This is a genomic window from Streptomyces sp. NPDC043876 (assembly GCF_056435825.1).
In genome coordinates, this window is record NZ_JBWKDV010000006.1 from 397,145 (window position 1) to 454,815 (window position 57,671).

The 57,671-nt window shown below is 72.7% G+C and carries 34 protein-coding genes and 1 riboswitch (2 of these 35 running past the window's edge); of the genes, 19 read left to right on the forward strand and 15 right to left on the reverse strand.

The features are described from left to right. A protein-coding gene (locus AC0693_RS21290; RefSeq protein ID WP_478802552.1) for a DUF2637 domain-containing protein crosses the window boundary here: on the reverse strand, positions 1-231 show its 5' portion. 849 nt of this gene lie to the left of the window's left edge; only the first 231 of its 1,080 coding nucleotides appear in the window; it begins with the start codon at positions 229-231; the stop codon falls past the left edge of the window. A 202-nt stretch (positions 232-433) separates the two neighbouring features. Next, positions 434-1,288 (reverse strand): (2Fe-2S)-binding protein, encoded by an 855-nt coding sequence (locus AC0693_RS21295; RefSeq protein ID WP_478802553.1) that lies wholly within the window; start codon positions 1,286-1,288, stop codon positions 434-436. A gap of 99 nt (positions 1,289-1,387) precedes the next feature. Here AC0693_RS21295 and AC0693_RS21300 point away from each other — a divergent pair, with 99 nt between their 5' ends. Then, on the forward strand, positions 1,388-2,170 hold the full coding sequence (locus AC0693_RS21300; protein ID WP_478802610.1) for a GntR family transcriptional regulator: 783 nt from the start codon (positions 1,388-1,390) through the stop codon (positions 2,168-2,170). A 478-nt stretch (positions 2,171-2,648) separates the two neighbouring features. On the opposite strand, the gene AC0693_RS21305 is transcribed toward AC0693_RS21300, so the two are convergent. Both AC0693_RS21305 and AC0693_RS21310 read right to left on the reverse strand, forming a co-directional pair. Further along, entirely contained in the window at positions 2,649-3,389 is a 741-nt protein-coding gene (locus AC0693_RS21305; protein ID WP_356405577.1) for a hypothetical protein, read from the reverse strand. A 197-nt stretch (positions 3,390-3,586) separates the two neighbouring features. Then, positions 3,587-5,275, reverse strand: coding sequence for a PucR family transcriptional regulator (locus tag AC0693_RS21310; protein WP_356405579.1), 1,689 nt, complete (start codon positions 5,273-5,275; stop codon positions 3,587-3,589). Between the two features lie 253 nt (positions 5,276-5,528). Between AC0693_RS21310 and AC0693_RS21315 the strand changes: the two genes are divergently transcribed. The 8 genes from AC0693_RS21315 to AC0693_RS21350 all read left to right on the forward strand — a co-directional run bounded on the left by AC0693_RS21315 (position 5,529) and on the right by AC0693_RS21350 (position 16,678). Further along, positions 5,529-6,425, forward strand: coding sequence for an FAD binding domain-containing protein (locus tag AC0693_RS21315; RefSeq protein ID WP_354379267.1), 897 nt, complete (start codon positions 5,529-5,531; stop codon positions 6,423-6,425). Positions 6,426-6,427: 2 nt separating this feature from the next. Next, complete coding sequence (locus AC0693_RS21320) at positions 6,428-7,036, forward strand: (2Fe-2S)-binding protein (RefSeq protein ID WP_478802554.1); 609 nt, start codon at positions 6,428-6,430, stop codon at positions 7,034-7,036. Between the two features lie 2 nt (positions 7,037-7,038). Continuing rightward, on the forward strand, positions 7,039-9,441 hold the full coding sequence (gene pucD / locus AC0693_RS21325) for a xanthine dehydrogenase subunit D (protein ID WP_356405583.1): 2,403 nt from the start codon (positions 7,039-7,041) through the stop codon (positions 9,439-9,441). A gap of 331 nt (positions 9,442-9,772) precedes the next feature. Then, the gene (locus AC0693_RS21330) at positions 9,773-11,236 is read left to right on the forward strand and encodes an NCS2 family permease (RefSeq protein ID WP_469316520.1); all 1,464 of its coding nucleotides are present in this window, start codon (positions 9,773-9,775) and stop codon (positions 11,234-11,236) included. Between the two features lie 78 nt (positions 11,237-11,314). After that, positions 11,315-12,466 (forward strand): XdhC family protein, encoded by a 1,152-nt coding sequence (locus tag AC0693_RS21335; protein ID WP_478802555.1) that lies wholly within the window; start codon positions 11,315-11,317, stop codon positions 12,464-12,466. A 115-nt stretch (positions 12,467-12,581) separates the two neighbouring features. Next, positions 12,582-13,838 carry a YncE family protein gene (locus AC0693_RS21340; RefSeq protein ID WP_356405588.1) on the forward strand — a complete coding sequence of 419 codons (1,257 nt, stop codon included), beginning with the start codon at positions 12,582-12,584 and terminating at the stop codon, positions 13,836-13,838. A 282-nt stretch (positions 13,839-14,120) separates the two neighbouring features. After that, complete coding sequence (locus AC0693_RS21345) at positions 14,121-15,371, forward strand: glycoside hydrolase family 6 protein (protein WP_469334061.1); 1,251 nt, start codon at positions 14,121-14,123, stop codon at positions 15,369-15,371. Between the two features lie 77 nt (positions 15,372-15,448). Further along, the gene (locus AC0693_RS21350; protein ID WP_478802556.1) at positions 15,449-16,678 is read left to right on the forward strand and encodes a GNAT family N-acetyltransferase; all 1,230 of its coding nucleotides are present in this window, start codon (positions 15,449-15,451) and stop codon (positions 16,676-16,678) included. Here the strand turns inward: AC0693_RS21350 and AC0693_RS21355 are convergent. Beyond that, positions 16,675-18,951 carry a terpene synthase family protein gene (locus tag AC0693_RS21355; protein WP_478802557.1) on the reverse strand — a complete coding sequence of 759 codons (2,277 nt, stop codon included), beginning with the start codon at positions 18,949-18,951 and terminating at the stop codon, positions 16,675-16,677. The genes AC0693_RS21350 and AC0693_RS21355 overlap by 4 nt on opposite strands. Before the next feature lie 298 nt (positions 18,952-19,249). Between AC0693_RS21355 and AC0693_RS21360 the strand changes: the two genes are divergently transcribed. Next, the gene (locus AC0693_RS21360; RefSeq protein WP_478802558.1) at positions 19,250-20,170 is read left to right on the forward strand and encodes a hypothetical protein; all 921 of its coding nucleotides are present in this window, start codon (positions 19,250-19,252) and stop codon (positions 20,168-20,170) included. Between the two features lie 91 nt (positions 20,171-20,261). Here the strand turns inward: AC0693_RS21360 and AC0693_RS21365 are convergent, their stop codons facing one another. Then, a complete protein-coding gene (locus AC0693_RS21365; protein WP_478802559.1) occupies positions 20,262-22,349 on the reverse strand; it encodes an ABC transporter ATP-binding protein in 2,088 nt (695 codons plus the stop codon). 406 nt (positions 22,350-22,755) lie between these two features. Then, complete coding sequence (locus tag AC0693_RS21370) at positions 22,756-27,063, reverse strand: ricin-type beta-trefoil lectin domain protein (protein WP_478802560.1); 4,308 nt, start codon at positions 27,061-27,063, stop codon at positions 22,756-22,758. A 295-nt stretch (positions 27,064-27,358) separates the two neighbouring features. Between AC0693_RS21370 and AC0693_RS21375 the strand changes: the two genes are divergently transcribed. Both AC0693_RS21375 and AC0693_RS21380 read left to right on the forward strand, forming a co-directional pair. After that, the gene (locus AC0693_RS21375; RefSeq protein ID WP_478802561.1) at positions 27,359-34,657 is read left to right on the forward strand and encodes a polymorphic toxin-type HINT domain-containing protein; all 7,299 of its coding nucleotides are present in this window, start codon (positions 27,359-27,361) and stop codon (positions 34,655-34,657) included. A gap of 31 nt (positions 34,658-34,688) precedes the next feature. Then, positions 34,689-35,099: a hypothetical protein gene (locus tag AC0693_RS21380; protein ID WP_478802562.1), complete on the forward strand. Its 411-nt coding sequence runs from the start codon at positions 34,689-34,691 to the stop codon at positions 35,097-35,099. A gap of 298 nt (positions 35,100-35,397) precedes the next feature. Here AC0693_RS21380 and cobN read toward each other — a convergent pair whose 3' ends face one another. Continuing rightward, positions 35,398-39,024 carry a cobaltochelatase subunit CobN gene (gene cobN / locus AC0693_RS21385; RefSeq protein WP_478741658.1) on the reverse strand — a complete coding sequence of 1,209 codons (3,627 nt, stop codon included), beginning with the start codon at positions 39,022-39,024 and terminating at the stop codon, positions 35,398-35,400. Positions 39,025-39,064: 40 nt separating this feature from the next. Then, positions 39,065-39,196, reverse strand: a riboswitch (cobalamin riboswitch). Positions 39,197-40,163: 967 nt separating this feature from the next. On the opposite strand from cobN, the gene cobG reads away from it, so the two are divergent. The 3 genes from cobG to AC0693_RS21400 are packed head-to-tail and all read left to right on the forward strand — an operon-like array spanning position 40,164 to position 43,818. Beyond that, positions 40,164-41,573 (forward strand): precorrin-3B synthase, encoded by a 1,410-nt coding sequence (gene cobG / locus AC0693_RS21390; RefSeq protein ID WP_478802563.1) that lies wholly within the window; start codon positions 40,164-40,166, stop codon positions 41,571-41,573. Between the two features lie 8 nt (positions 41,574-41,581). Next, positions 41,582-42,229, forward strand: coding sequence for a precorrin-8X methylmutase (locus tag AC0693_RS21395; RefSeq protein ID WP_478741655.1), 648 nt, complete (start codon positions 41,582-41,584; stop codon positions 42,227-42,229). Beyond that, on the forward strand, positions 42,226-43,818 hold the full coding sequence (locus AC0693_RS21400; RefSeq protein WP_468464720.1) for a precorrin-2 C(20)-methyltransferase: 1,593 nt from the start codon (positions 42,226-42,228) through the stop codon (positions 43,816-43,818). Before AC0693_RS21395 ends, AC0693_RS21400 begins: the two co-directional genes overlap by 4 nt. 61 nt (positions 43,819-43,879) lie before the next feature. On the opposite strand, the gene AC0693_RS21405 is transcribed toward AC0693_RS21400, so the two are convergent. The 3 genes from AC0693_RS21405 to cbiE all read right to left on the reverse strand — a co-directional run bounded on the left by AC0693_RS21405 (position 43,880) and on the right by cbiE (position 46,861). After that, positions 43,880-44,650 carry a cobalt-precorrin-6A reductase gene (locus AC0693_RS21405; protein ID WP_478802564.1) on the reverse strand — a complete coding sequence of 257 codons (771 nt, stop codon included), beginning with the start codon at positions 44,648-44,650 and terminating at the stop codon, positions 43,880-43,882. 154 nt (positions 44,651-44,804) lie between these two features. After that, entirely contained in the window at positions 44,805-45,554 is a 750-nt protein-coding gene (gene cobM, locus AC0693_RS21410; RefSeq protein WP_469316506.1) for a precorrin-4 C(11)-methyltransferase, read from the reverse strand. Next, a complete protein-coding gene (cbiE, locus tag AC0693_RS21415) occupies positions 45,551-46,861 on the reverse strand; it encodes a precorrin-6y C5,15-methyltransferase (decarboxylating) subunit CbiE (protein WP_478802565.1) in 1,311 nt (436 codons plus the stop codon). The genes cobM and cbiE overlap by 4 nt, the downstream gene beginning before the upstream one ends. Before the next feature lie 206 nt (positions 46,862-47,067). On the opposite strand from cbiE, the gene AC0693_RS21420 reads away from it, so the two are divergent. Continuing rightward, on the forward strand, positions 47,068-47,997 hold the full coding sequence (locus AC0693_RS21420; protein ID WP_478802566.1) for an oxidoreductase: 930 nt from the start codon (positions 47,068-47,070) through the stop codon (positions 47,995-47,997). A 156-nt stretch (positions 47,998-48,153) separates the two neighbouring features. Beyond that, positions 48,154-49,215, forward strand: a complete 1,062-nt coding sequence (locus tag AC0693_RS21425) for a phosphatidylinositol-specific phospholipase C domain-containing protein (RefSeq protein ID WP_478802567.1) — start codon at positions 48,154-48,156, stop codon at positions 49,213-49,215. Between the two features lie 48 nt (positions 49,216-49,263). On the opposite strand, the gene AC0693_RS21430 is transcribed toward AC0693_RS21425, so the two are convergent. Together AC0693_RS21430 and AC0693_RS21435 are read right to left on the reverse strand one after the other, a co-directional pair. Next, entirely contained in the window at positions 49,264-50,916 is a 1,653-nt protein-coding gene (locus AC0693_RS21430) for an ABC transporter ATP-binding protein (RefSeq protein ID WP_478802568.1), read from the reverse strand. Between the two features lie 163 nt (positions 50,917-51,079). Then, the gene (locus tag AC0693_RS21435) at positions 51,080-53,416 is read right to left on the reverse strand and encodes an immune inhibitor A domain-containing protein (RefSeq protein ID WP_478802569.1); all 2,337 of its coding nucleotides are present in this window, start codon (positions 53,414-53,416) and stop codon (positions 51,080-51,082) included. 176 nt (positions 53,417-53,592) lie between these two features. On the opposite strand from AC0693_RS21435, the gene AC0693_RS21440 reads away from it, so the two are divergent. Further along, on the forward strand, positions 53,593-54,933 hold the full coding sequence (locus AC0693_RS21440) for a benzoate/H(+) symporter BenE family transporter (protein ID WP_478802570.1): 1,341 nt from the start codon (positions 53,593-53,595) through the stop codon (positions 54,931-54,933). Between the two features lie 58 nt (positions 54,934-54,991). Here AC0693_RS21440 and AC0693_RS21445 read toward each other — a convergent pair whose 3' ends face one another. Together AC0693_RS21445 and AC0693_RS21450 are read right to left on the reverse strand one after the other, a co-directional pair. Beyond that, positions 54,992-55,660, reverse strand: a complete 669-nt coding sequence (locus tag AC0693_RS21445; RefSeq protein WP_356405622.1) for a response regulator transcription factor — start codon at positions 55,658-55,660, stop codon at positions 54,992-54,994. Further along, complete coding sequence (locus AC0693_RS21450) at positions 55,648-56,928, reverse strand: sensor histidine kinase (protein WP_478802571.1); 1,281 nt, start codon at positions 56,926-56,928, stop codon at positions 55,648-55,650. The genes AC0693_RS21445 and AC0693_RS21450 overlap by 13 nt, the downstream gene beginning before the upstream one ends. A 160-nt stretch (positions 56,929-57,088) precedes the next feature. Between AC0693_RS21450 and AC0693_RS21455 the strand changes: the two genes are divergently transcribed. After that, on the forward strand, positions 57,089-57,671 hold the 5' portion of the coding sequence (locus AC0693_RS21455; protein ID WP_356405626.1) for an ABC transporter ATP-binding protein. Its footprint extends 164 nt past the window's final position; only the first 583 of its 747 coding nucleotides appear in the window; it begins with the start codon at positions 57,089-57,091; its stop codon lies beyond the right edge, outside the window.

Sequence of the window (57,671 nt, forward strand, 5' to 3'; positions counted from 1 at the left end):
GGACAGCGCCGCCGCGACGGCGGCGCAGCAGAAGAGGAGGACGTACGACGCGGTGCCGTAGACGGCCTCCTTGCGGCGGCGGCGGTCCTCGCTGCGTTCCCAGCTGTCCTCGGACGCGGCCTTCTCGCCCTCGCGCTTGCTCTTGGCCAGCACCGCGACTGCCGCAAGTACGCCCAGGATCAGCAGGCTGCCGGGCAGCAGCCAGTCCAGCGATATGTCGGTCAGTCTCATGCGGTGTCCCTTGCCTCGCGTATGCGGCTTTCCGGGCGCCATAGTGGCCGATCGCGCAAGGGCCGCACGCGGGTTTCGGGGCAAGAGGACGCCAACGGGGGGCGGTGACCGCCGGATAGGGCGTTGTGGGTCGAACTAGCGCTCGTACAAGGTCATTTGAGTTCGAACGGACTCACCCGAACGAGTGGCTTCGCGCGCGGCGTCACGCCGCGGCGGCCGCCGTCAGCCGGGCGACCCGGTCCGCGTCGCGGGTCCGGGGGCAGGTGACGCAGGTGTCCGCCGGGCGGATCGTGTAGAAGAGGCAGCAGCCGGCCCGGTCCCGGGTGGGCAGTTCCTCGCTCGCCGGGCCGGTGAGCGTGCGGAAACCGCTGCCGCCGGTGTACGGAGCGGTCGCGCCCGGCAGCAGCAGGTCCAGCTCGGCCCGGGCCCGGCTTCCCTCGCCCCACTGCTCCGCGACGTACCAGAGCCCCTCGACGACCTCGTCGGTCACCATGCCCCACAGGGCGCGGCGGCCGCGTCGCATCCGGGGCCCGAAGCCCTCCAGCACCAGACCGAGGTGCTCGGCCACGGCGGCCCGCACCTCCGCGCGCAGCGCCTCTTCGTCGGGCACCACCCGGGCTCCCGGCAGTGCGGCCGCCGGATCGTCCGGCAGGCACGCGAACCGGTCGGCGCGCACGCTGATGCGCCCCGTGCTCCGGTGGAAGGCCACCTGGTCGGCGGGCAGCCGGGGCACGCGCCGCGCCAGCAGCCACGGGACCGTGAACAGCAGGCAGGCGGGCCACGCGTAGCGGTGCAGGCCGAAACCGGCGATCACGTCGGGGCGGCCCTGGTGGCCGTAATCCCGTAGGACCTGGGCGTCGTCCCACGCGAGGAAGGCGTCCAACGCGGGCCCCGCGTCGGCCAGTTCGTCCGCGCCGACCCAGCCGGCGCCGCGGGGGGCGGGGTGGGTCGCCGGGCGCTCCGTCACCCGCGGTCCCGCGGGGAGCGTGGCGAGGCGGGCGTAGGCGTCGGCGAGGGGGGACGGCGAGGGCGTCGCCGGGACGGCCGGGGAGACCATGCGTGACCACCGTGGGGATCGGGGGCGGGCGAGGAGGTAGATAGGTAAGGCATACCTTACCCGATCCGTCTCGTACGGTCCGTACCGGCGGCGACCGCGCTGTGTCACCTATTCTCGGGAGCAGGCGACAGCAGACAGGGCCCGGCCCGACCGCAGGAGGACCGAGTGCAGGACACGGCCCGTGCCCGGGTGCCCGAACAGGCGCGTACGGAGGGTGACGAGGAGGGTGCCGCCCCGCGGGGCCCGCAGGCCCGTCCCGTGCGGCGGCCGGTGCTCCGCCACTCCGTCCGCGGGCAGGTCCTCGACGCGCTGCGCGCGGCGCTGGTCGACGGCGGACTCGTCCCCGGCGAGATCTACTCCGGGCCCGCCCTCGGGGAACGCTTCGGGGTCTCGGCCACGCCGGTGCGCGAGGCGATGCAGCAGCTGGCGCTGGAGGGGGCCGTGGAGTGCCTCCCGAACCGCGGCTTCCGGGTCATCGCCCGGACCGCCGCCGAGCTGGCCGAGCTGGCGGAGGTACGGGCCCTGCTGGAGGTGCCCGTGATGCTGGGGCTGGTCCGTACGGCCGAACCCGCCGCCTGGGCCGCGCTGCGGCCGCTCGCCGTGGCGGGCGTGGCGGCGGCGGAGGCGGGGGACCTGGCCGGGTACGCGGAGGCCGACCGGGCGTTTCACCGGGGGGTGCTGGGGCTGGCGGGCAACGGTCAGCTGATCCGGGTGGCGGACGAGGCGCACCGGCGGGTCCAGTGGGCGGCGGCCCGCAGCCTCCCCTCGGTGCTGCGCACCGACGCCGGGCAGCACGTGGCCCTCCTGGACGCCCTGGCCGCCGCCGACCTCACCACGGCCGAAGCCCTCATCCGGGCCCACTTCGCCTGGCCCCCGCACTAGGCCCTCAATCGCCGGGCGGGCTGGAGGGTGGCGGTGCCGCCGCGGCCGGCTGTCGAGCCGAGGCCGGGCACATCCAGCCCCGCCGGCGTTTGAGGCGCGGGTGCGATGGTTCGGGTCCGGTTGGTCGGGTGTCCCTGGGTGCGGCCTCCGGCGGGCCCTCAATCGCCGGGCGGGCTGGGTATGGCGGTGCAGGCCCGGCGGACTGTTGAGCCAGGGCCCGGCACATCCAGCCCCGCCGGCGTTTGAGGCGCGGGTGCGATGGTTCGGGCCCGGTTGGTCGGGTGTTCCTGGGTGTGGCCTCCGGCGGGCCCTCAATCGCCGGGCGGGCTGGATTTGGTGGGGCGCCGTCGTCGGCTGGCTCCCTGTCCGGTTGGCAGGTGAGTCCGGCCCTGGTGAGGCCCGGCCCACCCAGCCCGCCGGCGTTTGAGGCGAACGGCCGTCTGGGGGGCGGGGGTCGCGGACCCGGCGGCCGGGGAGGTCAGGCTGCGGGGGAGAGGTGGGCGGCCAGCCAGGTGGGGATGCCGCCCAGGAGGCGGAAGAGACGGAGGGCTTCGGCGCGGAGGCGCGCGGCCTCCGGCTCCGGCTCGGCCTCCGCGAGCGCGGCCAGGGCGGGCGCGGTGCCCACCAGGAACCCCAGCTCCTCCCGGATGCGGAGGGATTCCGCGAAGCCGTGCCGGGCCTCGGCCAGCTCTCCGTCCCGCAGCGCGAGCCCGGCCAGGTGCCGCCAGGTGAAGGACAACAGCAGGGTGTCCCCGTGGGCCGTGGCCCCCGCGTGCGCCCGCCGGTACGCGGGCCGCGCCGCCTGCGGGGAGTCGGCGAGGTGCTCGGCCACCAGTCCGCGCCGGAAGTCCAGCAGGGGCCGCGTCGGCGACCCGGGGGCCAGCAGCGCCGCCGCCCGCCCCAGCGCGGAGCGCGCCTCGTCGGCCCGGTCCCGGACCCCCAGCACCGTGGCCGCGTAGGCCAGTTGGCCGCGCTCGCAGGCGGCCGCGCCCCGCTCGTCGTCGTCCCGCGCCACCGCCTCGGCGATCCGCAGCGCGTCCTCCGCCTCGGCCCACCCCTGGCCCGTGAACAGGCACCGCTCGACCAGCAGCGCCGTGCGCTGCACGGCAGGTCCCGCGCTGCCCGCGTGCGGGTCCAGCAGGGCCGCCGCATCCGTCCAGCAGCCTCGCGAGCGAAGCCGCCATATCGCTCGCTGGAGGGGGTCGTCTCCCCCGGTCATTCCGGCACCCGACATGGCGGTGTCCGCCACATTGCCCTCCCCAAAGCAACCATGCAGCGCGCTGCCCGCGCCCTGGGGCGACATGAGAGCACGGATGCGCATGATCGGCCAAGGGGTCGGGTGAACCTTTTCACAAAGTCCGGACACCTCGTCAGCCGCCGCCGGGAGCCCGGCGGAACCCCCGGCCGGGCCGCTGATCAGCTCATCCGCAGCGCCAGGAAGAAGTCCAGCTTGTCCTCCAGCCGCGAAAGATCGCGCCCCGTCAACTGCTCGATCCGCCCGACGCGGTACCGCAGCGTGTTGACGTGCAGGTGCAGCCGGGTCGCGCAGCGGGTCCAGGAGCCGTCGCAGTCGAGGAAGGCCTCCAGGGTCGGGATCAGTTCCGCCCGGTGGCGCCGGTCGTAGTCCCGCAGCGGGTCCAGCAGCCGGGCGGTGAAGGCGCGGCGCACGTCGTCCGGGACGAAGGGCAGCAGCAGGACGTGCGAGGCCAGCTCGTGGTGGCCCGCCGCGCAGACCCGGCCGGGCCGGGCGGCCGCCACCCGGCGCGCGTGCCGGGCCTCCTCCAGCGCCCCGCGCAGCCCCTCGGCGGAGTGCACCGCCGCGCTGACGCCCAGGGTGAGCCGCCCGTCGTCGGCGAGACCGGCCGCCAGGGGCTCCCGTACGGCCGTCAGGAGCACGTCGGCGTGCAGGGCGGTGTCGGGACCCTTGTCGGCCGCGGGCTCGCCGGACTCCGCCGCCAGCGCGGGCAGCGGTACGAGCGCGATCGCCTCGTCGCCCGCGTGGGCGACGGCAATCCGGTCCGAGGGCTCCGGACCCGACACCGACGGGTCGATCAGGATCTCTTCCAGCAGTGACTGGGCCACCGGGCCGCCGGGGATGTCCCCGCCGTCCCAGTCCACCCGGGCCACCACGACCTGCCAGTGCGGCGCGGCGCCCAGCCCGGGCAGCAGCACCGGGGCCGCGACCCTCAGCCGGGCCGCGATCTCGGCGGGCGGGGCACCCGTCTGGACCAGTTCCAGCACCTCCTGGGCGAGCCGCCGCCGGACCGTACGGGCGGCGTCCCGCCGGTCCCGCTCGACCGCGATCAGCTGGGTGACGCCCTGGAGCAGGTCCAGCCGCTCCGCGGGCCAGTCGCCCGCGTCGGCCTCGACGGCCAGCAGCCAGTCCGACAGCACGCTCTCGCGCACGTCGCGGGCGGCGGGGCCGCCCGGTCCCCGGCCGTGTCCCCTGATCGGGAAGAGCGAGTAGGTAATACCCTGAAGGGAGATCCGGTGCGGGCCCCTGCGGCCGGTCCGGACCGCCGCCAGGTGTTCGCTGGCCAGCGCCGCGCAGATGCCGGGCGCCAGCGGCTCGCCCGCCCCGGCGATCTGCCTGCCCGTGGGGGACAGCACCCAGGCGCGCAGATCGAGGTCGGTGGTGAGCAGATCGAGGACCACATCGGGGCCCCCGCCCGCGGGGCCCGAGGTCATCAGGCGGCGGTGGCGGTCCACGACGGCCGCGAGGTCCCCCGCGCGCTCCCCGGACACCTGCCGGACGACGTACTCGGTGATGGTGGCGAATGCAACGTCTTCGTTCACGGCGAACAACGGCAGCCGATTGCGCCGACAGGCTGATACCAGATCGTCCGGGATGTCTCCCAGCTCGGCCTCACCGGCGGCGAGGCCGGCCACTCCGGCGCTCGCGAGGATTCGTACGAACGGCTCGGAGTCGTCCGAATTTCGTCTCCAGGCCAGGCCGGTGAGGACGAGTTCGCCTCCGGACAGGTATCGGCTGGGATCCCTCAGGTCCGTGGTCATGACGCCCCGGACCGTCCGGTCGAGCTCTTCCTGGCCGCCCAGCAGCCGCAGCCCCAGCGCCTCGGTTTCCAGCAGTGCGCGCAGCCGCATGGTGTCGCCGCCGATCTGTCTCGATGTTGCCGTTGGAAATCGGGCAGGTCAGTGCATCCTGCCTTTCATACGAATCTACAAGACGAGGGAGGCCGTCAGCCAACTCCTTCATGGTTTCGGTGACTGCACCCGGGGGACGCGCGGCTTGTGTACTGACTCCACACCGCGTTAACAGCAGATGAACGACCAGTCGAGGGTCTTTGGGCCCGCTGGCTTGAAGTGATCGACACGATGAAGAAGAAGAGAGCCGCTCATGGACTTCCTTCGCCCCGCCAGCTGGGAGGAGGCGCTCGCCGCTAAGGCCGAGTACCCCTCAGCTGTGCCGATTGCGGGTGGCACCGACGTGATGGTCGAGATCAACTTCGACCACCGCCGGCCGGAGTACCTTCTGGACCTGAACCGCATCGGTCTCCTGCGGGAGTGGGAGGTCGGCGAGGATGTGGTCCGGCTCGGCGCTTCCGTCCCGTACACGCAGATCATGGAGAACCTCCGCACGGAGCTTCCCGGTCTCGCGCTCGCCTCGCACACGGTCGCGTCCCCGCAGATCCGCAACCGCGGCGGCGTCGGCGGCAACCTCGGTTGCGCCTCGCCGGCCGGTGACTCGCACCCCGCGCTGCTCGCGGCCGGTGCCCAGGTCGAGGTGGAGTCCGTACGCGGCTCCCGCCTCATCCCGATCGACGAGTTCTACACCGGTGTGAAGCGCAACGCGCTCGCCGCGGACGAGCTGATCAAGACCGTCCACATCGACAAGGCGGACGGCCCCCAGCAGTACTCCAAGGTCGGCTCGCGCAACGCGATGGTCATCGCGGTCTGCGCCTTCGGTCTGGCACTGCACCCGCAGACCCGCACGGTCCGCACCGGCATCGGATCGGCCGCGCCGACCCCGATCCGGGCGAAGGCCGCCGAGGAGTTCCTGAACGCCGCGCTCGAAGAGGGCGGCTTCTGGGAGTCCGGCAAGGTCATCACCCCGTCGATCGCCAAGCAGTTCGGTGACCTCGCCTCCGGCGCGGCCAACCCGATCGACGACGTCCGCGGCACGGCGAAGTACCGCCGTCACGCGGTCGGCATCATGGCTCGCCGCCAGCTCGTCTGGACCTGGGAGCAGTACCGCGGTACCGGAAACGGCCGCTCGCTTGAAGGGGCTGCGTAATCATGCGCGTCAATTTCACTGTCAACGGCCGTCCGCAGGAAGCCGACGACGTCTGGGAGGGCGAGTCCCTCCTCTACGTCCTGCGCGAGCGCATGGGGCTGCCGGGTTCGAAGAACGCCTGTGAGCAGGGCGAGTGCGGTTCCTGCACCGTCCGTCTCGACGGCGTGCCGGTCTGTTCGTGTCTGGTCGCGGCCGGTCAGGTCGAGGGCCGCGACGTCGTGACCGTCGAGGGCCTGGCGGAGTTCGCCAAGCAGCGCCAGGAGCACGGCCACGGCGGTGCGTGCGGCACCGGCGGCGGCTGCGGCAGCAAGGGCGGCGTCTCCCTGGACGCGGCCAAGCAGTGGCAGGCCAAGCCCGGTGACTCGCAGACCGGCGAGGGCGTCGAGCTCTCCACCATCCAGCAGGCGTTCATCGACGCCGGCGCCGTCCAGTGCGGTTTCTGCACCCCGGGCCTCCTGGTCCAGGCCGACGCGCTGCTGGAGGAGAACTCCTCCCCGTCCGACCAGGACATCCGTGAGGCCCTGTCCGGCAACCTCTGCCGCTGCACGGGTTACGAGAAGATCCTCGACGCGGTCCGCCTCGCGGCCGCCCGTCAGGGAGAGGCGGTCTGACCATGGCTCAGAACACCCGCACCGTGCCCGCAGGCGCTCCGACGAACGTCAGCCAGAAGCACACCAAGGGCGGCATCGGCGAGTCCACGCTGCGCCCCGACGGCACCCTCAAGGTGACCGGCGAGTTCGCGTACTCCTCGGACATGTGGCACGAGGACATGCTGTGGGGCCAGACCCTGCGCAGCACCGTGGCCCACGCCGAGATCGTCTCCATCGACATCTCCGAGGCCCTGGCGATGCCGGGCGTCTACTCGGTGCTGACGTACGACGACCTGCCCGCCGAGATGAAGAACTACGGCCTGGAGATCCAGGACACGCCGGTTCTCGCCCACGGCCGGGTGCGCCACCACGGTGAGCCGGTCGCCCTCGTGGCCGCCGACCACCCGGAGACCGCCCGCCGCGCGGCCGCCAAGATCAAGATCGAGTACAAGGAGCTGCCGCTCGTCACGGACGAGGCCTCCGCCCTCGCCCCCGACGCGCCGCTGATCCACGAGGGCCGCGACGACCACCACATCGGTCACGTCCCGCACCCGAACATCGTGCACCGCCAGCCGATCATCCGCGGCAACGTGGAAGAGGCCCGCAAGCGCGCCGACGTCATCGTCGAGGGCGAGTACACCTTCGGCATGCAGGACCAGGCCTTCCTCGGCCCGGAGTCCGGTCTGGCCGTACCGTCCGAGGACGGCGGCGTCGAGCTGTACGTCGCCACCCAGTGGCTGCACTCGGACCTCGGGCAGATCGCTCCGGTCCTGGGTCTGCCGCCGGAGAAGGTCCGCATGACGCTCTCGGGCGTCGGCGGTGCCTTCGGCGGCCGCGAGGACATCTCGATGCAGATCCACGCGTGCCTGCTGGCCCTGGCCACGCAGAAGCCGGTCAAGATCGTCTACAACCGGTTCGAGTCCTTCTTCGGCCACGTGCACCGCCACCCGGCGAAGCTCCACTACGAGCACGGCGCGACCAAGGACGGCAAGCTCACGCACATGAAGTGCCGCATCGTCCTGGACGGCGGCGCCTACGCGTCCGCTTCCCCGGCGGTCGTGGGCAACGCGTCCTCCCTCTCGGTGGGTCCGTACGTCCTGGAGGACGTGGACATCGAGGCGATCGCGCTCTACACGAACAACCCGCCCTGCGGCGCGATGCGCGGCTTCGGCGCCGTCCAGGCCTGCTTCGCCTACGAGGCCCAGATGGACAAGCTCGCGGCGAAGCTGGGCATGGACCCGGTCGAGTTCCGCCAGCTGAACGCCATGGAGATGGGCACGGTCATGCCGACCGGCCAGGTCGTGGACGCCCCGGCGCCCGTCGCCGAGCTGCTGCGCCGGGTCAAGGCCCGTCCGCTGCCGCCCGAGCGCCAGTGGGAGACCGCGGGCGAGGGCGCGGACGTCCGCGCGCTGCCCGGCGGCCTCTCCAACACCACCCACGGCGAGGGCGTCGTCCGCGGCGTCGGCTACGCGGTCGGCATCAAGAACGTCGGCTTCTCCGAGGGCTTCGACGACTACTCGACCGCCCGCGTGCGGCTGGAGGTCATCAACGGCGAGGCCGTCGCGATGGTCCACACGGCCATGGCGGAGGTCGGCCAGGGCGGCATCACCGTCCACGCGCAGATCGCCCGTACCGAGCTGGGCGTCACGCAGGTGACCATCCACCCGGCCGACACGCAGGTCGGCTCCGCCGGTTCCACGTCCGCCTCGCGGCAGACGTACATGACCGGTGGCGCGGTGAAGAACACCTGTGAGGCCGTCCGCGAGGCGCTCCTGGAGATCGGCCGCCGCAAGAACGGCTCCTACCACCCCGCGTGGGCCACCGCCGAGCTGCTGCTCGAAGGCGGCAAGATCGTCACCGACGGCGGCGAGGTCCTCGCGGACATCGCCGAGATCCTCGGGGACGAGGCGATCGACCTCGAACTCGAGTACCGCCACCACCCGACCGTCCCCTTCGACCTGGTCACCGGCCAGGGCAACGGGCACGTCCAGTACACCTTCGCCGCGCACCGCGCGGTGGTCGAGGTGGACACCGAGCTGGGCCTGGTCAAGGTCGTCGAACTGGCGACCGCCCAGGACGTCGGCAAGGCGCTGAACATGCTCTCCGTGGTCGGCCAGATCCAGGGCGGCACCACGCAGGGCCTCGGCGTGGCGATCATGGAAGAGATCATCGTGGACCCGAAGACCGCGAAGGTGCGCAACCCCTCCTTCACGGACTACCTGATCCCGACGATCCTCGACACCCCGACCATCCCGGTCGACGTCCTGGAGCTCGCCGACCCGAAGGCCCCCTACGGCCTGCGCGGCATGGGCGAGGCCCCGACCCTCTCGTCCACCCCGGCCGTCATCGCGGCGATCCGGGCGGCGACGGGCCTGGACATCACCAAGACCCCGATCCGGCCCGAGGCGCTCACCGGCACCCTCTAGGGTCCGGTCCCGCCGGGACCCAAGCTCTCCGGGCGGTGTGACACGGGAACGTCACACTTGCCAGTCGCACCGCCCGGAGTACGACGTACCGCACCGCTCGCGGTCCGCTTCCCCCCGCAGTACGCAGCACCCGCTCCACCGCAGTACCCGCCCCACCCGCAGTACCCGCTTCACCCCGCAGTACCAGTGGTAACGAAGGAGCCGCGGCATCCGCGGCTCACGCGCTTCGTCTCGGGCCGTCCCCCGGGTCGTGCAGCCAAACGCACCATCCCAAATCCCGCGTCTCCAATCTTCATGCGGGTGCCCCTTTGAACCTTGGGAGTTAGGCACCATGACCCAGTCGTCTGTGGAGCCCAAGACCACCGCGGAAGAGGCCGGCGACGGCTCTCTCACCCCCGCCGGGCGGTCTTGGCTCGACCGGTACTTTCACATAACGCACAGAGGATCCACCGTCTCGCGCGAAGTGCGCGGCGGTGTCACCACCTTCATGGCGATGGCGTACATCCTCCTGCTGAATCCCCTGATCCTCTCCGGCAAGGACGTCGCGGGCGACACCCTCAGCCAGAAGGCGCTGATCACGGCCACGGCCTTCGCCGCCGCCGTGACCACCCTCCTGATGGGCTTCGTAGGCAAGGTTCCGCTGGCCCTCGCGGCCGGCCTCTCCGTGTCCGGTGTGCTCTCCTCGCAGGTCGTACCGAACATGACCTGGCCGCAGGCCATGGGCATGTGCGTGATGTACGGCGTGGTGATCATGCTCCTGGTCGTCACCGGCCTCCGCGAAATGATCATGAACGCGATCCCCCTCGCGCTCAAGCACGCCATCACCATGGGCATCGGCATGTTCGTCGCCCTCATCGGCCTCGTGAAGGCCGGCTTCGTGGGCCACGGCTCCGAATTCGGGCCCCCCGTGAGCCTGGGCGCGACCGGCGAGCTCGCCGGCTGGCCCGTCCTGATCTTCGCCGTGACCCTGCTCACCATCTTCATGCTGCAGGCACGCAAGGTGCCCGGCGCGATCCTGATCGGCATCGTCTCCGGCACCATCCTCGCCGTCATCCTCAACGCGGTGGCGGACATCGACCCCAAGGCCTGGCGCAGCGGCGCCCCGGAGCTGTCCGGCTCCGCGGTCTCCATGCCCGACTTCTCGCTCTTCGGCAAGGTCGAGTTCGGCGGCTGGGGCGACGTCGGCGTGATGACGGTCGGCATGATCGTCTTCACCCTGGTGCTGGCCGGCTTCTTCGACGCGATGGCCACCATCATCGGCGTAGGCACCGAGGCCAAGCTCGCCGACGACAAGGGCCGCATGCCGGGCTTGTCCAAGGCGCTGTTCATCGACGGTGCCGGCGGCGCCATCGGCGGCGTCGCGGGCGGCTCCGGCCAGACCGTGTTCGTCGAGTCCGCGACCGGCGTCGGCGAGGGTGCCCGTACCGGCTTCGCCTCCGTCATCTCGGGCCTGCTCTTCGCGGCCTGCCTCTTCTTCACCCCCATCACCCAGATCGTCCCGGGTGAGGTCGCCTCGGCCGCCCTGGTCGTCATCGGCGCGATGATGATGCAGAACGCCCGCCACGTGGACTGGTCCGACACGGCCACCGCCATCCCGGTCTTCCTGACCGTCGTGCTCATGCCCTTCACCTACTCGATCACGGCCGGTGTCGCCGCCGGCGTCATCGCCTACGTCGCCATCAAGGTGGCCCAGGGCAAGGCCCGCGAGATCGGCGGGTTCATGTGGGCACTTACGGTGATCTTCGTGATCTTCTACGCGCTCCACCCGATCGAGGGCTGGCTCGGCGTCAGCTGAGCCACCCGGGTCGGGCGTACGACTCCTGACCCTCCACGCCATCCCGTCACCGGACACCGAACCTCCGAGGAGGCCGCAATGCTGGACATCGCCGAAGAACTCAGCCGGTGGGTCGAGCAGGGACGCGACTTCGCCGTCGCCACGGTCGTGGCGGTCGGCGGCAGCGCGCCCCGGCAGCCCGGTGCGGCCCTCGCCGTCGACGGCGAGGGCACCGCGATCGGTTCGGTCTCCGGTGGATGCGTGGAGGGTGCGGTGTACGAGCTGTGCCGACAGGCGCTCGAAGACGGGAAGACCGTCCAGGAGCGCTTCGGGTACAGCGACGACGATGCCTTCGCCGTGGGTCTGACCTGCGGCGGAATCATCGACATCCTGGTGACTCCGCTCCCCGTGGAGTCACCCGCCCGGGCGGTTTTCGAGGCCGCGCTGGCCGCCGCCGCCGGGGGTGAGGCGGCCGCCGTCGCCCGGATCGCGGACGGTCCGGCCGAGCTGATGGGCCGGGCGATCCTGGTCCGCCCCGAGGGGCCCCACGAGGGCACCCTGGGCGGCCGTCCCGAGCTGGACCGCACGGTCGCCGAGGAGGCGCGCGCCATGCTCGACGCGGGGCGGACCGGGACGCTGGAGATGGGCGCCGATGGCAGGCTCTGCGGGCGTCCGGTCACCGTGCTGGTGGAGTCGAGCGTGCCGGCGCCGCGGATGATCGTGTTCGGGGCGATCGATTTCGCCTCGGCTCTGGTGCGGGTGGGGAAGTTCCTCGGGTACCACGTGACGGTGTGTGACGCGCGGCCGGTGTTCGCCACGCGGAACCGTTTCCCCGAGGCCGATGAGATCGTGGTGGACTGGCCGCACCGGTATCTGGCGTCCACGGGTGTGGATGCCCGTACGGTGCTGTGCGTGCTGACGCACGATGCGAAGTTCGACGTACCGCTGCTGGAACTGGCGCTGCGGCTGCCCGTGGCCTATGTGGGTGCGATGGGTTCGCGGCGTACGCACGAGGACCGTAACGCGCGGCTGCGGGAGGTGGGTGTGACCGAGCGGGAGCTGGCCCGGCTGCGTTCGCCCATCGGTCTGGATCTGGGGGCCCGTTCCCCGGAGGAGACCGCGCTGTCCATCGCGGCGGAGATCGTCGCCAGCCGTCGCGGCGGCAGCGGACGCGCCCTCACCGGCGCCCACACACCGATCCACCACGACGGCTCCGCCCCCGTGGTCGGCCGGATAGGCGCCGTCGCTTGAGAGGGTGAGCCGCGGGACTGACACAAGGGCGTGACCCCCTGGGGGTTGCGCCCTTTGACCGTGGGGCCTATTTTACCGGCCGGTAACAGCGCCTTTTCCCCACGGAGTTGAGCGAATGTCCCGGACCTCCTCGTTACGCGTCCTCGCGGCCGTCAGCGCCCTGGCCGCCGCCCTGCTCACGGCGGGCCCGGCGCCCGCGGCCGCCACCGCCACCGCCGACCCGGCCCTGCGCGAGGTGCTCTTCGTCGGGAACAACTGGGAGGGCACCGCCGATGTCCTCGCCTCGACCGGCAGCCTCGGCAAGGTCGGCCGGATCAACGTGATCCCGGACAAGGAGGAGCGGCTGCGGGAGATCTACCTGAACCCCGTGAAGCTCGGTTTCTTCCTGGGGATCCGCGGCACCGCCGGTGAGGGCCACGACCAGTTCGTGGACGACATGTACACCACCCCGGACGGCAGCGCCGTGGTCGTCTCCCGCCCCAGCTTCGCCGATGTCGTCTCCGTCGACGTGCGCACCGGGCGGCTCAACTGGCGCTTCCCGGTGGCGGGTTACCGGGCCGACCACATGGCGGTCTCACCGGACGGCAGCCGGGTCGCCGTCTCCGCCTCCACCGCCAACACCGTGCACGTCCTCGACATCGCCACCGGCCGCCAGCTCGGCTCCTTCGCCACCGGCGACAAACCGCACGAGAACACCTTCACGCACGACGGCCGCTACCTGTGGAACAGCTCCATCGGGGACGTGACCTCCGCCCTCGACGCGTCCTGGCTGGACTGGACGAAGGGCGACCGGAAGATCACCGTCGTCGACACGCAGACCTTCCGCACGGTCCGCGTCATCGACATGCGCGAGCGCCTCGACGCCTTCGGCCGACCGGACCTCTCCGACGCGATCCGCCCCATGTCGTTCAGCCCCGACGAGTCGAAGCTCTACTTCCAGGTCTCCTTCTTCAACGGGTTCCTGGAGTACGACGTGGCCACCGACAAGATCACCCGGATCAAGACCCTCCCCACCAACCCGGCCACCAACACCGACCGCACGACCTGGGTCAACGACTCCCGCCACCACGGCATGTCGATGAGCCCCGACGGTGCCAAGCTCTGCATCGCGGGAACCATGGACGACTACGCCACGGTCGTGGACCGGGCGACCCTCGCCGAGGGCCCGCTGGTGGCCGCCGACAAGCCGTACTGGGCCACCGTCGACGGTGACGGCACCGGCTGCGTGATCTCCGAGAGCGGCGCCGACCGGGTCACGGCCATCGACTTCGCCACCGGGACCAAGCGGGTCTCCGTCCCCGTCGGTGACCACCCCCAGCGGGTCCGGCTCGGCCACGTCCCGGCGGGCTGGACGGGACCGGCCGCCCGCTGATCCGTCCGGCCGCCCGCCGATCCGTACGCCCCGGTGCGCGGGGCGGTCCGTACGCGGGGCGCGCCGGGGTCCGTACGCGGGGGGGCGCGCCGATCCGTACGGGCGCCCCGCGCGCCGGACCGTACGCGCCCGGCGCGCGGTGATCCCTGCGCCCGGCGCGCGCTCCGTCCCGGCCCGCCCCCGCCGTACGCCCATGCGCGCGACCCGCACGGGTTGCTCCGTACCGCCGCCCGGGTAACCGCCCTTGACCCGGGCGGCGCGGCTGCGCGAGCGTCGCCGGGCATGCGCCACCGACACCTCGCCCGCACGGGCCTGCTCGTCGCCGTCCTCGCCGCGCTCACCGCGCCGGCGTCCGCGACCGCCCGTACCGCCCCGCCGCCCCTCACCGCGCCCGCAGCGGTCCGGGCCGCCACCGGCCACGGCCGGACGCTCTTCGTGCCCCCCGCCCACCCCGGGGCCGCCGTCCAGGCGCGGGAACTGGCCGCCGCCGGCCGCCTCCGGGAGGCCGCCGGGATCACCGCCATGGCCGCCACCCCGCACGCCGTCTGGCTCGGCGACCAGAGCCCCGCCCGCGCGGAAGCCGAGGCGCGGGCCGTCACCGAGGCCGCCGCCGGACAGGGGGCGCTGCCCGTGCTGGTCCTCTACAACGTGCCCGGGCGGGACTGCGGGCAGTACTCCGCGGGCGGCGCCAGGGACGGCGCGGCCTATCGCGCCTGGGTCGACGCGGTCGCCCGCGGCATCGGCGACCGCCCGGCGAGCGTGATCCTGGAGCCCGACTCGCTGGCCCTGCTGCCGCGGGAATGCGCCCCCGCGACGGGCGGCGCCGACGGCGCGGCCGCCCGCCCCGCGGAGGAGACGGCCGGGCGCCGGACCGCCGCCCGCCTCGCGGAGATCGGGTACGCCGCCCGCGTCCTGGAGGCCGGACCCGCCACCGCCGTGTACCTCGACGCGGGACATGCGGCCTGGCACCCCGTGCACACCATCGTCCCCCGGCTGCGGCAGGCGGGAATCGCGGCCGCCACCGGCTTCGCCGTCAACGTCGCCCAGTACCAGTCGGACGAGGCCACCAGCTGGTTCGCCACCCTCGTCTCCGCCTGCCTCGCCCACGTCGAGACCGGCGGCCCCGCCACCGACTGCCCCGACCAGTGGCGTCCGCGCGCCGAGGCCCGCGCCTGGCTCGCCACGCACCCCGGCACCGCCGCCCGGGCCCGGATGAAGCACTACGTCAGCGACACCGGCCGCAACGGCAGGGGCGCCTGGACCGCACCCGCGGGCCGGTACCCCGACCCGCAGGACTGGTGCAACCCGCCCGGCCGGGGCCTCGGCGCCCGCCCCACCACCGCCACCGGCGACCCGCTGGAGGACGCCCGGTTCTGGATCAAGACCCCGGGCGCCTCGGACGGCGCCTGCCTGCGCGGCACCGCGGGCCCGCTGGACCCCGAGCGCGGGACCGCCGGACCCCCGGCCGGTGACTGGTTCCCGCAGCAGGCGCTCGAACTCGTCAGGCGGGCGAATCCAGCCATTTTGCGGTGACCGGTCCATCCGTGAGCGATTAGTCTCGCGATCATGGCGGACATGCGGGCGGAGCGGAGCGGAGCGGAGACAAGACGGTGGAGATTCGTGAGGTGCCCGAGTCCGATGTGGACCGGGCCCTGGAACTCGCGTACATGGTCTTCCACGACCGCCCCGCGAAGGACGTGCGCGCGCACCACCACACGATGCTGCTCGGCTGCGAGCGGCTCGCCGCCTACGACGGGGACGCGCTGGTCGGTTTCATGGCCGCGCACCGCTTCCGGCTCTCGGTGCCCGGGGCGGACCTGCCCTGCCCCGGGATCACCTTCGTCTCCGTCGCCCCCACCCACCGGCGGCGCGGCGTGCTCACCGCGCTGATGGAGGAGATGCTGCGCCGCACGGCCGACTCCGGGCGCGCCGTCGCCGCGCTCTGGGCCTCCGAATCCCTCATCTACGGCCGTTTCGGCTACGGTTCGGCGACCCAGGGCGCCACCATCGAGATCGACTCCACCCGCCCGCTCGCCCTGCGCGTCGGCCCCGACGGGCGCCCGCTGCGCCTGATCGACCCGGCGGACGCGCCGGACGTGCTCGGCCCCCACCACGAGGCCTCCCGCGCCCGGCGCGCCGGACGTCCCACCCGCGACGCCTACCGCTGGCGCGAGGAATGGCTGCGCGAGGAGGACGAGGAGGACGAGGAGCTGAGCCCGCCGCGGATCATCGCGCTGGGGGAGGCGGGGGAGCCGCTCGCCGGATACGTCCTCTACCGCACGAAGCCGGAGGGGGACGGCGGGCCGCTCAAGGCCCCCGGACTGGTCCGGGTCGACGAGCTGGAGGCGGACACCCCGGCCGTGGCCGCCGCCCTGTGGAGCTGCCTGGCCGCCCTGGACCTGACCGGGAGGGTGGTCGCCCACAACCGCCCGCTGGACGATCCCCTGCTGCACTTCGCCGCCGACCGCGACCAGGTACGGGTGACCGGCCAGTACCCGGCGCTGTGGCTGCGGCTGGTCGACGTACGCGCGGCGCTGACCGCGCGGTCGTGGGCGGCGCCCGTCGACCTCGTGCTGGAGGTGGCCGACGGGCGCCTGCCCGCCAACGCGGGCCGGTTCCGGCTGGCGGCGGGGCCGGAGGGGGCGGCGTACGAGACCACCGGGGCGGCCGCGGACCTGGCGCTCGACGTCCGCGACCTGGCGGCCTGCTACCTCGGCGGGACCCGGGTCGCGGAACTGGTGCGCGCGGGCCTCGTCGAGGAACGCACACCGGGTGCGGCGGCCGCCCTGGACGACGCCCTGCGGACGGGTGTCCTGCCGCACACCTCCGACGAGTTCTAGGGCGTCGGCGCGGCCCGCAGCGCGTCGATCGCCCTGACCGCGGACATCCCGAAGTCCGCGCCGAGCCGGGGGAAGACCGCGGCTCCCGCCGCCCCGGAGGCGCCGGTGAACCCGGGACCCGGGCCGTGCGGCAACGCGTGCAGGTCCTCCGCGCGGTAACGCTTCACCTTCTGGTGCCAGTTGAGGATGCCCGCGAGCCAGTCCTGGAGCTCGTGGACATAGGCGTCGAGTCCGGCCCGGGCCTGCGCGTCGAGCTTCCAGTCGTCGTAGAGGAGCGGCAGCTGGGTCCGCGCGATGTGCTCGAACTCCTCGGTGCGCTGCGCCTGGAGGGCGTGGCAGATGTGCAGCGCCCGGGGGTAGTCGATGTCGAAGAAGTTCCGGGTGACGAGCACGTAGTTGTGCACCTCGCCCTCGATCTCGATCTCCTTCTGGTAGGAGAAGATGTCGTTGATCAGGCACGCCGCGTCGGCCGCGGCGTTCTCCAGGGACCGGATGATCCCCGACTGGTAGATGTCCTCCGGGATGCCGCGGCCGGCCTGCCCGAGCCTGCACAGGTACATCGTGAGGTTGCTGCCGAAGGTGGCGCGGCGCATCTCGGCGTAGTCGACGGGGTCCGGGATCCGGTTCAGGATCTGGTTCTCCACCTCCCACAGCCAGCTCGACATCATGTCCACCAGCGTGGCCCGGAACTCGCCGCGCACCGTCTCGTCCATGTCGGCCGCGGTCCGCAGCCACAGGTCGGCGAGCCCGCGCTCCATGGCGGTCACCGGCACCAGCGCCTCGGCGGGATCCACCGGGATCATGCCGATCAGCCGCGCGGTGGCCGCCTTGGCGGCGGTCAGGTTCTTGGGGTGCGCGAAGGCCACGGGGTAGTAGTCGTCCCCGTACGTTCCCCAGCTCAGCCAGCACGCGTTCAGCGCGAGGGCTTCGGGCGTGGCGTCCGGGTCGATCCCGGCGGAGCAGAGCGCGAAGTCGTAGCCCCGGAACTTCTCTTCGGTCCAGATGGCGGAAGCGGGATCGCCCGGCTGCGGTTCGAGCATGCCCATCCGGTGGCACCAGGCGACCGACTCCTCCAGCGCGTGGGCGTGGTGGGGGCTGAGTTCGAGCGGGAAGGGCATGCGGATGTCCGGGATCACGGACGGGCCGGTGCGCTCGAAGGGGACGTGGGTGAAGCTGCGACGGCGCAGGTCGTGGGCGCGTGGGGCGAACACCGAGCGGACGTCCAGGGCGGTGGTGCCGAGCCCGGAGGGCAGGAAGGGCAGGGTGAGCGGGGTGGTGGACCGCGCTTCCTTGTTCATGTAGCGGCTGGAGACCATGTGCCACTCGTGGCCGCCGGACTGCCAGTCCTGCAGGCCCTTCGTGTAGGCGAGGACCGCCGCGATCTCCGCCGGATCCAGGGCGTGGTCGGCGAAGAGCTGGGGGAGTTCGGCGAGCGCGGTGTGCTCGAACTGCTGGAGCCGCGAGGTGAGCAGGTCGTTGGAGGCCTCGGCGGCCTCCTGGGTGGTGCAGTCCAGGAAGGTCTCCAGCACCAGGATGGCGTTGGACAGCTCGCCTTCGTCGGCCACCTCGCGCTGGTAGCTGAAGATGTCGTTCCGGATGTGCACGGCGTCGGAGAAGGCGTCGCGCAGCACGCCGAGCGGGCGCGAGTGCGCGATCCGGGCGGGCACCTCGGCCGACACGTACTCGATCAGACCCGCGGACCAGGGGGCGCCGCCCACCTTGCGGCGCATCTCGATGTACTCCAGCGGGTTCGCGATCCGCCCGATGTTGATGTTGGCGAGTTCCCACATCGACTCGTTGAGCAGGTTCCTGGTGCTCACGGAGAACCGTTCGCGCCAGGCCATCGACATGTGGGGGACGGTCCGGGCCCACAAATCGGCCAGGCCCGCCTCCACCGGGTTCGTGGCCTCGGGGAAGCCGTCGGCGAGGTCCATGGGCATGAAGGCGGCGAGCCGGTCGAGGTAGTCCTTGGCGCCGTCGCGGTCCTGGGAGCGCTTGTACATCTCCAGGAAGTGGTCGTCGAAGAAGAAGACCCACACGTACCAGTCGGTGACGAGCGAGAGGGCCTCGCTGTCGCAGTCCGGGTGGGTGTAGGAGCAGAGCAGCGCGTAGTCGTGCGAATCCAGGTCGTGCTCCTCCCAGACCCCGGACCCCTCCAGCATCCCGAACGTGCGCGCCCACTGCTTGGTGTGGGCGCGCGCGGATTCGAGGTGGGGGTTCAGGCGCGCCGGATACGGCACGTAGAAGTCCGGCAGTTGGAACGGCTGCGTCACGGGAGGCTCGGCCTTTCGTCAGGGCGTGCGGGGGTGCGGATCCGGCGGCGCCCCCGCACGAGGTCAGCAGGGCCCTACCCCTGATGCCGGTCGGATAAGGGGTAGTTCACTTCTTCAGGTGACACGTGCGGGGTTCGGTGGCGCGGGCGGGCGCGATGTGGTGGGGACCCGGGACGGTGGTGGGCGGGGCTCGGCGGGGAGGGGCGGGCATGATGGGTGGGGGCGTGCCCCGGTCGGCCGGTGGTCGGGATGCGGGGCCGTGTCCGGGGCCGCAGCCAGGGAAGAAGGGGGAGTGTTCGTGTCGTATCTGTACCGAGGGGCTGGCCGGGTCGTGGGGGCGGCCGGGCTGGTGCTGCTCGTCGCGGTGGGGGCGGCGGGGCCGGCGGGAGCGGTGGGTGTGGTGAATGTGGCGGGTGTGGCGGGTCCGCTGGAGTCCCCGCGGGCCGACGACGGGCCGCGGCTCGGCTTCTCCGGGGCCACCACCCTCCAGATCGAGACGGGTGAGCGGGTCTACGTCGGCCTCGAAGGGATGCCCGAGGGCTGGAAGGAGGCCGTCGTCTCCTCGCCCGCGCTGGCGGAGCCGGTTCCGTTCGTCCCCGCGCCCGGGGGGCCGCCGGGCACCGGCCAGGTCGCCGACCCGGCGCACACCTACCTCGTCCGCGCGGGCATCGCCCCCGGGACGTACCCCGTCACCGTGAGCAGTGGGGGACGTACGGTCGCCACCGACCGGATCACGGTCGTCGCGCCGGGCGCGGCGTACATCAGCCGGTTCGCCTTCGGCCCGAGGGAGGACTTCCTGGGCGGCAGCGACTCGACGCCCGTCCGGCCGGGCGCGGAGGCCCTCATCGTCCTCACCGACTACCGGCCCGCGGACGGCGAGAAGACCGTGGTGGTCACCTCGCCCGTCTTCGCCGGTCCGGTGACGCTCCGCCGGGACGGTCCGGACGACCCCGGCTGCAAGTGCGACGACGGCGGCACCGTCTACGCGGGGCACGCCCGGGTCCGCGCCGGCACGGCGGTGGGGACGTACCCCATGACCGCCGTCAGCCATCACGGCAAGGAGACCACCACCCGGCAGGTGACCATCGCCGGTGAGCGGGTGCCGGACACCCGCCCCTGGCTGATCGGCGGGATCGGGGCCGCCGTGCTCCTCGGGCTCTCGGCGGTGTTCCGGTCGGTGCTCGCCCGGCGCGGCCGCAAGGGGGCCGACCGGGCGTAGCGCCGTCCGGGAGGGGGTGCGGCGCACCCCGTCCGGGAGGGGGCGCGCCGCACCACCGCGGCACTACATGGGCGCCGCGTCCCCCGGGCCGTCACCCCGCGGGGGTCCCGGTGATGTCCTGGTCCGGTGCGCAGGCGCTCTGCTGCGGGAGGACGGGCGGGCCGCCGTCGGTGCCCGCGTGCTGCACGTCCTGCGCGCCGTGACCGTGCCGCTGACCGGCTTGCCCCTGCGGTCCCTGCTGCCCGTACTGTCCGGCCTGCATCCGGAACATCGCCGCGTAGCGGCCGCCGAGGGCCAACAGGTGCTCGTGACTTCCCTGTTCGACCAGCCGTCCCTCGTGCAGCACGTAGATCACGTCGGCGTACCGCACCCCGGACATCCGGTGCGTCACCAGGACCACCGCCCGCTGCGGACCGGCCAGGCCGCGGATGCTGTCGAAGGCCGCGATCTCCGCTTCCGGGTCGAGCGCAGAGGTGGGCTCGTCCACGATCAGGACGCGGGCGTCGCGGTAGTGCGTGCGGGCCAGCCCGAACTTCTGCCACTGGCCGCCGGAGAGTTCCGACGCGCCCCGGAACACCCGGGCGAGCAGGGTCTCGTAGCCGTGCGGCAGCGACTCCACCACCCGGTCGGCCCCGGCGTACCGGGCGGCCGCGACCACCTCGGCGGCCCGTTCGACCGAGCGGTCCGCCTCCGCCGGGTCCGGCCGGCCGATGGCGATGTTGGTACCTGCGGTCACCGGCCAGCGCTCGAAGTCCTGCGTGAGCAGCGCCACCCGGTCGAAGACCGCAGCCCGGTCGGCCTCCCGGACCTCCACCCCGTCCCAGGTCAGCGTCCCCGTGTCGGGCAGGTGCAGCGCCGCCAGGACCTTGACGAGGGTGCTCTTGCCGGAGCCGTTCTCGCCGACCAGCGCGACGACGCTGCCCGCCTCGATGCTCAGCGAGATGTCCGTGAGCGCGGGCTCCGACCGGTCCGGGTAGCTGAACCCGACCCCCGTGAGGCGGACCGTACCGAGGCGATCGGGCAGCGGCAGGCCGCCGGAGGGGATCGCGCGGCCCTCGGCGGCCTCGACGAAGCGGTCCAAGTCCCGTACGTACAGCGACTCTTCGTGCAGGGTGTTGGTGGTATCGACGAGCGCGCCGAGCGCGGCGGAGCCCGTCCGGACGGCGAGCACCGCGGTACCGGCCACCGCGAGGTCCATCCGACCGCTCGCGATGAGCGCGCCCATCGCGGCGTACGTCACCAGCGCCGCGGCCCCGGACAGCGCGGCGGCCAGCAGTTCCGTGGCGGCCTTGTCCTTCGCGAGGCGGGTGGCCTCGGTCTCGGCGTGCTCGGCCATGGTGCGGTAGTGGCCGAGGAGATAGCGGCCGACGCCGTGGACCCGTACCTCCGCGGCGGACGTACGGCTGATCAGGAGCTGGCCGATCAGCCGGGCCGCGCGGACGTGCTCCACCCAGGTGATCACGGACAGGTAGCGCCGCTGCGCCACCCGCATCGCGCCCCAGCCGCGCGGGGCGGCGATCAGCACCAGCAGCGGCAGGAGCGCGGGATGCAGCACGGTGAGCACGCCGGCGGCGGCGACGAGCGAAAGCAGACCGTTGAGCGTCGCCACGCAGGCGCCGATCATCCGACGGGCGGACGGAGGCCCCCACTGGGCGCTGTCGAGGAGCCTGCGGAACTCGCCGTCCTCGATAGCGTCGAGTTCCACGGTGATCGAGGCCTGCAAGTACCGCTCCGTGGCGGCCCGTTCGACCTTGGGCTCCAGCCGCCCGGCGGCAGCGGTGGACCGGGAGGCGAAGACGGCGCCCAGTACGGCGACCAGCGCGCCCAGGGCCAGGGCGGGCAGCGCGGAGTGCAGGCGGTCGGCGGGGCTGCCTCCGCCGAACAGGGTCCGCAGCACCTGGTTGACGACCAGCAGCCCGACGGCTGAGGTCAGCCCCTGGCCGGCCTCGGCGACGGCCACCGTCACCAGGGCGGCCCGGTCGGTGGCCCAGGCGAGCCGCAGCGTCCCGCCGACCATGCGGGGCATGGTCCGCAGCGTGCTCAGGAGCCGGCTCTCCAGCTGGGCGTAGTCGTGGCTGGCCCACCCGGCGTCGTAGCGCAGGGGGCCGCCGAAGAGCTGCCGCTCGCTGGCGGAGGCGGTCGGCCGCTCGGGCACGGAAGGCCGCCTGAGGAGCCTCATGCGCGCCCACCCCCCGCCGCGCCGCGTCCGCCCGGGCGGACGTCGGCGGAGCCGCTCCGCGGACCTTCGTGATCGAACACCACATGAACACGCTGAGCACGCACGGAACGCACGATTCCTCCCGAGGTGACGCCACTGCGAACTGACGCCGCTAGAACGGCCCTGTTCAGGACAGGGTCACGGCCGCCCGGGAGCTAATGCCCGCTCGAATGTGCGGAGTCGGGGCCATGCCCCAAGGCCCACCGCCTTCCCTCCCCGTGATCCGGCGTTCGAACCACCCGGACGGTGCGCCACCCCCCAACGAGGGATTGCGCCGGGGCGGAAGGCTCCGGAGGATCGGGGGGAACGGCGAAGACCGCCTCCCCGGGCGGGGAAGCGGCCTCCGTGGCGCCGGTGCGTCCTGCGGTTACAGGACCGGGATCGGCAGAGGTGCCGTGGCCAGGGACGGAATGGTCCAGCGCTGGGGGTTGGAGCCGTTGCAGTCCCAGAGCTGGAGCTGCGTGCCGTCAGTGGTGTTCATGTGGTCGAGGTCCAGGCAGCGGCCGGAGACCGGGTTGTAGACCGAGTTGTTGGCACGGGGGATGAACTGCTGCGCCGGGTTGTTGTGGCAGACCATCAGCTGAATGGGGGTGCCGTTGGCGGTACCCGCGTTGGTGGCGTCCAGGCACTTGCCCTGGATGCGCAGGGTGCCGTCGGCGCGGACCTCGAACTTCTGGGCCGCGCCGCCTCCCTGCTCGTTGCAGTTCCAGATCTGGATCTTGTTGCCGTCCGCGGTGCTGCCCGTGTTGTTGTCGACGCAGTGCGTACCGGCGTCCGTCAGCGTGATCTTGCTGAGCGCGCCCGGTGTCGTCGGGGCGGCCGCGTAGGGGTAGACGGCGAGGTTGCTGACGCCGCCCGTGAAGCCGCCGAAGAGGTCCGGCTGGCCGCTGATCTTGTACCGGCCGAGCACCAGCGGGCCCGACGGGGCGGGGCTGCTGGCGGCTTGGTGGTGACCGGTTGCGGCCAGCGTCCCGTTGACGTAGAGGCTCATGAGGCCGGTGTCGGCGTTGTAGACCGTGGTCAGCCGGGTCCAGGCGCCGAAGACGACCCGGGAGCCGCCGTTCTGCGCCGCGTCGGACCAGTCGAAGTTCCAGCCGGCGGTGTCGCCCTTGGCGAGGGCGAAGCGCCACTCCTTGGTGGCGGGATCGGCGTACACCATGAAGGAACTGCTCGTGGTGCCGTCCTGGCTGAGGACGATGGCACCGGTGCTGGTCACCTTGGCCATGGCGCTGAGGGTGAAGCTCTTGCGGGTGTCGACGACCGGAGCGCTGGTGGTGATCGTCGAACCGGTGCCGTTGAAGGCGGCGTACGGGGTGCTGACCCCGTTCACCGAGGCGGTCGGGAAGGTGATACCGGCCGTGGTGGCCGGGAAGGCGCCGACCGCGCTCGGGGTGGTGGTGCCGCTCTGGCCGGTCAGCTTCCACTGGGCGGAGGGCGTGTTCAGGTTGCCGAGCAGGACGATCGTGGGGTCGATGCCGGTCGCGGTCGGGTGCGCGACGCTGGTGCCGTTGGGCGCCGTGCCCGTACCGGTGAACGAGACGAGCTGCTGGGTGGAGTCGACGGCCCACAGGTCCGGAATGCCGTCACCGGTCAGGTCGCCGTCCGAGCCGACGCGCGGGTAGCGGACCGGGTCGACCGTACCGGCGAGCACACCGGCTGCCGGGTTGGTGAAACCGGTGAGGACCGGTGCGTCCGCGGTGCCGGTGACGCTGAAGGCGTGCAGGGAACCGTCCGTCTTCGAACGGGCCCACAGCGTCGGGAAGTCGGTGCCCTGCGCGCGGCCCGGGGTGATCAGCTCGTAGTCGCCCCAGCGGGTGTCGTTCGCGGAGAGCAGGACGGACTGGGAGTCGAGCTGGTTGGTGGTGCCCGCCAGGCTGAGCCAGAGACGGCCGTTCTCGACGAACAGCAGCGACGTGCGGCCCAGTGCGCCGCCCTTCGCGGTTTCGCCGAAGACCGAGCCGAAGGCGGCGATCTGGCTGACGCCGGTCCAGGTGGCGCCGTAGCCGTTGGCCGCGCAGTCGAGCGAGGCGAAGTCGGCCGTGACGCAGCCGGTCGGCTTGGTCACCTTGACGGGTGCCTGGCCGTCGAGCAGGCCGGTGTTGTCGTTCGTGTAGACGTACAGGTTGGGCTGGCCGGGCTGGTGGGCGAAGAGGTCGTCGACGTTCTTGTAGCCCGCGCTGCCGCGGTGGCTGATCTGGATGCCGTTCCAGCCGGTCCCGCTGGGGGAGGGGCGGGTGCGGGCGTTGGGCGCGCCCGCCGGGTCGGCGCCGCCGTTGAACTGGCGGAGGTTGCCCGCGCTGTCCGGCAGCAGGACGTCGGCCTTCGCGTCGCCGTTCACGTCGCCGAAGACCGGGGCGGGGCTGTTGGGGTTGGAGGGGGTGTAGTAGCTGTAGGCGACGGGCTGGGACAGGTTGCCCGCCACGTCCTGGGTCTGCAGGTAGAGGAAGTTGGTTCCCCAGCGGCTGGGGGTGTACTTCACCGTTGCGCTGCCCGCGGTCAACGGCACGACACCCGCGTTGGTGTCGGTGCACTTCCAGGAGGTCGACGCGGCCGCGACGGGGTCGGCGGTCCAGCGTGCGCAAGCGAGACCGGAGGTGCGGCCGCCCGCCACGGGCGCCGGGTCGGCGCCGGTGAGGGTGAAGGTGCCCTCCTCGCCGACGCGCTTGGGGTGGGCGCCGATCGTGCCGGAGGCCGGGAAGTCGGTGGAGCTGACGGCGGCGGTGGGCGGCGTGCGGTCGACCCGGAAGAAGCACATGTCGGAGATGGTGCTGGTGAGCGTCTCGTCTGTGGTGCTGGACTGCCAGCCGTACTGGTGCCCGTCCGTCAGCTTACCGATGTCGACCGAGACGTCACCGAAGGAGCCGGTCCAGCCGGACTTGGCCCATTCCGTCTTGCCCGCGTTGTCGTCGTCCCAGTACTGGAAGGTGGTCTGGAGCTGGCGGCCGGTCGCGGAGTAGACCGAGGACGTCAGCGTGATGTTGCTGTTGCTACCGACCCAGCCCGGGTTGTCCCAGGCGTTGACGGTGTTGGGGGTGCGGCAGTCGGCGTAGGCGCCCGTGCCGGCGAAGCCCGGGGTGGGGCGGGTGCGCGGCCACCAGATGGTGGGGCGCACGTCGTACTCGACGACCACGTGCGGGCTGTTGCCGAAGCGCTGCCGCTGGTACATGTCGTTCTCGTTGTCCGGGGCGAAGCCGAAGGTGAAGTCGCTCCAGCGCTCCGCCGCCGCGGTCTTCATCTGGGTGGTGACGTCGTACTGGATGTCACCGGTGCCCGAGATGTTGATGCCGCCGATCTTGGCGCAGCCGCCCATCCGGGAGTTCTTGTCGCAGGGCTGGTGGTTCCAGCTCGTGGGATTGCCGATCGCGCCAGTCCAGTAGAGGCCCATGGGGGTCGGCGAATTGGGGCTGGAGGACGAGACGACGGTCGCGTTCAGCCGGGCGTCGATGACCTCGGCTCCGTGGATGGCGGTGTTGATCCCGATCCGGAAGTAGGCGCGCTCGCGCCCCTTCCTGGTGCAGGTGGAGAAGCCGCAGTAGCCGGCGGCGGGCTTGTCCTGGCCGTCCGCGGTGCCGTTGTACTCGTTGGTGTCCGGGTAGGCCTCCTGGACCTGTGACCAGGCCTGGGCGGCGTTGTCCGCGGTGGGGTTGATACCGGGGTCGATGTACCAGGGGCCGGTGCCCCGGCCGAGGACGGAGGTGTCGGGGGACAGTTCGATGCCCTGGGTGTCCACCCGGGTCCCGATCGGCGTCACGGCGGCGCCGGCGCCGGGGGCGTCCGCGCTGGAGACGGCGGGACGTTCGGGGACGGGGACGGGCCCCTCGGGGACGGGAGTGGCCGCGGCCCTGGCGGCCTGTGAGAAGGCGGGGGCGGCGGTGGCCGAGTCCCACATCAGGGAGGTGGGGCTGGAGAAGCGGAGCCTGCCCTTGCCGTCCTTGATCCCGAGGTTGCCCGCGGTGTCGGTGCTCAGGTTCAGGCCGGGGGCGTCGACGTCCAGGCGGATCTTCCGCAGCGCGGGGTTCGCGGCCGCCTGCGCGGTCCGGACGACCAGGACCTGGCTCCAGCCACCGAGCTGATTGGCGGTCAGGCGCAGGTCGACGTCCGGCAGGACGTTCGCGTAGAGCGCGTCGTCACCGCTGAGCGTGGGCTCGGGCAGCGGGAACGGGGCCTTGACGGCAAGCTTCTTGCCGTCGGCGGTGGTCATGGTGGCCATCGGGCCGCTTCCGCCGCCGGACAACCGCAGCGGGGACAGCGAGGAAACGGGGGACAGCGAACCGTCGGCATTGGCGCGCAGCGTCGCGTCGAGGGGACGCCAGGCACCGTCCGCGCCCTCGACCCGCTCGGGAGCGGGGGAGGTGTCGGTGGTGAAGGTGCCGCTCGGGTTCGCGAACGTCTGCGACGTACTGGTCGTCAGCGCCTCGACGAGCACGCGCTTGCCGCTGCTCCTCGCCCGCGTACGGGCCGAGTCGAGGGCCTTCTGCTCCGCGGTGGGTGCGGCGGCGTCGGGCTTCGGAGCGGTGGTCTGCGCCGCGAAGGCGGGAGGGCCGACGAGCAGGCCCGCGCCGAGGGAGAGCGCGGCGGCGCCGCCGACGACGGGAAGTATCAGCGCACTGGAGGTCTTCCGCCGATCGCGGAGGCCCCCCGGCCTGAAAAGGATGGAACGAAGTGATGGCCTCATCGGCGGAGGTCCTCGCTGTGATCGGTGATGGAGATGTGAAGTCAGCGCACGGTTCCTTCTCAGATGGAAATTTGTCAACACATCGTCATGTCTGTTTGTCCGGCTACGGGGGGAGTGGGAGGGCCTTGTACCACGCGTGACATTGCTCATGTAAGGGAATTTTAAGAAAACCTTCGGCGTGTCGAACGTCCGTTCCTTAGTGTGCGTTCGATCTGGACCCGTCTCGGTCCAGTTTTTTTCATGCTTCCTGAATCCTGTGGGGGGATATCAGTTGTCTCTTTGGAGTGGGTTCGTCATGCCTTCACGGCGTGCACGAGCACGTGTCGCGGCCGTCGCCGCGCTCGCGGTCTTCACCTCCGGCCTCGGGCTTCCCGCGGTCGAGGCGGCTGACAAGCCGCCCAAGGTGTGGGTACCGCCGAAGACGCCCCTGCCCAACACCAAGCCCGTCAAGGGCTCCGAGGCCAAGCCATCGGCCAAGCCGACGCCGAGTGGCCGGAAATGGACACCGGGCGCCGAGGCGGCCGTGCCCGCCGGCGCCGCGACCGTGGCTCTCGGATCCGCCGCCGCCCCGAAGCCCGTCACCGGTTCCGGTGCGGTCCAGGCCGGTTCGCTGCCGGTGTGGGTCGCGCCCGAGACGGATGTGAAGCGCCCGGTCGCGAAGCTGTCCGAGCTGGCCGTCGGGGCCGGTGGTGCGGCCACGGCCGCCGACCCGGCGTTGCGGGTCGAGGTCAAGGACGGCGACAAGGCCCGCGCCGCTGGAGTGAACGGGGCGCTGGTCACCCTGACTGACGCCGCGGGTGCGGCGCCTTCGGGCAAGGTCCGGGTCGGGTTGGACGTCGCGGCGTGGGCGAAGTCCGCGGGTGCGAACTGGGCCGACCGGGCCCGGCTGGTGCAGCTGCCTTCTTGTGCGCTCGTCACCCCTGGAGCCGCGGGCTGCACGACCCGTACGCCGGTGGCGTCCCACCGGGACGCGTCCGGGCGCCTGGTCGCGGAGGTCGACGTACCGACGAATCCGGGGACTGCGGCGCTGAAGGCGCAGTCGGCCCCGGCGGCGGACATGCGGTCCGCTCCGGCAGCAGCCGGTACGTCGAGCGCCGCCGCTCCGGCCGCCGCTCCGCAGATGCTGGCGACGCAGGGTGTGGCCCTCGCGGTCGAGCCAGGTCCCTCCGGTGCGAGCGGTGACTTCACGGCGACGCCGCTGTTGCCGTCCGCTTCCTGGCAGGCGGGCGCGAACGCCGCGAACTTCACCTACGGCTACACGATCGAGGTGCCCTCCTCCATCGCGGGTGGCGCGCCGAGCATCGGTCTCGGCTACGACTCGTCGTCGATCGACGGCCGTACCGCGTCGACGAACGCGCAGGCCGGTCCGGTCGGCGAGGGCTGGGACTGGAGTCCGGGCTCGATCTCGCGGACGTACAAGTCCTGCAAGGACGCCGGGATTGCGGAGTCGGGCGACGAGTGCTGGGCCGGAGACATCCTCTCGCTGAGCCTGGCGGGGCACGCGGGGCAGATCGTCCGGGACGACACGACGTGCGTGTACCGCCTCCAGGGTGAGGACGGCACGAAGATCGAGCGCCTGACCGGGCAGCGCAACAGCGCCTGGAAGGGCGAGGGCTTCAAGGTCACCACGACCGACGGCACCCAGTACTACTTCGGCTCCAACCGCCTGCCGGGCGGCGACGGCACGGACCCCGAGGCCAAATCGGTCTCCACCGTCCCCGTCTACTTCAACAGCGGCCAGGACAAGTGCCTCGGAGCGCAGACGCCGGCGAACGGTACGTGGCAGCAGCTGGGCTGGGAGTGGAACCTCGACTACGTCGTGGACCCGCACCAGAACCTGGTCTCCTACCGTTACGAGCAGGAGAACAACTACTACGGGCGCGGTGGCGGCCAGAACAACGGCACCGGCACCAACACCCTGTACCAGCGCGGCAGCTACCCGACCTGGATCGGCTACGGCCAGCGCTTGCCCGAGCAGATCGCGGCCAAGGGCGCGGCCAAGCCGGCCGCCGAAGTCTCCCTCGCCACCTCTGAGCGCTGCGTCGCGGCCGGGGCCATCACCTGTGACCCCGCGCAGCGCACGAAGGCGAACGCCAAGTCCTGGCCCGACACCCCCGTCGACCAGGAGTGTGCGGCCACCGGCCAGTGCCTGAACCTCTCCCCGACCTTCTTCTCCACGAAGAAGTTCACCAAGATCACCACCCAGGTGTGGACCGGCACCGCCCCGCGCGTCGTCGACACCTACACCCTCAACCAGTCCTTCCAGGACCCCGGCGACGGCACCTCACCGACGCTGTGGCTGGACTCCATCCAGCGCACCGGCTCCAACGGCAAGACCCCGATCACCCTCCCGGCGGTCACCTTCCAGCCGCTGCAGATCGCCAACCGCGTCGACGGCGTCGTCAAGCGCCCGGACGGCACCGAGGCCTCCGCGCCCCGCTACAACCGGCCGCGGATCCAGGCGATCACCACGGAGACCGGTGGCCGGATCAACGTGGTCTACAAGGCGCCGGAGTGCTCGCGCCTGAAGAACACGATGCCGTCCTCCGAGGACGCCAACACGATGGCGTGCATGCCGGTCAAGTGGTACCTGCCCGGCCAGTCCTTCGCGGACCCGGTCAACGACTGGTTCAACAAGGTCGTCGTCCAGTCCGTCACCCAGCAGGACCTGGTCGCCGGACAGGTCCCGACGGTGGTGGAGTACGAGTACGGCGGCGGCATCGCGTGGCACCGCAACGACTCCGAGTTCACCGACGCGAAGACCCGCACCTGGGACCAGTTCCGCGGCTACGCGACCGTCACCACCCGGACCGGCAACGGCACAGACGGGCCCCGCCCGAAGACGGTCACCACCTACCTGCGCGGCATGGACGGCGACACCCTCGCCAACGGCACCAAGCGCACCGTGTCTGTGGCCGACGCCCAGGGCGGCACGATCAAGGACGAGGACGTCCTGTCCGGGTTCGTCCGGCAGTCCGAGACATACGACGCCGACGGCGGCTCGGTCGTCTCGGACGAGGTCACCACGCCGTGGCTCGGCCCGGTCACCGCGACCCGCGCCCAGTCCGGCGGCATGCCGTCGATCACGGCCCGGGCACGGAACGCGGCGAAGGTCACGACACGGGCCAAGCGCGCCAACGGTACGTGGGGAACCTCCGAACGGGCCTCGACGTACGACAGTACGGTCGCCACGCGCCCGCTTCAGGTGGACGACTGGAGCGACACCTCCCGTCCCGACCAGCGGCTGTGCACCACCTTCGAATACCCGACCGGCCCCGGCGGCGCGGTCACGGAGATCGCGTCCCGCACTCTCGTGCTGTCTGGCGTCTGCGGTCAGACACCGACCGCCGCGAACACGGTGGGCGACACCCGCTCGTACTTCGACGGCCTGCCCCTCGGACAGGCGGGTGTCACCGCCGACGGGACAGGTACGGAGGTACTGGAGAAGTACGACGGCGCCGGCAAGCCGGTGTACCGCCTGAACTCCACCTCCACCTACGACGCCTACGGCCGCGTCACCAGCAACACCAATCAGACCCGCAAGGACGCTGCCCACCCCGGTGGGGCCGTGACCAAGACGGACTACAAGCCCGCCACCGGCGTGGTGCCTTCCGAGGTCACCCACACCAATCCGCTGGGCTGGAAGTCGGTCACCAGCCTCGACATCGGCCGTTCGCTGCCGTTGAAGACCACCGACGAGAACAGTCACACCGCCGAGCGGGACTACGACGCCCTCGGGCGCGTCGTGTCCATCTGGCAGCCCGGGCAGGAGCGTGCGAACAGCGCGCTGCCGGTCCGCACGTTCTCGTATGCGATGAACGGGACGAACGCGCCGTCCACGGTGCTGAGCCGGGCGCTCATGAACGACGACTCGTACACATCCAGCTACACGATCTACGACGGTCTCGGCCGGATCCGACAGACCCAGGCCAACCCGGCGTCGGGTGTGACGGGGCGGATGCTGACGGACGCCCTGTTCGACTCGCACGGCTGGCAAGTCAAGACGAGCGCGGCGTACTACACGGACCAGGGCTCCCCGTCCGGGGCGCTCTTCCTGCCCAACGGCGGGGTCATGCCGGACAGCAAGATCCCCTCGCAGACCGTCTCGGTCTTCGACGGCCTCGGCCGGACGACGGCCTCGGTCTTCCAGTCCTACGGCGTCGAACAGTCGAGGTCCAGGACCGAATACCCCGGCGCCGACGAGGTTCGCTCCATCCCGCCGAGCGGCGGCTTCGCCACCGCGACGATCACTGACGGCAAGGGCCAGAAGGTCGCCCTGCGCCAGTACAAGTCGAACACGCCCACGGGTGCGTACGACGAAACCACGTACGGCTACAGCGGCCAAGGGCAGGAACTGTGGCGCAAGGACTCAGCCGGTAACCAGTGGGCCTTCGCGTACGACCTTCTCGGTCGGCAGGTGAAGGTCACCGACCCCGACGCGGGCACGGGCACCACCGTCTACGACGACAGCAAGAACCTCGTCACCTCCACCGATGCCCGCGGCAAGAGCGTCACGACGGTCAGCGACCTCCTCGGCCGCGCCGTCGCGACCTACGAGGGCACGACGGTCGATCCGGCCAAACAGGTGGGTGCCTTCGCCTACGACAGCCTGGCACTGGGCAAGCCCACTAGCACCACCCGATACGTGGGTGGCGCCGCGGGCAGCGCGTACGTATCCGAGGTCACCGGGTACGACGGTGGCTACCGCCCGCTCGGCAACAAAACGACGGTCCCGGCGGCGGAGAAGGAGCTTGCCGGCGTCTACGAAACGAAGAACACCTACAGTTCTTACGGCCAGCTGCAGAACATGCAGATGCCTGCTGTGTCCAAGGCAGGCCTGAACACCGAAACCCTGACCTTCGGTACCGACATCGCGGGCAACACGACTTCGCTCAGCGGAAAGATAGGTCTGGCTCAGACGCCGTACGTCGTGGACGTGCGCTACGACCCGAACGGCCGCGCGATCCGGACCACGGCCGGAACGACGGGCAAACAGGTCGTATCCACTGTCGACTACGACGCGGCTACCGGGCTCCAGGTGCGCTCCACGCTGGACAAGCAGACGGCGGCGACGGCGAGCGTCGACGTCATGGACTACACGTACAACCAGGTCGGTCAGCTGACCTCGATCGGTGACACGCAGGACGGCGCGGCGCGCGACCTGCAGTGCTTCACGCACGACTACCTCGGCCGTCTCACCCAGGCATGGACTGACACCGGTGCCCAGACGACGGCTCCTCAGCCGAGCGTCCGCGGTATCGGCGGTTGCGCCAACGCGGGCGGTCCGGCGGTCGACGGTACGGGCAAGCCCAGCGTGGGCGGTCCCGCGCCGTATTGGCAGCAGTATGAGTACGACAAGCTCGGCAACCGCACCAAGCTGGTGAAGAAGGACGTCACCGGAGCCACGGCCAAGGACACGACGGTCACCCAGACCTTCGGCACCGGCCCCAACACCCCGTCCACCGACCCCAAGACGGGTGGCGGCACGGGCGGCCCGCACGCGCTGATGACCTCCACCGAGACCAGCCAGGCCGGCACGAAGGTCACCAGCTACACCTACGACGCGACCGGAAACACCGCGGGTATCACCAGTACCTCCGGTACTAAGGTCCTCACCTGGGACGGCCAGGGCAAGCTCGACAAGATCGTCGGCACCGGAGAGAGTGCGGGCACCAGCTACCTGTACGACACGGGCGGCAACCAGCTGATCCGCCGCGATCCCAACAGCACCACGCTCCTGCTGGGTAGTGACCAGATCACCTTGGACACCGCCAGCAGGAAGGTCACCAACGTCCGTACGTACGGGGCCCCGGGCGGTCTGTCCGTCACCCGCACGACCACCGGCGGCACCTCGGCACTGACGTACCAGAGTGCCGATCACCACGGCACCGGGGGCGTCCAGTTCAACGCGACTGACCTTGTGCACGCGCGGCGGCCCGCGGACCCGTTCGGCAACGCGCGCGGCACCCAGCCGGTCGCGGGAGCCTGGGCCGGCGACAAGGGCTTCGTCGGCGGCACCAAGGAGAAGGCCACGGGCTTCACCCTCCTCGGCGCCCGCGAATACGATCCTGTGACGGGGCGGTTCATCAGCCCCGACCCGATCATCGATGCCTCCGATCCCCAGCAGTGGAACGCGTACGCGTACTCCAACAACAGCCCGGTCAACGCGTCGGACCCTAGCGGTCTAAGGTCCTTCACGTGCGGTGGTGAGGGTAACCCGTGCAGTGAGCAGGCCCAGTACGTCGAGAGCCATGTGAGCAGTAGCTCCGCATGGGAGGACGAGGACGCGGAGCCCGCGCGCCAGTTGGCCGCTGCCAACGCGAACGTCGCCAAGGCCAAGAAGAGGCGCGACCAGCTCATCGAGGAAGTCATCGACATCGTTGGTGACCTGATCGGTTTCAACGACGCCCGGGACTGCTTCACCAAGGGTGATGCCATGGCGTGCATCAACACGGCCCTGAACTTTGTCCCCTGGGGGAAGCTCTTCAAAGCCGTGAAGATCGGCATCAAGGCCTTCAAGATCTACAAGGAGGTCAATAAGGCTTACGACGCCATCCACTCGGCCGAAAAGGGAGCCGCCCGCGCTGCTGAGGCTTTCAGTTCGGCGAAGAAGGCGGTCAAGGAAGCCCGACAGGCCGAGGCCAAGGCTGCCAAATCAGCTGCGGAGAAGGCTGAGAAGGAGTCCGTCAGCGATAGCGCAGGCACGCAGAGCAAGGCCAGCAAGGAACGGGCGGACGCCGATTCACCCACCGGTGCCGAGGAACCCCACAGCGGTGGCGGAGAGTCCGGCGGCAGCGCCGGTTCCGACCCCGAGCCGGGCGTGACCTGCAACAGTTTCCCCGCCGGTGTCCAGGTCCTGATGGCCGACGGCAGTGCCAAGGCCATCGAGGAGGTGAAGGACGGCGACGTGGTCATGGCCACGGACCCGCAGACGGGGGAGACCAGGCCCGAGACGGTCTCGGCCACCATCACCACGCCGGACGACAAGGACTTCACCGACCTCACCCTCACCGACGAGGCAGGGCCCCGCGGGCCGCCTGCCGGCATCACCTCCACCTACCACCACCCCTACTGGAGTGAGACCCGCCACCAGTGGGTCGATGCCGGTGAACTCACCTCGGGCGAACAGCTCAGGCAGCCCGACGGCTCCCTGCTGACCATCCAGGCCATCCGTAACTACCCGTACGCCGTCACCACGCACAACCTCACGGTGGAGAACCTCCACACGTACTATGTGCGCGCGGGTGGTGCCGATGTACTCGTGCACAACTGCCCCACCGAGCCGCATGAGTTCCCGCTCGACGAAAACGGGATCCCGGTCGGTGGACACACGTCGGGTACGACGGATGCACCGAGGTCGGGTGCGGCCCCGCATTCTGTGTACACAAGGACCGGGAAGGACGGTACACCCGTCCAGAACACCATTTACAACGAAAAGGGTGAGGCGGTCGGGCACTTCGACTTCAAGCACCACGGCACGGGTGGGCCGCACGGGCACGTTTTCCCGGAGCCTGGGCTGCCGGGCGGGCACGGTCCTGGTGCACCACATATACCAGCGGCAAACCTCCCGCCCGGCTGGAGCATTACCCCATGAACCGTCACGGAAGGCTGATACGTTGACCGCTGTGCGCCTCGCTGAGGATAATTTCAGAGCATTCTTCGACCGCTTCGGGGGGTTCGAAGACGGTGTGATCACCGGTATTCGATTGCATCTGCCGCGAGATTCGTCCGAGGGGCAACTCGCAACCTTTGACATTCAGGCGATGGACGCGACGTGCGGCAACGACTGGCGTCTGGTCCGGGTCACCGTGGCCGGGGTATATGAATACCAGTTCACATGTAGCAAGAAGTACTCGTACTTCATCCTCTCGGATGGGCTGAACCTCGACTGTACGCCCGAGCGGTGCGTGCTGGATCTGCATCCCGGCCCGGACCCCTGGTCGCCGGATCAGGTCGGGCGTGAAGGGATCTACTCCAAGCAATACGCCATCGGGATGTGGGGTGAGTACGAGGTGCTCGACGGTCCGTTCATCTGAGCGCTGAGCAGAGCACCGTCTCTCGCTTAACAACGGGCCCACGGGTCAGGCCTGACTGGGCTGTCCCGTGGGTCCTTTGGCGTGTGGCGACGTACAGCCCGCCCTTCCAGGATGAGTGCGGTGTCCGCGCGGGCTGTGTCCAGCCGTTACTGCAGCCCTATTGCTTCCTCTTCGCGTTGCGACCGCGAAAAAGACCGCCCTTCCCGCCCTTACGGTGGGCGAGGAGGACGGCCTTCGTCGTTTTGTGCTCGGCGGTGAAACTCCTTGGCCGCCGGGAGGGCCCCGGCGGCTGCCGGAGTTACTCCGCCTCCGCCTCCAGGTTGCCTTCCGTGTCCAGGTACACCTGGCGCAGGGCTTCCAGCGTTGCCGCGTCCGGCTTTTCCCACATGCCGCGGGATTCCGCTTCCAGGAGGCGTTCGGCGATGCCGTGGAGGGCCCAGGGGTTGGCCTCCTCCAGGAAGGCGCGGTTCTCGGGGTCCAGGACGTACGTCTGCGTCAGCTTGTCGTACATCCAGTCGGCGATCACGCCGGTCGTGGCGTCGTAGCCGAACAGGTAGTCCACCGTCGCCGCCAGTTCGAAGGCGCCCTTGTAGCCGTGGCGGCGCATCGCCTCGATCCACTTCGGGTTGACCACGCGGGCGCGGAAGACGCGCGAGGTCTCCTCCACCAGGGTGCGGGTGCGGACCGTCTCCGGGCGGGTCGAGTCGCCGATGTACGCCTCGGGGGCCGTGCCGCGCAGGGCGCGGACGGTGGCGACCATGCCGCCGTGGTACTGGAAGTAGTCGTCCGAGTCGGCGATGTCGTGCTCGCGGGTGTCCGTGTTCTTGGCGGCCACCGTGATGCGCTTGTACGCGGTCTCCATCTCGGTGCGCGCGGAGCGGCCGTTGAGGCCGCGGCCGTAGGCGTAGCCGCCCCACACCGTGTAGACCTCCGCCAGGTCGGCGTCCGTGCGCCAGTCGCGGGAGTCGATCAGCTGGAGGATGCCCGCGCCGTACGTGCCCGGGCGCGAGCCGAAGATACGGGTGGTCGCGCGCCGTTCGTCGCCGTGCTCGGCCAGGTCCGCCTGGGCGTGGGCCCGGATGAAGTTCTGCTCCGCGGGCTCGTCCAGGCCCGCCGCCAGCCGTACCGCGTCGTCCAGCAGGCCGATGACGTGCGGGAACGCGTCGCGGAAGAAGCCCGAGATGCGCAGCGTGACGTCGATGCGCGGACGGCCCAGCTCCGCGAGCGGGACGGGTTCGACGCCCGTCACGCGCCGCGAGGCCTCGTCCCACACCGGGCGGACGCCGAGCAGCGCCAGCGCCTCGGCCACGTCGTCGCCCGCGGTGCGCATGGCGCTCGTTCCCCACAGGGACAGGCCGACGGAGGCGGGCCACTCGCCGTTGTCCGTGCGGTAGCGGGTCAGCAGCGAGTCCGCGAGGGCCTGGCCGGTCTCCCACGCGAGGCGGGAGGGGACGGCCTTCGGGTCCACGGAGTAGAAGTTGCGGCCGGTGGGCAGGACGTTGACCAGCCCGCGCAGCGGCGAACCGGACGGGCCCGCCGGGACGAAGCCGCCCGCCAGCGCGTGCACCGCGTGGGTCAGCTCGTCCGTCGTGGCCGCCAGGCGCGGGACCACCTCGGTCGCGGCGAAGGCGAGGATGTCCGCGACGCCGGCCGGGTGGCCCTCGGCGACCGCGGCGACGGCCGAAGGGGCCCAGTCGGCCGCCTCCATGGCCTCGACGAGGGTGCGGGCCACGGCCTCCACCTCGTCGGCCGAGGTCCGGGTGGGCGCGGCCTCGTCCAGGCCGAGCGCCTCGCGCAGGCCCGGAAGCGCCGTCGTACCGCCCCAGATCTGGCGGGCGCGCAGGATGGACAGGACCAGGTTGACGCGGTCCGGGCCGGCCGGGGCGCCACCCAGCACGTGCAGGCCGTCGCGGATCTGCGCGTCCTTGACCTCGCAGAGCCAGCCGTCGACGTGCAGCAGGAAGTCGTCGAAGCCGTCGTCGTCCGGACGGGCCTCCAGGCCCAGGTCGTGGTCGAGCTTCGCGGCCTGGATCAGGGTCCAGATCTGGGCGCGGATCGCGGGCAACTTGGCCGGGTCCATGGAGGAGATCTGCGCGTACTCGTCCAGGTGCTGCTCCAGGCGCGCGATGTCGCCGTACGACTCCGCGCGGGCCATCGGCGGCACCAGGTGGTCGACCAGGGTCGCGTGCACGCGGCGCTTGGCCTGGGTGCCCTCGCCCGGGTCGTTGACCAGGAACGGGTAGACGAGCGGGAGGTCGCCGAGCGCGGCGTCCGGCGCACAGGAGGCGGACAGGCCCGCGTTCTTGCCGGGCAGCCACTCCAGGTTGCCGTGCTTGCCCAGGTGGATCATGGCGTCGGCGCCGAAACCGCCGTCCTCGGCCGCGGCCTGGATCCAGCGGTAGGCGGCGAGGTAGTGGTGCGAGGGCGGGAGGTCCGGGTCGTGGTAGATCGCGATCGGGTTCTCGCCGAAGCCGCGCGGCGGCTGGATGAGGATGAGCAGGTTCCCGCGGCGCAGCGCCGCCAGCACGATGTCGCCGTCGGGGTCGCCGCCGGCCGCGGTGCGCGAGCGGTCCAGGAACATGTTGCCGGGCGCCTGCCCCCAGTGCTCCTCGACGCCTTCGCGCAGCTCGCCGGGGAGCGTGGCGTACCAGCGGCGGTAGTCGGCGGCCGGGATGCGGACCGGGTTGCGGGCCAGCTGCTCCTCGGTGAGCCAGTCCTGGTCGTGGCCGCCGGCCTCGATCAGCGCGCGGATCAGCTCGTCCCCGTCGCCGGAGACCAGGCCGGGGATCTCCTCGGCCGGGCCGAAGTCGTAGCCCTCCGCGATCAGGCGGCGCAGCAGCGCGACGGCACTGGCGGGGGTGTCGAGACCGACGGCGTTGCCGATGCGGGAGTGCTTGGTGGGGTACGCGGAGAGGACGAGCGCGATCCGCTTCTCGGCGTTCGGGGTGTGCCGCAGCCGGGCGTGGCGTACGGCGATCCCCGCGACGCGGGCGGCCCGCTCGGGATCGGCGACGTACGCCGGGAGGCCGTCCTCGTCGATCTCCTTGAAGGAGAACGGGACGGTGATCAGCCGGCCGTCGAACTCCGGCACCGCGACCTGGCTGGCCGAGTCGAGCGGGGACAGGCCCTCGTCGCTCTCCATCCACGTCTCGCGCGAACCGGTCAGGCACAGCGCCTGCAGGATCGGTACGTCGAGGGCGGCGAGCGCGCCCGCGTCCCACGACTCGTCGTCGCCGCCCGCCGAGGCCTCGGCGGGGCGGGTGCCGCCCGCCGCCAGGACCGTGGTCACGATGGCGTCCGCCGTCGCCAGCTCCGCGAGCAGTTCCGGCTCGGGGGAGCGCAGCGAGGAGACGTACAGCGGCACGGGCACGCCGCCCGCGTCCACCACGGCGTCCGCGAGGCCGTGCACGAAGGCGGTGTTGCCGCTCATGTGGTGGGCGCGGTAGTAGAGCACCGCGATCCGGGGGCCCGTGGCGGGCTCTGCCGCGCGCTCCAGCCGGCCCCAGGTGGGCGCGGCCGCGGGCGGGTCGAAGCCGTGGCCGGTGAGCAGCACGGTGTCCGAGAGGAAGCGGGCCAGCTGCTCCAGGTTGGCCGGGCCGCCGTGCGCGAGGTAGGCGTGGGCCTCGGCCGCGATGCCGATGGGGACGGTGGACGCCTCCATCAGCTGGGCGTCGGGGGCCTGTTCGCCGGTCAGGACGACGACCGGCCGCGGCTGGTCGGCGGCGAGGAGCAGGTCGAGCCCCTCCTGCCAGGCGCGCAGGCCGCCGAGGAGGCGTACGACGACCAGGTCCACGCCGTCGAGCAGCGCGGGGAGGTCGTCGAGGGGGAGCCGGGAAGGGTTCGCGAACCGGTACGGGACCGGGCCGTCGTCCGAGGCGCGGGCACTGAGCAGATCGGTGTCGGACGTCGACAGCAGCAGGATCATGCGGCGGCGGGCCTTCCTCGGGGTTTCCGCGCCCCGGGCAGTGAGGACGACGGGAGTTCCTGACTCACCCGGTGGCGCGGTGGGGCGCTGCCGGATTCACAGTGGCGGGACCGCGCCGGAATCGCACCGGGCTTCCTCCCATGTCGCCGTCCTCGGCGATGACGGGCCGAATGGCCCGTCGAGGGGCCATCTTAGGTGCCGGGGCGAGCGGATGGCAGGTGGGGGCGGTTCCCGGGGCGGATCGCTGGCGCGGGGCCGGGGTTTGGTGGTGCGGGGCCGGGTTTTGGCGGCGGGTGCGGGTGGTGGGGCCTGTGGTGTGCCCTCAAGCGCCGGGCGGGCTGGATTTGGTTCGGGTGGGTGTGTGGCCGCGGGTCGCGGGGCCTGGGGTGGGTGCCCTCAAGCGCCGGGCGGGCTGGAATTGGCTCGGGTGGGTGTGTGGCTGCGGGTGTTGGGCGGGCTGGGATTGGCAGGCGGGTGGGTCGTTGGGCCGGGGTGGTGGTGGCCTTGGCTGTGTTGGCGGGTGCGGGTGGTGGGGCCTCCGGCGGGCCCTCAAACGCCGGGCGGGCTGAATTTGGCGACCGGGGTACCGGGCAGGCCGGATCGGACTGGGGTGGTTGTGTGGCCAGGGTGTGGGGGCTGGAATTTGCTGCGCCGGGATGCGGGCAAATTCAGCCTCGCCGGCGTTTGAGGCGCCGCCGGAGGCTCCACATGGCGGCAGTCGCCAACGCACCGGCGGCTGACGGGCGCGCAGGCCCGGGCCGCGGGGCCGGCGGCATCTGGGCGTGCGCCGGGCCGGGTCGGTGGCATGCGGGCGTGCCGGGCTAGAGGCGGCGGCGTGCCGGGGTGCCGGGCCGGTGGCGGTGGCATGCGGGCGTGCCGGGCCAGGCCGGGCCGGGTCGGTGGCATGCGGGCAGGCCGGGCCAGGGTCGGCGGCGTGCCGGGGGTGCCGGGCCGGGGTCGGCGGCATGCGGGCGTGCCGGGCCAGGTCGGGCCGCGGCGCGGCGGCGCCATGCGGGTGGCAGGGCCCGGGCGGCGGCATGCGGGCGGGCAGGGTATGGGGCGGCGGGGCGTGGGCGGGGGGACGGGGCGTGGTGACGGACACAGGTCGGTGGGCGCCGATCGTGGGTATGCTCGCCGCCATGCCCCCGCCCTCTTCCGCCGCATCCCGGGACGAACCCGTCATACGGGACCGCGGCGACGCCTGCCCCGGCGCGCTGCGCCTGCACGCGGCGGACGACGGGCACCTCGCCCGGATCCGGATCCCCGGGGGTCTGCTCACGGCGGATGCCGCCGTCGCAGTGGCCGACGCCGCGGACCGGCTCGGCGACGGGCACCTCGACCTCACCTCGCGGGGCAACGCGCAGCTGCGCGGCCTCGGCGCGAGCTGCGGCGGCGAACTCGCCGCCCTGCTGACCGCCGCCCAACTGCTGCCCGCCGCAGCGGCCACCCACGAACGCGTCCGCAACATCGTCGCCTCGCCCCTGTCCGGGCTCGACCGGCAGGGCCGCCCCGACGTCACGCCGTGGGTCGGCGCGCTGGACCGGCTGCTGTGCGCGAGCGGGCCCGCGGCCGCGCTGTCCGGGCGCTTCCTCTTCGCCCTCGACGATGGACGCGGCGACGTGTCCTCGCTCGCACCCGACGTGCACGTGCTGGCCCTGAAGCGCGGAATGGCCGTGCTGTGGACGCACGATGACACCGACGCGGTCGCCGTGGGCCACCAGGACGCGCCCCGGGCGGCCCTGACGGTCGCCCGGTACTTCCTCGACGTGGTCCGCGAAGCCGGCACCAAGGCCTGGCGGGTGAGCGAGCTTCCCGCCGAACAACGCCCGGAGTCCGGGGAGTTGCTCAATCGGCTGCGGGAGCAGGGCATTTCGGCCGAGCGGGCCCACGGCTTCCGGCGCCGGACCGGACCCGGGCCCCGCCCCGGTCCGGTGGCGGGGCTGGACCCGGACCACGTCGCCCTCTCGGTACTGGCCCCGCTGGGCCGGCTGACCAGCGCCCAGTGGCGCCTGCTCGCCGCCACGGCCACCGCCGCGGCCGGGACCCTGCGGCTCACGCCCTGGCGCGGGATCGTCGTTCCCGGTGTCCGCGCGGCCACGGCCGCCGACACCCTCGCCCGGCTCGCCGACGCCGGGCTGGTGACGGCGCCCGGCGACCCGTGGGAGAACGTGAGCGCCTGCACCGGGCGGCCCGGCTGCGCGAAGGCACTGGCCGACGTACGGACCGACGCCCGCGCGGTCGTGGCCCGTTCGGGCGCGGCGGGCGGACCGGACGCACCGGCCCCCGCGGCCGCGGCGCTGCCCGTGCACTGGTCCGGGTGCGAGCGGCGCTGCGGGCACCCGCGCGCCCGCGCCTGGGTGGACCTGGTCGCCGGGCCCCGGGGGTACGGCGTCACCGTGGCCGGCCCGCGCGCCGGGCACACGGTGCGGGAGGACGTACCGGCCACCCCCGAGGACCTGACCGCCGCCCTCGCGGAAGCGGATGCGAAAGCCGCGTTCCACCAGCCCCACCCGACCCAGCACACCCAGCAGCCTCAGCGGCAGATGTAGTTCAAGAGATGAGCGAGTACACAGTGTTCGAGTACGAGAAGGACGGCGCCGCGATCTACCGCCAGTCCTTTGCCACGATCCGCGCCGAGGCGGACCTCGCCGGGCTGCCCGCCTCGGTGTCGCAGGTCGCCGTACGCATGATCCACGCGTGCGGGATGACCGACCTGACCAAGGATCTGGGGTACACGCCGGACGTGGTGCTGCGTGCCCGCGCCGCGCTGAACGCGGGGGCGCCCATCCTGTGCGACGTCCGCATGGTCGCCAGCGGGGTCACCCGCAAGCGGCTGCCCGCCGACAACGAGGTGATCTGCACCCTGTCGGACCCGGCCGTACCGGACCTGGCCGCGAAGATGGCCACCACGCGCAGCGCCGCCGCCCTCGAACTCTGGCGCGACCGCGGCCTGTTGGAAGGCTCGGTGATCGCCGTCGGCAACGCGCCGACCGCACTCTTCCGGCTGCTGGAGATGATCGAGGAAGGCGCGCCCCGCCCGGCCGCCGTCATCGGCGTGCCCGTCGGATTCATCGGCGCCGCCGAATCCAAGGACGCGCTCGCCGCCCACCCCTCGGGGCTTGACCACCTGATCGTCCGGGGGCGGCGCGGCGGCAGCGCCATCGCCGCCGCCGCCGTCAACGCGATCGCGAGCGAGGAAGAATGAGCGCCACCAGCGCCACCAGCGCCACCAGCGCCACCAGCGCCACCAGCGCGACGACCACCCCCGCCACCACCGGTGCCGCCGGTACGGGAGCCGCGGCCGGACGGCTCTACGGCGTGGGCCTCGGCCCCGGCGACCCCTCCCTGATGACCCTGCGGGCCGTCCAGGTGATCGCGGAGGCGGACGTCGTCGCCTACCACAGCGCCCGCCACGGACGTTCCATCGCCCGCTCGATCGCGGCCGCCCACCTGCGCGCGGACCACATCGAAGAGCCGCTGGTCTACCCGCTCACCACCGAGAGCACCGATCACCCCGGCGGCTACCAGGGGGCGATGGAGGAGTTCTACGAGGCCTCCGCCGCCCGGCTCGGCGCCCACCTCGACGCGGGCCGGACCGTGGCCGTGCTCGCCGAGGGCGACCCGCTCTTCTACGGCTCGTACATGCACATGCACAAGCGGCTCGCCGACCGGTACGCGACCGAGGTGATCCCCGGGGTCACCTCCGTCAGCGCCGCCGCCGCCCGCCTGCAGACCCCCCTCGTCGAGGGCGAGGAGGTGCTCACGATCCTGCCCGGCACGCTGCCCGAGGAAGAACTGACGGCCCGTCTGGCGGCCACCGACTCCGCCGTGGTGATGAAACTCGGCCGCACCTTCCCCGCCGTGCGGCGGGCGATGGAGACGTCCGGGCGGCTGCCCGAGGCGCGCTACGTCGAGCGCGCGACGATGGCCGGGGAGCGCACCGGGATGCTCGCGGACACCGACCCCGAGACGGTGCCGTACTTCGCCGTCGCCGTGCTGCCTAGCCGGATCGGCAACCCCGGCTGCCGGCCCGCGCCCGCGCCGGGCGCCGTCGGCGAGGTCGTCGTGGTGGGCACCGGACCGGCCGGTCCGCTGTGGCTGACGCCGGAGACGAAGCGCGCGCTGGCCGACGCGGACGCGCTGGTCGGGTACACGACCTACCTCGACCGGGTGCCCGTACGGCCGGGGCAGGTCCGGCACGGCTCCGACAACAAGGTCGAGTCCGAGCGGGCCGAGTTCGCGCTCGACCTGGCCCGGCGCGGGCAGCGGGTCGCGGTGGTCTCCGGCGGCGACCCGGGCGTCTTCGCCATGGCCACGGCGGTCCTGGAAGTCGCCTCGCAGGACGAGCACGCGGACATTCCGGTCCGGGTGCTGCCCGGGGTCACCGCCGCCAACGCGGCCGCCGCGGCCGCGGGCGCGCCGCTCGGCCACGACTACGCCACGATCTCGCTGTCGGACCGGCTCAAGCCGTGGGAGGTCATCGCGCAGCGGCTGCACGCCGCGGCCGGGGCCGATCTGGTGATCGCCCTGTACAACCCCGGTTCGCGCAGCCGCACTTGGCAGGTCGGCAAGGCCCGCGAACTGCTGCTGGAGCACCGGGCGCCGGACACCCCGGTGGTGCTGGCCCGTGATGTGGGCGGCCCGGAGCAGTCCATCCGGATCGTGCGGCTCGCGGATCTGGACCCGGCGCAGGTGGACATGCGGACGCTGCTGCTGATCGGCTCGTCGCAGACGCGGGTGGTCCGGCGCGGGGACGGGCGGCAGATCGTCTGGACGCCGCGGCGCTACGGGTAGTCCGGGTTACGGGCGGTTCCGGGCGGGCCCGGGGGTTCCGGGGTCCCGGGCGGGGTCCGGGTCAGGCGTCCCGGGTGCGTGCGCGCACCCAGGTCGCCGCCTCCCGGGCCGACTCGGCGACCGGTACGCCCTGCGGGACCGGCGGGCGGTCGACCACGAGCACCGGGATGCCCGCCTCGCGGGCCGCCGTCAGCTTGGGGGCCGTCGCGGAGCCGCCGCTCGCCTTGGTCACCAGTACGTCGATGCGGTGCTCGCGGATCAGGGCGCGCTCGCCGTCGAGGCTGAACGGCCCCCGGTCCAGGAGGACTTCGGTCTGCCGGGGCAGCGGGGCGGTGGGGGCGTCCACGGAGCGGACCAGGAACCAGGTCGCGTCCAGGTGCGCGAAGGCGGCGAGGCCGGTGCGGCCCGTGGTCAGGAACGCGCGCCTCCCCAGGGCGGGGAGGGCGGCGGCGGCCGCGGCCAGGGTGGGGACGTGGTGCCAGTCGTCGCCGGGGGCCGGGGTCCAGGCGGGGCGGCGCAGGGCCAGCAGGGGTATGCCGGTGGCTGCGCAGGCTGCTGCCGCGTTGAAGCTTATCCGCTCCGCGAAGGGGTGCGTGGCGTCCACGACGGCGTCCACGGCGTGGCTGCGCAGCCAGTCGGCCAGGCCTTCGGGGCCGCCGAAGCCGCCGATGCGGGATGCGCCCGGGGGGAGGGTGGGGTGGGTGACGCGGCCGGCCAGGGAGGTGGTGACGAGGGTTCGCCGGGTTTCGGGGGTTGCCGTGCCTTCGGCGAGGTCCTCGGCGAGGGCTTCGGCCAGGTGGCGGGCCTCGGTGGTGCCGCCGAGGATCAGCACGTGGTGCGCGTGGTGGGGGCGGGGGGTGGTTCTTGCCGCTGGTCCGGTGCGGGGTGCCGGTGCCTCCGGCGGGTCCTCAAACGCCGGACGGGCTGGATTTGGCTGGGCTTGCCGGGCGAACGCCGGACGGGCTGGGTTTGGCTGGGCTGGTTGGTCAGCAGGCATGGCGGTTGCGGGTGGGGGAGTAGAGGTGGCTGTCCGGGAACTGGGCGGCGGAGAGGGTGCGGCCCACGATGATCACCGCGGTGCGGACCAGGCCCGCGGACTTCACCGCGTCCGCGATGTCCGACAGGGTGCCGCGCAGGATCAGTTCGTCCGGGCGGCTGGCCATCGCCACCACCGCGACGGGGCAGTCCGCCCCGTAGTGCGGGAGGAGTTCGTCGACCACCCGGTCGACGTAGCGCGTGGCCAGGTGCAGGACCAGGAGCGCCCCGCTGCGGCCCAGGGTGGCGAGGTCCTCGCCCTCCGGCATCGGGGTGGCCTGCTGGGCGATCCGGGTCAGGATCACCGTCTGGCCCACCGTCGGCACCGTCAGCTCCCGCTTCAGCGCAGCGGCCGCCGCCGCGAACGCCGGTACGCCCGGGACCACTTCGTACGGGATCCCGGCCGCGTCGAGGCGCCGCATCTGCTCCGCGACCGCGCTGAAGACGGACGGGTCGCCGGAGTGCAGCCGTGCCACGTCCAGGCCGGCCGCGTGCGCGGCGGTGAACTCGCCCAGGATCTCGTCCAGGTTGAGCTGCGAGGTGTCCACCAGCCGGGCGTCCGCCGGGCATTCGGCGAGCAGTTCGCGCGGGACCAGGCTGCCCGCGTACAGGCACACCGGACTGGCCGCCAGCCGGCGCGCGCCGCGCACCGTGATCAGGTCGGCGGCGCCGGGGCCCGCTCCGATGAAGTACACGGTCATGTGCGGTCCTCTCCTGTTTCCTGCGCCGCCGGGTCGCCCGACGGTTCGCCCGCCGGTTCATCCGCTGTCTTGGTCACCGACCACTGGGTGACCGCCATCGCCTGGCGCCAGCCGGTGAATCCGCCGACCGCCACCGCGTGCGCGACGGCGAGCTTGACCAGGTCGCCGCCGTGGCGCCGGTACCACCGCGCGAGCAGTGCCTCCGACTCCAGGGTGACCGTGTTGGCCACCAGCCGCCCGCCCACCGGCAGCGCCGACCACACCGCCTCCAGCAGCCCCGGCGCGGTCAGCCCGCCGCCGATGAACACCGCGTCGGGCGCGGGGAGTCCGTCGAGGGCGGCCGGTGCGGCGCCGAGGACGACGTGCAGCGCCGGCACGCCCAGGGCGTCGGCGTTACGGGTGATCCGCGCCGCCCGCTCCGGGTCGCGCTCCACCGTCACCGCGCGGCACGACGGGTGGGTGCGCATCCACTCGATGCCGATGGAGCCGGAGCCGCCGCCGATGTCCCACAGCAGTTCGCCGGGCGCGGGGGCCAGGGCGGCCAGGGTCGCGGCACGGACGTGGCGCTTGGTGAGCTGGCCGTCGTGCTCGTAGGCGGAGTCGGGCAGACCCGGGCCCGCGCCCAGGCGCTGCGCGTCCGCCGCTCGGCGGCAGTCGACGGCCACCACGTTCAGCGGGTCGCCCGGCGCGTGGTCCCACTGGTCGGCCGTGCCGTCGTACGTACGCTCGTCAGCGGATCCGAGCTGTTCCATGACCCGCATCCGGCTCGGGCCGAAGCCCCGCTCCCGCAGCAGAGCGGCGATCTCGCCCGGGGTGCCCGGGCCCGCGCTGAGCACCAGCACGCGGCGCCCCTCGTGCAGGGCTGCGGCGAGCCGGGTGACCGGCCGGCCCACGGTGGTGACCACCTCGGTGTCCTCCACCGGCCAGCCCGCCCGCGCGCACGCGTAGGACACGGACGAGGGGTGCGGCAGGACCCGCAGGGCCTGCGCGCCCAGTTCCTGCGACAGGGCGCGGCCGATCCCGTAGAACATGGGGTCCCCGCTCGCCAGCACCGCGATCCGGCGCCCGGCGTGCTCCGCCAGCAGCCGCGGCACGGCGGGGCGCAGCGGGCTGGGCCAGGACACCCGCTCGCCCGCGCACTCGGCGTCCGGCAGCAGCACCAGCTGGCGCGGCCCGCCGATCAGCACGTCGGCGGCGGTCAGGGCGGCCCGGGCGGTGCCGGTGAGCCCGGCCCAGCCGTCCGCGCCGATGCCGACGACCGTGACGGCCGGTCCGGTCGTCACGGGGGAGGGGGGCAGGGGGCTCATGGCGCGGTACCTCGGAGGAAGGGGGTGGGACCGCACTCTACTGGCCCGCTTCCGGCGGCCCGGACCGGGGGTGACCACGGCGAAGGCCCGCGACGGGCCGCGTCGCGGACCCGTCCCTGCGAGAGCTCGCGACCCCGGGGCCGTTAGGGTGGGGGCACGATGTGGTTACCGTTGGTAACCGCGGTGGTGCGGGTGGAGGAGCCGGTATGCCGGGCTGGACAGCGAACGACATCCCCGACCAGAGCGGGCGCACGGCCGTGGTCACCGGAGCCAACAGCGGCATCGGCTACGTCGCCGCCCGCGAACTCGCCCGGCGCGGGGCACGGGTGGTGCTGGCCTGCCGCAGCGAGGCCCGCGGGCGGGCCGCCGAGGCACTGCTCCGGCGTGAAGTCCCCTCAGCCATGGTGGAGTTCAGTCCGCTGGACCTCGCGGACCTGCGCTCGGTGCGGGAGTTCGCCGCCCGCTACGGCTCCGGGCGCGAGGCCCTCGACCTGCTGGTGAACAACGCCGGGGTGATGGCCCTGCCGTACGGGCGGACCGCCGACGGGTTCGAGACCCAGTTCGCCGTGAACCACCTCGGCCACTTCGCCCTCACCGGCCTCCTCCTGCCGCATCTCCTGCGCACGCCCGGCGCCCGGATCGTCTCCCTCTCCAGCGGCTTCCACGCCCTCGGCGACATCGATCTCGCCGACCTCAACAGCGAGCGTAACTACCGGCGCTGGGTCGCCTACGGCCGTTCGAAGACGGCGAACCTGCTCTTCGTGCACGAGCTGTCCCGGCGGCTCGCGGCCGCCGGGTCCGATGTCGTCGCGGCCGCCGCCCACCCCGGTTACGCGGACACCAACCTGCAGACCGCCGCCGCCCGGCAGGAGGGCCGCAAGGCCGCCGAGCGGGTGATGGCGCTTGCGAACGCCGTCATCGCGCAGCCCGCAGCCGCGGGCGCGCTCCCCACGCTGTACGCGGCCACCGCGCCCGGCGTGCGATCGGACGCCTTCATCGGGCCGAAGCTCGGCTGGCGCGGAGCGCCCGCCCGCTCCTGGCGGGCGAAGTGGACCCTGGACGACGCGTCCGGCGAAGCGCTCTGGGCCGCCTCCGAGAAGCTCACCTCCGTCTCCTACACCGCTCTCGCGCGCTGACCGTCCCGGGCGTCCGGCCCGGCCCGGCCCGATCGCCCCTCCCCGCGGGCGCCCCCGGGACACCTGCGGTCTTCCCCTGCTTCACCCAACTCCCCTACGCTCCAGCCGACTTGCCGCCGCACCGGCGTCGGCCGGACCGATAGGGGAGCCACCAGCATGAGATCCCGCAACCGGGCGGCCGCGGCCGTCGCCGTCGCCGTGGCCGCAGTCCTCGCGCTCGCCTCCGTCCCCGCCGGGGCCGCCCCGGCCGGGGCGGCGGCGCAGGGTGTGGGGCTGTCCTTCGCCGGATCCACCGGCGTCGGCGTGCACAACGCGTACGAGAAGGCCAAGTACCCCTACTTCGCGGATGCGTTGGACTCGGGCGCCGCGATGCTCGAACTCGACGTGTGGACCAACTTCTTCGGCAGCTCCTGGCGGGTCTCCCACAGCAACCCGATCGGCAACGACAACAACTGCGAGAACGCCACCACCCCGGCCCAGCTGCGCACCAAGTCCCGCAACCAGAACCTCGCGGGCTGTCTCGCGGATCTGCGCAGCTGGCACGACGCGCACCCCGGCCACCGCCCGGTCATCCTGAAGATGGAACTCAAGGACGGCTTCGCCGCCAACCTCGGCCGGGGCCCGGCCGACCTCGACGCGCTCCTGGGCGCCCGCCTCGGTGACGCCCTCTACCGCCCCGGCGACCTGGCCGCGGGCCACCCCGACCTCGACAGCGCCGCCCGCGCCGGAGCCTGGCCCAGCCGCGCCGCGCTCGCCGGGAAGTTCCTGGTCGAGCTGATCCCGGGCACCGTGGAGGAGGGCAACTCCGCCGACACCCTCTGGACCGACCGCGAGTACGCCACCCACCTGCGCGACCTCGCCGCCGCCGGGCGCCTCGGGCAGGCCGCCGCCTTCCCCGCCGTGCACCGGGCAGAGGCGGGCGACCCCCGCGCCCGCTACGCCGACGCCTCCCTGCGCCCGTGGTTCGTGGTCTTCGACGGGGACGCGAGCGCCTACACCGCGCCCGCCGTCGACACCGGCTGGTACGACCGCAACCACTACCTGCTGATCGCCACCGATGCCCAGGGCGTCGTCCCCGCCATCGACGGGACCCGCCCCACCGAGGCCCAGGCCCGCGACCGGGTCGCCCTGCTCGCCGGGCAGTACCACGCCTCCGTGGTCTCGGCGGACTGGTACCCGCTGCCCGCCGTCCTCGCGACCGTGGTCCCGCGCGGCTGACCTCCCGGCCCCGGGCGCCCGGCCGGGACATCCCGGCCGGGCTCCCCGTCAGGACCCGTTGAGCAATCCCGCCACCTGAGCGACCGTCAGGCAGGCGACCGACGGCAGGATTTCGGCAACCTGCGTGGTGAACACCGTCGAGGCCGCGAGGACCTCGGCGGCCGCTCCTTCCGCGACGGCCTCGCCCTCCGCCATCATCACCACCCGGTCGGCGGCCCGTACCGCGAACTCCACGTCGTGCGTGGCGATCAGCACCGCCCGGCCCGCCGCCGCCAGGTCGTCGAGGATCCGGATCAGCGCCGTCTTGGCCCTGCGGTCCAGGCCGCGCGTCGGCTCGTCCAGCAGCACCACCCCGGGCGCCGCGGTCAGCCGGACGGCGAGGACGAGCGCCAGCTTCCGGCCCTCCGAGAGGTCCCGGGGGTGCATGGCGTCGTCGATGCCGGGGGCCAGCCGGTCCAGCAGCTCCCGCGCGGGCCCGGCCCCCGACCCGGCCGCCTCCGCGTCGCCCTGGGCCAGCTCCTGCCGTACGGTCCCCCAGCTGAGCAGGTCGGTGGGCGTCTGGGGGACCATCCCCACCAGGCGCCGGGCCTCCGCGGCCGGCAGCGCCCCCGGATCGATCCCCGGAGCACCCCCTGCGCCCCAGACCGTCACCGTGCCGGAGCGCCGCGGCCCCGATCCGTGCAGGGCGCACAGCAGAGAGGTCTTCCCGGAGCCGCTCGGACCCATCAGCGCGGTGACCTCTCCCGCGCGCAGGACCAGGTCCACCTCCCGCACGGCGGGCAGTCCCATGTGGGTCACGGTCACCGCACGCGCCCGCAGCGCCTCGGTCCCGCCCGCCCCCGCGGCCGGGACCGCGGTCCTGGCCGGACGCACCGGCGCGGGGGTCCGTCCCGCCAGCCGGGCCCGTAGCGGTGCGGCGACCCGCCGGGCGGCCTGCGCCGACAGCGGAAGGGGGTCCCAGCCCGCGAGCCGGCCCAGCTCCACGACGGGCGGCGCGACCGTCGACGTACGGAACACCTCGGCCGGGGGCCCGCAGACCACGGTCCCGTCCCCGGGGAGGTGGATGACCCGGTCCGCGTACTGGGCGACCCGCTCCAGCCGGTGCTCCGAGAGCAGAACCGTCACGCCCAGGTCCCGCACCAGCCGGGTCACGGCCGCCAGCACCTCGCCGGCCGAGGCCGGATCCAGGGCGGAGGTCGGCTCGTCCAGGACCAGCACCCGGGGGTGCGCGGTCAGCACGGAACCGAGGGCCACGCGCTGCTGCTGGCCACCGGACAGCTCGTGCAGCGGCCGGTGGCGCAGCGCGGTCAGGTCGAGCAGTTCGAGGGTCTCCTCGATCCGCTTGCGCCGGACCGCCGGGTCCACGCCGAGCTGCTCCACCGCGTAGGCCAGCTCCTCCCCGACGGTGTCGGTGACGAAGCCGTCGAGCGGATCCTGGCCCACCACGCCCACCAGGTCGGCCAGTTCGCGCGGCGGGTGCTCGGCCGTGTCCCGGCCGCCGACGGTCACCCGTCCGTAGAGGGTGCCGCCGGTGAAGTGTGGGACGAGGCCGTTGACCGCGCCCAGCAGGGTGGACTTGCCGGCACCGGTCCGCCCGACGACCAGGCACAACTCCCCTTCGCCGATGGTCAGGTCCACGTCCCGCAGCACTGAGCGGGGCGCGTCGTCGTACTTCACGCTGACGTTTTCGAAGCTGATCACGGGGATTCCTTGGCAGTGCGGGCCAACTGTGGGACGAGACAGGCGTGTTGAGGTTGGTCGGATGGTAACCGACACCCTGGTCAGGGGCAGCTGCCCGTGAAAACCCGCCTGTCCCGCACCCGTCCCGCAGCGGGGATCCCCGTGATCCCTCAGCGGCGCCGGCTCAGCCGGCCGGGCTCACCTGCACGGTCGTCAGCGCCCCTCCCGCGGCCTCCTTCACCACCGCGATGCGGGTCCCGGTGTCCGGCACCTTCACCCCGACCTGCGGCAGGTCGGCGTTCCAGTACTGGCCGTGCCGGTCGTCGAAGACGGGCACGCCCGGCCGCGCGGGCACCACCAGCGGGGCCCCGGCCTTGTGCAGGACGATCCGGTCGCTCGGCCGCAGCGAGAACGGGGCGTCGAAGGTCTGCGCCCGCGCGTTGACCAGGGAGCCGTCGGTGAAGCGCAGCGCCGCGGGCCGGGCGTCGACCGGCAGCAGCAGTCCTCCGCCGGGGTGCGCCTTGGTGGTGTTGTCGCTGTAGGCGGTGTCCCACAGCCAGATCAGCACGCCCTGCTGGTAGGGGTAGAACTCGACCGACTCGTCGCCCCGGCCGAAGTTGTACGGGCCCGTCCTGAGGTACTCGCCGAATCCGGTGTAGCGCCGGTTCTCCACCACGTAGGCGCGCGGGTGCTGGGCGGTGCCCGTACGGCCCTCGGTGCGCGACCACTTGAGCGCGGTCCAGCCGTCGTCGCCCTGCTCCGCGCCGTCGTGCAGCAGCTCCCGGCCGTCCGCGGTGATCCGCAGCTCGTCGAAGGCCGCGCCCTTGCCGTGGGTGTTGCTGTCGGAGGTGACCCGCAGTCGCAGCGAGACGCTCCTGCCCGCGTACGCGTCGAGCGGCACCCCGAGCGCCGCCCAGCCGCCCGAGGTTCCGGAGATGCCCTTCGCCGGGATCGGGGCGCCGCCGACCGTGCCGGGCAGGGCCGCCCAGGTGGCGCCGCCGTCGGTGGAGGCCTCCACGGTCAGGAAGTCGAAGTCCTGCTCCACGTCGTACCAGACGCGCGCGTCCAGCCGGGCGGGGGCGCCGGCCGGGACCCCCGTCAGGTCGACCGTGCGGGTGAGGGTGTTGTCCATGAAGTCCCCGGTGCCGCTCCACCACTGGGACGTGCCCTCGTACGGATCGGCCAGCTCGGTCCGCGTCACCGACGGTGGCAGGTGCACCAGCAGTGCCTGCGGATCCTCGGTGTTGTAGCCGGAGACCCCGAGGACCGCCCTGGTCCTGCGGCCCGCGTCGGCCTCGGTGTATTCGAGCCAGCCCAACTGGAGCTTGCTCCAGGCGTCCAGGTCGCCGGGGAAGGCGCCGGTGGTGCCGCGGCCCTTGCCGAGGTAGGAGGCGGAGGACATCAGCGACCAGAAGTTGACGCTGTTGTCGCCGTCCGAGCTGTACAGGTCGGGCAGGCCGAGGTCGTGGCCGAACTCGTGGGCGAACAGGCCCACTCCGCTGTTCTCGCCGCCGGTCAGGTAGTCACCGGCCCAGATCCCGGAGTCGCCGACCGGGGTGCCGCCCGCCTTGTTGCCCGCCGGGCCCGCGGTGCCCGCCCGGTCGTAGTACGCGAACCAGCGGTGCGCCCAGACGGCGTCCTTGCCCTGCGCACCGCCGCCCCAGGTCTGGTCCTTGCCCGCGTGGACGATGACCAGGTGGTCCAGGTAGCCGTCCGGCTCGTTGAAGTTGCCGTCGTGGTCGGCGTCGTAGCGGTCCCAGACGTCGTACTCGGCCAGCTGCGCCTTGATCTGGGCCGGGGTGCGGCCCTTGGCCACCTCGCCCTTGTACCAGGTGTCGGTGGCGTCGCGGACCAGGTCCCAGTTGGTGCGGCACTGGCCGGGCTCGGCGCAGTTGTCCGTGCCGTAGCGGGCTTCGTTCCAGGGGAGCTTCACCCAGCCGCTGACCTGGCCGTCCATGGCGTAGCGGCCGGACGACTGGAGGTCGTAGTAGGAACGCAGGCTCACCGCGCCGGGGGCGTCGGAGAAGAACTGCTGCTGGTAGAAGGACTGGCTGAAGTCCTTGCGCCACAAGGTGTGGTTGTCGCTCGCGGCGGGCTTGTCGATGGTGTTGTGCCGGGGACCGGGCGTGCCGCCGAAGCGCGGCTTGCCCTCGTACTGGGTGGTGTTGTCCACCTGGTCGCCGAACTCGGCCAGGATCACGAACACCTTGTCCTTGCGTTCCTGGGCCAGTTCCACGTAGCGCTTGCCGACCTTGGCGGTGCGGGGGAGGGTGCCGTCCGCCTCGGCCCGCAGGGCGCCGGGGCCGCCGCCGGGGCCCGCCGCGACGTCTTCGAGGGCTTGGCGGCGCAGGGCCTGGCGCTGGAGTTCGAGGGGCGCGGGAGGCGGCGAGGCCGCCTCCTCGCTGCGGGTGATCTGCTGCCCTGGGGGCGGTGGGACCGCCGCGAGCGCGGCGGGGGAGAGCACGGGAGTGGCGAGGAGGGCGAGGGCTATCGCCGCTCCTGCCGCGACGAGTCTGCGCAACGTGGCTGCCCTTTCTGGGAGTTCGGTAGGGGCGGGGGTAATATTTCACATGTCACAGATCACGCATAGGGGTGTGGAACCCGTTCCTTCGGGCCTCGGCGCCGCGGGCGCCCGCCGCCCGGGCACGCGGGCGGAAAGTCCTGGTCCGGGGGGAGCGCGGTGTGCGATCTTGGCTCATGAGCACCCAGCGGACCGCCCCCCACGAGCCCGAAGACCCCGGCGAGCGGCGCGGATTCGGCGCGAGGATACGGACGGCGGCCCCCGCGTCCGCCGTCACCGCCGGACTGATCGCGGTCCTGGTCGGCGTCACCAGTTCCGCCGCGATCGTCTTCACCGCCGCCCGGGCGGCGGGCGCCGACGCGCGGGAGGTGACCTCCTGGATGCTGGCCCTCGGCATCGGCATGGGCATCACCTGCATCGGCCTCTCCCTGCGCCACCGCGCGCCGGTCATCACGGCCTGGTCCACGCCGGGCGCCGCCCTGCTGGTGTCGGGGCTCCAGGGGGTCACCATGGCGCAGGCGGTCGGCGCCTTCCTCGTCTCGGCCGCCCTGATCGTGCTCAGCGGGGTCACGGGATGGTTCGAGCGGATCATGGGCCGGATCCCGGTACCACTCGCCTCGGCCTTGCTGGCGGGCGTGCTCGTACAGTTCGGCACCGGACTCTTCCGCAGCATGGACGGCCACTTCGCCGTCGTCTTCGCGCTCTTCGCGACCTACCTGCTGGCCCGTCGGCTGCTGCCCCGGTACGCGATCATCCTGGCGCTCGCCGTCGGGGTCGCCGTCGCCGCCGGGCAGGGCTCGCTGCGGCCCGGACTGGTCCACTTCGCCCTCGCCGAGCCGGTGTTCACCGCGCCCGCGTTCTCCTGGCAGGTGATCGTCAGCGTGGCGCTGCCGCTGTTCGTGGTGACCATGGCCTCGCAGAACCTGCCCGGTGTGGCGGTGCTGCGCGGCGCCGGGTACGGCAGGGTGCCGGTGTCCCCGCTGATCGGCTGGACCGGCGCGGTCAACTTCCTGCTGGCGCCGTTCGGTTGCTTCGGCCTGAACCTGGCCGCCATCACGGCCGCGATCTGCACCGGCCGCGAGGCCCACGAGGATCCCGGCCGCCGGTACCTCGCCGGGGTCTGGGCCGGGCTGTTCTACCTGTGCGTCGGCGTCTTCGGCGGCACGGTCAGCTCCCTGCTGACCGCGCTGCCGACGGCGCTCGTCCTCGGCATCGCCGGACTCGGGCTGCTCGGCACCATCGCCAACTCGCTGTCCGCCGCGTTCCTGGACGAGACGTACCGCGAAGCCGCCGTGGTCACCTTCCTGGCCACCGCCTCCGGCGTGACCCTGCTGGGGATCGGCTCCGCCTTCTGGGGGCTGCTCGCCGGGGCGCTGACAATGCTGGTGACGAACGGTTTTCGGCGCGCGGAGCCCGCCCCGCCGCCCCCCGCGCCCCCTGCCGTGCGGGTGGCCCCCGCCGTGGCCCGGGACCTGGCCGCCCCTGCCGACCGGGACGGCGCGGCTCCCGCCGCGTGAGGCCCATCGCGTCGGGTCCGGCGCGTCGGGTCCGGTGGCCGGGGCGCCTCGGGAACCCTCAGCCCGTCGGCGCCTCGCCGCGCAGGTGGGCCAGTACCGCCAGGACCCGCCGGTTGCCCTCCGTCGGATCCAGGTCCAGCTTCATGAAGACGTTCCCCGCGTGCTTGACCACCGAGGCCTCGGTCACCGTCAACCGCTGTGCGATCGCCTGGTTGTTGAGGCCCTCGGCCATCAGCGCCAGAACCTCCCGCTCGCGCGGGGTCAGCCGGGCCAGCGGCCTGTCCGCGCTCTGCTGCTGGAGCAGGACCCGGACCACCTCGGGGTCGATGACCGTCTGCCCCTGCGCCACCCGGTCCAGGGCGTCCATGAACTCCGACACCTCGCCGACCCGGTCCTTGAGGAGGTAGCCGAGGCCCCCCTCGGCCGAGGAGGCGCCGCTGAAGAGCTGGGTGGCGTACGCGGTGGCCACGTACTGCGAGAGCACCAGCACCGGCAGGTCCGCGTGGCGGGCGCGCAGGGCGAGGGCGGCCTTCAGCCCCTCGTCGCGGAAGCCGGGCGGCATCCGCACATCGGTGATGACGACGTCGGGCCGGTCCGCGTCCACCGCGCGGGCCAGCTCCTCGGCATCGCCGACGGCGGCGACGACCTCGTGGCCGACCCGGGAGAGCAGTTCCACCAGCCCCGCCCGCAGCAGGACGGAATCCTCGGCGAGCACTAGGCGGAGCACGGCACCTCCACCCGGAGCTGGGTCGGTCCGCCGACGGGACTGGTCACGATGAGCCTGCCTTTCACGATGGCCACACGGTCCGCCAATCCTTGCAAACCGGACCCGGCGAGCGGATCGGCGCCGCCCCGCCCGTCGTCGGTGATCAGCAGCACCAGCCGCTCACCGTGCATCCGTGCGACCACCGCGACCGCGCCCGCGCCGCTGTGCTTGGACGCGTTGGTCAGCGCCTCGGTGACGGTGAAGTACGCCACGGTCTCCACCGGGGACGGCAGCCGCCCGGGCAGGTCGATGTCCACGCTCACCGGAATCGGGTTGCGCAGCGCCAGTTCGGCGACGGCCGCGGCCAGCCCGTGGTCGGTGAGCACCTGCGGATGGATCCCGCGGACCAGGCCGCGCAGCTGCTCCAGCGCCTGCCGGGCCTCGCCGCGGGCCCGGGCGATCAAGGGTGACGCAGCCGACTCCGCACCGCGCAGCTCCAGTTCGGCCAGCCCCAGGGTCATGCTCAGTGCCACGAGCTGCTGTTGGGCGCCGTCGTGCAGGTCACGCTCGATCCGGCGCCGTTCCGCCTCGAAGGCGTCCACCAACCGGGCCCGGGAGCGGGTCAGTTCGATGACCCGGTTGCCGAGGTCCTCCTCGCGGGCGGAGAGCAGGAACTGCGCGATCCACACCTGCGCACCCGCCAGCGCCCCGCCCGCGTACGCCGCCACGACCAGCCCGAGCAGCCCGGCGGCGGTCCCCGGCAGGGCGGCGAGGGGATCCTCGATGGCATGCCCGGGGCCCAGCATCACCCGGTCGGGGGCGATCGCCCACACGATCACCGGGGTCGCCACCAGCAGCAGCGACAGACCGAGCAGGGCCGTGAACCCGATGCCGGTCGCGGTGAACACCACGCCGAGGAGGGGTACGTACGCCAGCTCGCGCCAGGTCGCCCGTTCGCGCAGCCGGGTCCGCAGCCAGGGCAGGGCGCCGGTCCCCGGCAGCGAGCCGTGCGGGTCCAGCAGCGGCTCCGGCTCCACCAGGCGCAGCCGCCGCCGCTCGGCGGCGGCGACCGGGATCCCGAAGACGGCGGCTCCCAGCAGCACGAGCAGCCCGACCCCGAGCACGGACAGCCCGAGTCCCACGAACAGCAGCAGGGCGAAGCCGAGCAGCACCAGGAAGCCCCAGAGCGTGCCGCCGAGCAGGAAGGCGGCGGCGCGCAGCGGCCAGCGGGACACCAGGTAGCGCAGGGGACGCCGCCGCAGGGCCTCCCAGACGGCGACGGTCGTCATGGCGGGGGCCTCCAGCGTCACGGTCCGCAGCGACCAAGGATCATGGTCCGTACTCGACTCTAGGTGATCACAGAGCCCGCCGGCGGTAGGGGAAACCCCACCCCGAGGTCTCCGCGCAGACCCACTGCGCGGGCCGGTCCCACCCTGCTGAACTGGGCGCATGCCCCTGCTGACCGATACCCAGCTGCCCGCCGTCCACATGGCCTCCGTGACCAAGAGCTACCCCAGCGCCGCGGGACCCGTCCCCGTCCTGCACGCGGTCAGCGTGGGGTTCCCGCAGCGGGCGCTGACGGCGGTGATGGGCCCCTCCGGCTCCGGCAAGACCACGCTCCTGCACTGCGCGGCGGGCCTGGACACCCCCGACAGCGGGCAGGTCTTCCTCGGCGACACCGACCTCGCCGCCTGCGGCGAGCGCGAGCTGACCCGGGTCCGGCGCGACCGGATCGGCTTCGTCTTCCAGCAGTTCAACCTGCTGCCCATGCTCACCGCCTACGAGAACGTGGCGCTGCCGCTGCGGCTCCAGGGCGGCCGGGTCAGGAAGGCCCGCGTGGTGGAGGCCCTGGCGCAGGTCGGGCTGGCGGACAAGGCGGACCGGCGGCCGGCCCAGCTCTCCGGAGGCCAGCAGCAGCGGGTCGCGATCGCCCGCACCCTGGTCGCGGAACCGGAGATCGTCTTCGCCGACGAGCCGACCGGCTCCCTGGACCGGCAGACCGGCCGGCAGATCATGGCGCTGCTGCGCGACA

Bases quoted from the DNA above. Each gene is read 5' to 3' on its own strand.
- AC0693_RS21295 (WP_478802553.1), bottom strand. From the start codon at position 1,288: ATGGTCTCCCCGGCCGTCCCGGCGACGCCCTCGCCGTCCCCCCTCGCC.
- AC0693_RS21305 (WP_356405577.1), bottom strand. From the start codon at position 3,389: ATGACCGGGGGAGACGACCCCCTCCAGCGAGCGATATGGCGGCTTCGC.
- AC0693_RS21310 (WP_356405579.1), bottom strand. From the start codon at position 5,275: ATGCGGCTGCGCGCACTGCTGGAAACCGAGGCGCTGGGGCTGCGGCTG.
- AC0693_RS21315 (WP_354379267.1), top strand. From the start codon at position 5,529: ATGGACTTCCTTCGCCCCGCCAGCTGGGAGGAGGCGCTCGCCGCTAAG.
- AC0693_RS21320 (WP_478802554.1), top strand. From the start codon at position 6,428: ATGCGCGTCAATTTCACTGTCAACGGCCGTCCGCAGGAAGCCGACGAC.
- pucD (WP_356405583.1), top strand. From the start codon at position 7,039: ATGGCTCAGAACACCCGCACCGTGCCCGCAGGCGCTCCGACGAACGTC.
- AC0693_RS21330 (WP_469316520.1), top strand. From the start codon at position 9,773: ATGACCCAGTCGTCTGTGGAGCCCAAGACCACCGCGGAAGAGGCCGGC.
- AC0693_RS21335 (WP_478802555.1), top strand. From the start codon at position 11,315: ATGCTGGACATCGCCGAAGAACTCAGCCGGTGGGTCGAGCAGGGACGC.
- AC0693_RS21340 (WP_356405588.1), top strand. From the start codon at position 12,582: ATGTCCCGGACCTCCTCGTTACGCGTCCTCGCGGCCGTCAGCGCCCTG.
- AC0693_RS21345 (WP_469334061.1), top strand. From the start codon at position 14,121: ATGCGCCACCGACACCTCGCCCGCACGGGCCTGCTCGTCGCCGTCCTC.
- AC0693_RS21365 (WP_478802559.1), bottom strand. From the start codon at position 22,349: ATGAGGCTCCTCAGGCGGCCTTCCGTGCCCGAGCGGCCGACCGCCTCC.
- AC0693_RS21370 (WP_478802560.1), bottom strand. From the start codon at position 27,063: ATGAGGCCATCACTTCGTTCCATCCTTTTCAGGCCGGGGGGCCTCCGC.
- AC0693_RS21375 (WP_478802561.1), top strand. From the start codon at position 27,359: ATGCCTTCACGGCGTGCACGAGCACGTGTCGCGGCCGTCGCCGCGCTC.
- cobN (WP_478741658.1), bottom strand. From the start codon at position 39,024: ATGATCCTGCTGCTGTCGACGTCCGACACCGATCTGCTCAGTGCCCGC.
- cobG (WP_478802563.1), top strand. From the start codon at position 40,164: ATGCCCCCGCCCTCTTCCGCCGCATCCCGGGACGAACCCGTCATACGG.
- AC0693_RS21395 (WP_478741655.1), top strand. From the start codon at position 41,582: ATGAGCGAGTACACAGTGTTCGAGTACGAGAAGGACGGCGCCGCGATC.
- AC0693_RS21400 (WP_468464720.1), top strand. From the start codon at position 42,226: ATGAGCGCCACCAGCGCCACCAGCGCCACCAGCGCCACCAGCGCCACC.
- cobM (WP_469316506.1), bottom strand. From the start codon at position 45,554: ATGACCGTGTACTTCATCGGAGCGGGCCCCGGCGCCGCCGACCTGATC.
- cbiE (WP_478802565.1), bottom strand. From the start codon at position 46,861: ATGAGCCCCCTGCCCCCCTCCCCCGTGACGACCGGACCGGCCGTCACG.
- AC0693_RS21420 (WP_478802566.1), top strand. From the start codon at position 47,068: ATGCCGGGCTGGACAGCGAACGACATCCCCGACCAGAGCGGGCGCACG.
- AC0693_RS21425 (WP_478802567.1), top strand. From the start codon at position 48,154: ATGAGATCCCGCAACCGGGCGGCCGCGGCCGTCGCCGTCGCCGTGGCC.
- AC0693_RS21440 (WP_478802570.1), top strand. From the start codon at position 53,593: ATGAGCACCCAGCGGACCGCCCCCCACGAGCCCGAAGACCCCGGCGAG.
- AC0693_RS21450 (WP_478802571.1), bottom strand. From the start codon at position 56,928: ATGACGACCGTCGCCGTCTGGGAGGCCCTGCGGCGGCGTCCCCTGCGC.